At 38.3% G+C, this 54,454-nt stretch carries 67 protein-coding genes, 1 tRNA gene and 1 pseudogene; 39 read left to right on the top strand and 30 right to left on the bottom strand.

The genetic code is table 11. The features are described 5' to 3' along the window. Positions 1-46: 46 nt before the first annotated feature. Positions 47-1,141: a molybdenum cofactor guanylyltransferase MobA gene (gene mobA, locus ACWIW0_RS07045; RefSeq protein ID WP_454452756.1), complete on the bottom strand. Its 1,095-nt coding sequence runs from the start codon at positions 1,139-1,141 to the stop codon at positions 47-49. An 80-nt stretch (positions 1,142-1,221) separates the two neighbouring features. Here mobA and ACWIW0_RS07040 point away from each other — a divergent pair, with 80 nt between their 5' ends. The 3 genes from ACWIW0_RS07040 to hemH all read left to right on the top strand — a co-directional run bounded on the left by ACWIW0_RS07040 (position 1,222) and on the right by hemH (position 3,294). Then, positions 1,222-1,491, top strand: a complete 270-nt coding sequence (locus ACWIW0_RS07040; RefSeq protein WP_454447275.1) for a YihD family protein — start codon at positions 1,222-1,224, stop codon at positions 1,489-1,491. 50 nt (positions 1,492-1,541) lie between these two features. Beyond that, positions 1,542-2,180, top strand: coding sequence for a thiol:disulfide interchange protein DsbA (gene dsbA, locus ACWIW0_RS07035; protein WP_454452755.1), 639 nt, complete (start codon positions 1,542-1,544; stop codon positions 2,178-2,180). Positions 2,181-2,328: 148 nt separating this feature from the next. Further along, positions 2,329-3,294: a ferrochelatase gene (gene hemH, locus ACWIW0_RS07030; protein ID WP_454452754.1), complete on the top strand. Its 966-nt coding sequence runs from the start codon at positions 2,329-2,331 to the stop codon at positions 3,292-3,294. A gap of 686 nt (positions 3,295-3,980) precedes the next feature. Here the strand turns inward: hemH and ACWIW0_RS07025 are convergent. The 21 genes from ACWIW0_RS07025 to ACWIW0_RS06925 all read right to left on the bottom strand — a co-directional run bounded on the left by ACWIW0_RS07025 (position 3,981) and on the right by ACWIW0_RS06925 (position 16,516). Then, positions 3,981-4,148, bottom strand: coding sequence for a hypothetical protein (locus ACWIW0_RS07025; RefSeq protein WP_454452753.1), 168 nt, complete (start codon positions 4,146-4,148; stop codon positions 3,981-3,983). A gap of 2 nt (positions 4,149-4,150) precedes the next feature. Continuing rightward, positions 4,151-4,492, bottom strand: a complete 342-nt coding sequence (locus ACWIW0_RS07020; RefSeq protein WP_454452752.1) for an addiction module antidote protein — start codon at positions 4,490-4,492, stop codon at positions 4,151-4,153. Between the two features lie 26 nt (positions 4,493-4,518). Then, positions 4,519-4,866, bottom strand: a complete 348-nt coding sequence (locus tag ACWIW0_RS07015) for a type II toxin-antitoxin system RelE/ParE family toxin (RefSeq protein ID WP_454452751.1) — start codon at positions 4,864-4,866, stop codon at positions 4,519-4,521. Between the two features lie 639 nt (positions 4,867-5,505). Further along, the gene (locus ACWIW0_RS07010; RefSeq protein WP_454452750.1) at positions 5,506-6,411 is read right to left on the bottom strand and encodes an Abi family protein; all 906 of its coding nucleotides are present in this window, start codon (positions 6,409-6,411) and stop codon (positions 5,506-5,508) included. Between the two features lie 165 nt (positions 6,412-6,576). Next, positions 6,577-8,772 carry a DUF927 domain-containing protein gene (locus tag ACWIW0_RS07005; protein WP_454452749.1) on the bottom strand — a complete coding sequence of 732 codons (2,196 nt, stop codon included), beginning with the start codon at positions 8,770-8,772 and terminating at the stop codon, positions 6,577-6,579. Next, positions 8,765-9,037 carry a hypothetical protein gene (locus ACWIW0_RS07000; RefSeq protein ID WP_454452748.1) on the bottom strand — a complete coding sequence of 91 codons (273 nt, stop codon included), beginning with the start codon at positions 9,035-9,037 and terminating at the stop codon, positions 8,765-8,767. The genes ACWIW0_RS07005 and ACWIW0_RS07000 overlap by 8 nt, the downstream gene beginning before the upstream one ends. Beyond that, complete coding sequence (locus ACWIW0_RS06995; protein ID WP_454452747.1) at positions 9,034-9,267, bottom strand: hypothetical protein; 234 nt, start codon at positions 9,265-9,267, stop codon at positions 9,034-9,036. Before ACWIW0_RS06995 ends, ACWIW0_RS07000 begins: the two co-directional genes overlap by 4 nt. Beyond that, positions 9,260-9,463, bottom strand: a complete 204-nt coding sequence (locus tag ACWIW0_RS06990) for a hypothetical protein (protein ID WP_454452746.1) — start codon at positions 9,461-9,463, stop codon at positions 9,260-9,262. The genes ACWIW0_RS06995 and ACWIW0_RS06990 overlap by 8 nt, the downstream gene beginning before the upstream one ends. Next, the gene (locus tag ACWIW0_RS06985) at positions 9,456-9,929 is read right to left on the bottom strand and encodes a hypothetical protein (RefSeq protein WP_454452745.1); all 474 of its coding nucleotides are present in this window, start codon (positions 9,927-9,929) and stop codon (positions 9,456-9,458) included. Before ACWIW0_RS06985 ends, ACWIW0_RS06990 begins: the two co-directional genes overlap by 8 nt. Then, the gene (locus ACWIW0_RS06980; RefSeq protein ID WP_454452744.1) at positions 9,922-10,503 is read right to left on the bottom strand and encodes a host cell division inhibitor Icd-like protein; all 582 of its coding nucleotides are present in this window, start codon (positions 10,501-10,503) and stop codon (positions 9,922-9,924) included. Before ACWIW0_RS06980 ends, ACWIW0_RS06985 begins: the two co-directional genes overlap by 8 nt. Before the next feature lie 141 nt (positions 10,504-10,644). Then, positions 10,645-10,890: a hypothetical protein gene (locus ACWIW0_RS06975; protein ID WP_454452743.1), complete on the bottom strand. Its 246-nt coding sequence runs from the start codon at positions 10,888-10,890 to the stop codon at positions 10,645-10,647. A gap of 13 nt (positions 10,891-10,903) precedes the next feature. Then, positions 10,904-11,587 carry a Rha family transcriptional regulator gene (locus ACWIW0_RS06970; RefSeq protein ID WP_454452742.1) on the bottom strand — a complete coding sequence of 228 codons (684 nt, stop codon included), beginning with the start codon at positions 11,585-11,587 and terminating at the stop codon, positions 10,904-10,906. 4 nt (positions 11,588-11,591) lie between these two features. Then, a complete protein-coding gene (locus ACWIW0_RS06965) occupies positions 11,592-12,056 on the bottom strand; it encodes a hypothetical protein (RefSeq protein WP_454452741.1) in 465 nt (154 codons plus the stop codon). Positions 12,057-12,059: 3 nt separating this feature from the next. Next, a complete protein-coding gene (locus tag ACWIW0_RS06960) occupies positions 12,060-12,356 on the bottom strand; it encodes a hypothetical protein (protein WP_454452740.1) in 297 nt (98 codons plus the stop codon). Continuing rightward, positions 12,304-12,816 (bottom strand): hypothetical protein, encoded by a 513-nt coding sequence (locus ACWIW0_RS06955; protein WP_454452739.1) that lies wholly within the window; start codon positions 12,814-12,816, stop codon positions 12,304-12,306. The genes ACWIW0_RS06960 and ACWIW0_RS06955 overlap by 53 nt, the downstream gene beginning before the upstream one ends. After that, on the bottom strand, positions 12,809-13,009 hold the full coding sequence (locus ACWIW0_RS06950) for a hypothetical protein (protein ID WP_454452738.1): 201 nt from the start codon (positions 13,007-13,009) through the stop codon (positions 12,809-12,811). Before ACWIW0_RS06950 ends, ACWIW0_RS06955 begins: the two co-directional genes overlap by 8 nt. After that, complete coding sequence (locus ACWIW0_RS06945; RefSeq protein ID WP_454452737.1) at positions 13,009-13,347, bottom strand: hypothetical protein; 339 nt, start codon at positions 13,345-13,347, stop codon at positions 13,009-13,011. The genes ACWIW0_RS06950 and ACWIW0_RS06945 overlap by 1 nt, the downstream gene beginning before the upstream one ends. 13 nt (positions 13,348-13,360) lie before the next feature. Beyond that, positions 13,361-13,585: a helix-turn-helix transcriptional regulator gene (locus tag ACWIW0_RS06940; RefSeq protein WP_454452736.1), complete on the bottom strand. Its 225-nt coding sequence runs from the start codon at positions 13,583-13,585 to the stop codon at positions 13,361-13,363. 198 nt (positions 13,586-13,783) lie between these two features. After that, positions 13,784-14,692, bottom strand: coding sequence for a hypothetical protein (locus ACWIW0_RS06935; RefSeq protein WP_454452735.1), 909 nt, complete (start codon positions 14,690-14,692; stop codon positions 13,784-13,786). Positions 14,693-14,872: 180 nt separating this feature from the next. Continuing rightward, the gene (locus ACWIW0_RS06930; protein WP_454452734.1) at positions 14,873-16,117 is read right to left on the bottom strand and encodes a tyrosine-type recombinase/integrase; all 1,245 of its coding nucleotides are present in this window, start codon (positions 16,115-16,117) and stop codon (positions 14,873-14,875) included. 304 nt (positions 16,118-16,421) lie between these two features. Beyond that, positions 16,422-16,516, bottom strand: a tRNA-Sec gene (locus tag ACWIW0_RS06925). Positions 16,517-16,581: 65 nt separating this feature from the next. Here ACWIW0_RS06925 and selA point away from each other — a divergent pair. After that, the gene (selA, locus tag ACWIW0_RS06920; protein WP_454452733.1) at positions 16,582-17,964 is read left to right on the top strand and encodes an L-seryl-tRNA(Sec) selenium transferase; all 1,383 of its coding nucleotides are present in this window, start codon (positions 16,582-16,584) and stop codon (positions 17,962-17,964) included. A gap of 68 nt (positions 17,965-18,032) precedes the next feature. Here selA and ompA read toward each other — a convergent pair whose 3' ends face one another. Then, complete coding sequence (gene ompA / locus ACWIW0_RS06915) at positions 18,033-19,127, bottom strand: porin OmpA (protein ID WP_454452732.1); 1,095 nt, start codon at positions 19,125-19,127, stop codon at positions 18,033-18,035. Positions 19,128-19,617: 490 nt separating this feature from the next. Between ompA and pepT the strand changes: the two genes are divergently transcribed. Then, positions 19,618-20,883: a peptidase T gene (gene pepT / locus ACWIW0_RS06910; protein ID WP_454452731.1), complete on the top strand. Its 1,266-nt coding sequence runs from the start codon at positions 19,618-19,620 to the stop codon at positions 20,881-20,883. Beyond that, positions 20,883-22,241 (top strand): anaerobic C4-dicarboxylate transporter DcuC, encoded by a 1,359-nt coding sequence (dcuC, locus tag ACWIW0_RS06905; protein WP_454452757.1) that lies wholly within the window; start codon positions 20,883-20,885, stop codon positions 22,239-22,241. Before pepT ends, dcuC begins: the two co-directional genes overlap by 1 nt. Before the next feature lie 133 nt (positions 22,242-22,374). Here the strand turns inward: dcuC and glmS are convergent, their stop codons facing one another. From glmS to msrP, 4 genes are all read right to left on the bottom strand, one after another. After that, on the bottom strand, positions 22,375-24,207 hold the full coding sequence (glmS, locus tag ACWIW0_RS06900) for a glutamine--fructose-6-phosphate transaminase (isomerizing) (protein ID WP_454452730.1): 1,833 nt from the start codon (positions 24,205-24,207) through the stop codon (positions 22,375-22,377). Positions 24,208-24,268: 61 nt separating this feature from the next. Continuing rightward, complete coding sequence (locus ACWIW0_RS06895; RefSeq protein WP_454452729.1) at positions 24,269-25,030, bottom strand: DeoR/GlpR family DNA-binding transcription regulator; 762 nt, start codon at positions 25,028-25,030, stop codon at positions 24,269-24,271. A gap of 107 nt (positions 25,031-25,137) precedes the next feature. Further along, on the bottom strand, positions 25,138-25,731 hold the full coding sequence (locus tag ACWIW0_RS06890; RefSeq protein WP_454452728.1) for a protein-methionine-sulfoxide reductase heme-binding subunit MsrQ: 594 nt from the start codon (positions 25,729-25,731) through the stop codon (positions 25,138-25,140). Continuing rightward, positions 25,731-26,684 carry a protein-methionine-sulfoxide reductase catalytic subunit MsrP gene (gene msrP / locus ACWIW0_RS06885; RefSeq protein WP_454452727.1) on the bottom strand — a complete coding sequence of 318 codons (954 nt, stop codon included), beginning with the start codon at positions 26,682-26,684 and terminating at the stop codon, positions 25,731-25,733. The genes ACWIW0_RS06890 and msrP overlap by 1 nt, the downstream gene beginning before the upstream one ends. Before the next feature lie 99 nt (positions 26,685-26,783). On the opposite strand from msrP, the gene ACWIW0_RS06880 reads away from it, so the two are divergent. From ACWIW0_RS06880 to rplQ, 22 genes and pseudogenes are all read left to right on the top strand, one after another. Beyond that, entirely contained in the window at positions 26,784-27,368 is a 585-nt protein-coding gene (locus ACWIW0_RS06880; RefSeq protein ID WP_454452726.1) for a sigma-70 family RNA polymerase sigma factor, read from the top strand. Then, positions 27,368-27,553, top strand: coding sequence for an anti-sigma factor family protein (locus ACWIW0_RS06875; RefSeq protein ID WP_454452725.1), 186 nt, complete (start codon positions 27,368-27,370; stop codon positions 27,551-27,553). Before ACWIW0_RS06880 ends, ACWIW0_RS06875 begins: the two co-directional genes overlap by 1 nt. A 122-nt stretch (positions 27,554-27,675) precedes the next feature. Continuing rightward, the gene (gene lptM, locus ACWIW0_RS06870; protein WP_454452724.1) at positions 27,676-27,786 is read left to right on the top strand and encodes an LPS translocon maturation chaperone LptM; all 111 of its coding nucleotides are present in this window, start codon (positions 27,676-27,678) and stop codon (positions 27,784-27,786) included. Between the two features lie 70 nt (positions 27,787-27,856). Continuing rightward, positions 27,857-29,107 carry a diaminopimelate decarboxylase gene (gene lysA / locus ACWIW0_RS06865; RefSeq protein WP_454452723.1) on the top strand — a complete coding sequence of 417 codons (1,251 nt, stop codon included), beginning with the start codon at positions 27,857-27,859 and terminating at the stop codon, positions 29,105-29,107. A 161-nt stretch (positions 29,108-29,268) separates the two neighbouring features. After that, a pseudogene (locus tag ACWIW0_RS06860) lies at positions 29,269-29,520 on the top strand (hypothetical protein); the annotation flags it as partial. Between the two features lie 229 nt (positions 29,521-29,749). Next, entirely contained in the window at positions 29,750-30,121 is a 372-nt protein-coding gene (gene rplN, locus ACWIW0_RS06855; protein WP_005711998.1) for a 50S ribosomal protein L14, read from the top strand. Between the two features lie 10 nt (positions 30,122-30,131). Further along, positions 30,132-30,443 carry a 50S ribosomal protein L24 gene (gene rplX / locus ACWIW0_RS06850; RefSeq protein WP_157393722.1) on the top strand — a complete coding sequence of 104 codons (312 nt, stop codon included), beginning with the start codon at positions 30,132-30,134 and terminating at the stop codon, positions 30,441-30,443. Positions 30,444-30,460: 17 nt separating this feature from the next. Beyond that, positions 30,461-31,000 carry a 50S ribosomal protein L5 gene (gene rplE / locus ACWIW0_RS06845; RefSeq protein WP_157393723.1) on the top strand — a complete coding sequence of 180 codons (540 nt, stop codon included), beginning with the start codon at positions 30,461-30,463 and terminating at the stop codon, positions 30,998-31,000. An 11-nt stretch (positions 31,001-31,011) separates the two neighbouring features. Then, positions 31,012-31,317, top strand: coding sequence for a 30S ribosomal protein S14 (gene rpsN, locus ACWIW0_RS06840; RefSeq protein ID WP_157393724.1), 306 nt, complete (start codon positions 31,012-31,014; stop codon positions 31,315-31,317). Between the two features lie 36 nt (positions 31,318-31,353). Continuing rightward, positions 31,354-31,746: a 30S ribosomal protein S8 gene (rpsH, locus tag ACWIW0_RS06835; protein ID WP_005705955.1), complete on the top strand. Its 393-nt coding sequence runs from the start codon at positions 31,354-31,356 to the stop codon at positions 31,744-31,746. Positions 31,747-31,762: 16 nt separating this feature from the next. Beyond that, positions 31,763-32,296 (top strand): 50S ribosomal protein L6, encoded by a 534-nt coding sequence (gene rplF, locus ACWIW0_RS06830; protein WP_157393725.1) that lies wholly within the window; start codon positions 31,763-31,765, stop codon positions 32,294-32,296. 14 nt (positions 32,297-32,310) lie between these two features. After that, positions 32,311-32,664 carry a 50S ribosomal protein L18 gene (rplR, locus tag ACWIW0_RS06825; protein WP_157393726.1) on the top strand — a complete coding sequence of 118 codons (354 nt, stop codon included), beginning with the start codon at positions 32,311-32,313 and terminating at the stop codon, positions 32,662-32,664. Positions 32,665-32,678: 14 nt separating this feature from the next. Beyond that, on the top strand, positions 32,679-33,179 hold the full coding sequence (gene rpsE / locus ACWIW0_RS06820; protein ID WP_005625147.1) for a 30S ribosomal protein S5: 501 nt from the start codon (positions 32,679-32,681) through the stop codon (positions 33,177-33,179). 6 nt (positions 33,180-33,185) lie between these two features. Continuing rightward, positions 33,186-33,365, top strand: a complete 180-nt coding sequence (rpmD, locus tag ACWIW0_RS06815) for a 50S ribosomal protein L30 (RefSeq protein ID WP_005599315.1) — start codon at positions 33,186-33,188, stop codon at positions 33,363-33,365. A gap of 4 nt (positions 33,366-33,369) precedes the next feature. Further along, positions 33,370-33,804: a 50S ribosomal protein L15 gene (rplO, locus tag ACWIW0_RS06810; protein WP_454452722.1), complete on the top strand. Its 435-nt coding sequence runs from the start codon at positions 33,370-33,372 to the stop codon at positions 33,802-33,804. 3 nt (positions 33,805-33,807) lie between these two features. Further along, a complete protein-coding gene (gene secY / locus ACWIW0_RS06805; protein ID WP_454452721.1) occupies positions 33,808-35,130 on the top strand; it encodes a preprotein translocase subunit SecY in 1,323 nt (440 codons plus the stop codon). A 25-nt stretch (positions 35,131-35,155) separates the two neighbouring features. Continuing rightward, the gene (rpmJ, locus tag ACWIW0_RS06800) at positions 35,156-35,269 is read left to right on the top strand and encodes a 50S ribosomal protein L36 (protein WP_454452720.1); all 114 of its coding nucleotides are present in this window, start codon (positions 35,156-35,158) and stop codon (positions 35,267-35,269) included. Between the two features lie 138 nt (positions 35,270-35,407). Beyond that, entirely contained in the window at positions 35,408-35,764 is a 357-nt protein-coding gene (rpsM, locus tag ACWIW0_RS06795) for a 30S ribosomal protein S13 (RefSeq protein ID WP_005599322.1), read from the top strand. 18 nt (positions 35,765-35,782) lie between these two features. Then, complete coding sequence (gene rpsK, locus ACWIW0_RS06790; protein ID WP_123957322.1) at positions 35,783-36,172, top strand: 30S ribosomal protein S11; 390 nt, start codon at positions 35,783-35,785, stop codon at positions 36,170-36,172. Between the two features lie 28 nt (positions 36,173-36,200). Continuing rightward, positions 36,201-36,821 carry a 30S ribosomal protein S4 gene (rpsD, locus tag ACWIW0_RS06785; protein WP_123957321.1) on the top strand — a complete coding sequence of 207 codons (621 nt, stop codon included), beginning with the start codon at positions 36,201-36,203 and terminating at the stop codon, positions 36,819-36,821. Between the two features lie 32 nt (positions 36,822-36,853). Continuing rightward, positions 36,854-37,843, top strand: a complete 990-nt coding sequence (locus ACWIW0_RS06780) for a DNA-directed RNA polymerase subunit alpha (RefSeq protein ID WP_454446738.1) — start codon at positions 36,854-36,856, stop codon at positions 37,841-37,843. Between the two features lie 34 nt (positions 37,844-37,877). After that, complete coding sequence (gene rplQ, locus ACWIW0_RS06775) at positions 37,878-38,264, top strand: 50S ribosomal protein L17 (RefSeq protein ID WP_454446739.1); 387 nt, start codon at positions 37,878-37,880, stop codon at positions 38,262-38,264. Positions 38,265-38,962: 698 nt separating this feature from the next. Here the strand turns inward: rplQ and asd are convergent. Further along, positions 38,963-40,078, bottom strand: a complete 1,116-nt coding sequence (asd, locus tag ACWIW0_RS06770) for an aspartate-semialdehyde dehydrogenase (RefSeq protein ID WP_454452719.1) — start codon at positions 40,076-40,078, stop codon at positions 38,963-38,965. A gap of 319 nt (positions 40,079-40,397) precedes the next feature. On the opposite strand from asd, the gene ptsH reads away from it, so the two are divergent. The 3 genes from ptsH to crr all read left to right on the top strand — a co-directional run bounded on the left by ptsH (position 40,398) and on the right by crr (position 43,066). Then, positions 40,398-40,655 carry a phosphocarrier protein Hpr gene (ptsH, locus tag ACWIW0_RS06765; protein WP_047975952.1) on the top strand — a complete coding sequence of 86 codons (258 nt, stop codon included), beginning with the start codon at positions 40,398-40,400 and terminating at the stop codon, positions 40,653-40,655. A gap of 113 nt (positions 40,656-40,768) precedes the next feature. Continuing rightward, entirely contained in the window at positions 40,769-42,490 is a 1,722-nt protein-coding gene (ptsI, locus tag ACWIW0_RS06760) for a phosphoenolpyruvate-protein phosphotransferase PtsI (RefSeq protein WP_454452718.1), read from the top strand. Between the two features lie 72 nt (positions 42,491-42,562). Further along, a complete protein-coding gene (gene crr / locus ACWIW0_RS06755; RefSeq protein ID WP_454444813.1) occupies positions 42,563-43,066 on the top strand; it encodes a PTS glucose transporter subunit IIA in 504 nt (167 codons plus the stop codon). 65 nt (positions 43,067-43,131) lie between these two features. Here the strand turns inward: crr and dapD are convergent, their stop codons facing one another. Further along, positions 43,132-43,956 carry a 2,3,4,5-tetrahydropyridine-2,6-dicarboxylate N-succinyltransferase gene (gene dapD / locus ACWIW0_RS06750; RefSeq protein ID WP_454443948.1) on the bottom strand — a complete coding sequence of 275 codons (825 nt, stop codon included), beginning with the start codon at positions 43,954-43,956 and terminating at the stop codon, positions 43,132-43,134. 188 nt (positions 43,957-44,144) lie between these two features. On the opposite strand from dapD, the gene yceD reads away from it, so the two are divergent. From yceD to ACWIW0_RS06730, 4 genes are all read left to right on the top strand, one after another. Then, positions 44,145-44,666 carry a 23S rRNA accumulation protein YceD gene (gene yceD, locus ACWIW0_RS06745; protein ID WP_454452717.1) on the top strand — a complete coding sequence of 174 codons (522 nt, stop codon included), beginning with the start codon at positions 44,145-44,147 and terminating at the stop codon, positions 44,664-44,666. A gap of 16 nt (positions 44,667-44,682) precedes the next feature. Beyond that, entirely contained in the window at positions 44,683-44,853 is a 171-nt protein-coding gene (gene rpmF, locus ACWIW0_RS06740) for a 50S ribosomal protein L32 (RefSeq protein WP_005598552.1), read from the top strand. A 25-nt stretch (positions 44,854-44,878) separates the two neighbouring features. Next, positions 44,879-45,898 (top strand): phosphate acyltransferase PlsX, encoded by a 1,020-nt coding sequence (gene plsX, locus ACWIW0_RS06735; protein ID WP_454452716.1) that lies wholly within the window; start codon positions 44,879-44,881, stop codon positions 45,896-45,898. A gap of 118 nt (positions 45,899-46,016) precedes the next feature. Continuing rightward, positions 46,017-47,612, top strand: a complete 1,596-nt coding sequence (locus ACWIW0_RS06730; RefSeq protein WP_454452715.1) for an ABC transporter substrate-binding protein — start codon at positions 46,017-46,019, stop codon at positions 47,610-47,612. Positions 47,613-47,688: 76 nt separating this feature from the next. Here ACWIW0_RS06730 and ACWIW0_RS06725 read toward each other — a convergent pair whose 3' ends face one another. Next, a complete protein-coding gene (locus ACWIW0_RS06725; RefSeq protein ID WP_454452714.1) occupies positions 47,689-48,861 on the bottom strand; it encodes an FAD-dependent oxidoreductase in 1,173 nt (390 codons plus the stop codon). A gap of 177 nt (positions 48,862-49,038) precedes the next feature. Here ACWIW0_RS06725 and ACWIW0_RS06720 point away from each other — a divergent pair, with 177 nt between their 5' ends. From ACWIW0_RS06720 to pdxY, 4 genes are all read left to right on the top strand, one after another. Continuing rightward, entirely contained in the window at positions 49,039-50,568 is a 1,530-nt protein-coding gene (locus tag ACWIW0_RS06720; protein WP_454452713.1) for a YifB family Mg chelatase-like AAA ATPase, read from the top strand. Positions 50,569-50,866: 298 nt separating this feature from the next. Beyond that, entirely contained in the window at positions 50,867-52,243 is a 1,377-nt protein-coding gene (locus ACWIW0_RS06715; protein WP_454445900.1) for a tyrosine phenol-lyase, read from the top strand. Positions 52,244-52,343: 100 nt separating this feature from the next. After that, entirely contained in the window at positions 52,344-53,558 is a 1,215-nt protein-coding gene (locus ACWIW0_RS06710; RefSeq protein WP_454452712.1) for an aromatic amino acid transporter, read from the top strand. A gap of 28 nt (positions 53,559-53,586) precedes the next feature. Then, the gene (gene pdxY, locus ACWIW0_RS06705; protein ID WP_454452711.1) at positions 53,587-54,450 is read left to right on the top strand and encodes a pyridoxal kinase PdxY; all 864 of its coding nucleotides are present in this window, start codon (positions 53,587-53,589) and stop codon (positions 54,448-54,450) included. Positions 54,451-54,454: the final 4 nt, after the last annotated feature.

Below are 54,454 nucleotides of genomic sequence, written 5' to 3'. Positions count from 1 at the left end.
AAAGGTACGCCTTTTGTTTTGCAAAATATACCGAAAATCTTACTGCTTATTTTCCTTTAATGTAATCGCTAATAAATCTAGCAATCTGTTCTATATTGTTGATATTTAATAAATTTTTTCTTTCAATTGGATAATCGGTTGCGGTAGCAATGGTGAAAACGTCTATTTCGGGAAGTGGTTTTTCTATGGCTTTTCGATGTAATTGGATTTTGGGTAATTGCTCGTGTTTGAACCCTTCTACCAAAATCAGATCAAGCTCCTTATTTGCAAACTGTGCAACTAAGGTTTCAAAAGATGTCATTGTTTGTGTTTCCGTCATTAACGCCCAACGTTGCTCACAAGCAATCATTGTTGGATTTGCTCCAACTTGGCGTAAGCGATAGCTATCTTTTCCTGCTTTATCAATATCAACATTATGATGAGAATGTTTAATTAACCCGACTTTTAACCCCTTTTCTGAAAGATGTGGGATCAACTTTTCTAGTAGTGTGGTTTTCCCTGTACCGCTATATCCTGTGATTGCCAAAATAGGTATTTTGCAAAAAAGGGGGAAGATCTGACCGCTTGCTAATTCTTCGGCGGAATTAAAATTCTGAAATGCGTTAGGCTGTTCAGAAAAATCCACCGCTACATAAGGTTGTGAATGAAAAAACTGCAACACTCTACGCTCACTGCTGGCAAGATAATCGGCAAGAGCTGGTACAATGGAGCGATGTAGCAAACAAAATGTTGGGTGAGGACGCTCGCCATCGTGTGCATAGGCAATTTTTGCCTGATTGATGCGTAGTGCTGTGGTGAGCTTTTGGCATAAATTATGCGGTACAAAAGGGCTATCACAAGGCACAAACAGCAAATATTCACTCTCAATTTGCTCAAAGCCCGACAACATTCCACTCAGTGGTCCTTGGAAACCGTTTAAATTATCAGAATAGTAAGGAATATTTGGATATTGTTGGACATATTCGTGATGCAAGCGGTTTATATTCAAGAAAATTTTGCAAATTTGGGGTTCAAGGCGTTCAATAATATGGGTGATTAAAGCTTTGCCAGCAAAATGCTGCAAGCCTTTTTCTATACGATTAAAACGGCGAGCAAGCCCCCCAGAAAGAATAACTGCCGTTATATTATTTATTTCTGTCATTTGTCGTCCTTTTTTTGCAAAATAGTGATGAAAAGTATATGATTTCACCCAATTTTTCCACATTTTTTTAAGGTTTTAAGATGAAATGTAAACGTTTAGACGAAGTCCTTGAATTATTAGGCGAACATTGGCGTAAAGAGCCAGATTTACACCTATTAGATCTGCTCCATAAGATTGCTGAAGAAGTTGGTGAAGCAAACAATTTAGATGCGTTGCGAGATGAAGTACTCATTTATCAGCTTAAAATGCGTGGTAAAGATAAATCAGAAGTGATCCCGGGGCTTAAAAAAGATTATGAAGATGATTTTAAAACCGCATTATTAAAAGCGCGTGGAATTTTAAGTGAGTAATACTGTCCAATTTAACTCCATTTACTCGTGATATTTTATTAAGGTTATTTATGAAAAAATTAGTTTTAAAAACGGCATTTGTTGCACTTTCTGCTCTTTTCACTTTAAATACCAATGCAAATGCGGCGGATCCAGTGGCAAATAAAGAGTATATCCAAGTTAAACCAACACCATCGGTACAGAAAGAAGTGTTAGAATTTTTCTCGTTTTACTGTCCGCATTGCTACGACTTTGAATTTCAGTACAAAATTCCATCTACGATTAAGGCTGGCTTAGATAAAGATGTTGTGTTTAAGCAATACCACGTTGATTTTTTAGGTCGTCAGTCAGAAAGCCTAACAAGAGCGTGGGCATTAGCAATGGCACTTGGAGCAGAAGATAAGGTCAAAACCCCATTATTTGAAGCAGCACAACAAGATAGCATCAAATCAATGGACGATATTCGTGCTATTTTCTTAGCAAATGGTATTACTGCTGAACAGTTTGATGGCGGTATTAACAGCTTTGCAGTGAGTGGTTTAGTGAATAAACAAGCTCAAGCAGTTAAAGAGTTTAATGTGCGTGGCGTGCCAGCTTTTTATGTGAATGAACAATATCAGTTAAATTTAGATGGATTCTCAGATTCTCGAACAACATCTGAATTTGTACAACGCTACATTGATGCAGTGTTATTTTTGGTGAAGAAATAATATGGTTATATAGGGAGTAAGACTTATATTCTAATCACAGTTTCGCAATCGGTCTGTTTTTATTAAATTTTTGCAATAGTTAAAGAGGGCTTTTTCTCCTTAAATTTGCTTGCTACACTAAGCTATCTTATTTTTTTGGAGAATGTTAATGGACTCAAGCAAAATTGGTGTATTACTAGCCAACTTAGGCACACCAGATGAACCCACTACCCCTGCGGTAAAACGCTATTTAAAACAATTTTTAAGCGACCCGCGTGTGATTGATTTATCCCGTTGGAAATGGTTGCCCATTTTAAACTTTATAGTATTACCAAAACGTTCGCCAAAAGTGGCTCAAGCCTATCAATCTATTTGGACAGAAAATGGTTCGCCACTTTTGGTAATTTCTCGTAAGCAGCAGAGCATTATTCAGAAATATTTTGATGTAAAAGGCAAAAATGTAGTAGTCGAATTAGGAATGAGCTATGGTAATCCGAGTATGCAAAGTGCAGTAGATAGCCTAATTGCTCAAGGCGTGGAGAAAATTATTGTGTTACCCCTTTATCCACAATATAGCTCAACCACCACTGCATCGGTGTTTGATGCGTTTGCCAACGCCTTGACTTCACATAAAAAGGTTGTACCTTTTGAGTTTATTCATAGCTATCACGATAACCCGCTCTACATTCAAGCCTTGGCTAATAGCATTAAATTAGCTGATGATGAGTTGTTGCTGTTCTCTTTCCATGGCATTCCAAAACGTTATGAAACCGAAGGTGATTTTTACGCATCACACTGCCGAGAAACTGCCAAGCTCGTGGCGGAAAAACTTGGTTTAACCGAAAAACAATGGTTTTTATCGTTTCAATCCCGCTTCGGAGATGAAGAATGGTTACAACCTTATACCGATGAAACCTTAGAAAAACTCCCAAGCCAAGATGTAAAAAAAGTTGCAGTAATTTGTGCGGGGTTTTCTGCCGATTGTCTTGAAACCTTAGAAGAAATTGCAGAAGAAAATCGTGAAAACTTTGAGAAAGCAGGTGGCGAAAGCTATCGTTATATTCCCGCACTCAATGCAAATACCGATCATATTCAAGCCTTAGTGAAGTTGATTGAGGATCAACTTCCAGATTAAGCAAGAATTTCTATCGTACCAAAATAATTGCTAGATTTTTAGCTGTTGGCGATTTTTTGTGTGGTTTGAGAAAACTTTTTTATATATAGCAAAAAACAGTGGTTCAATAGTCCAATCCTTTAAAAATCAATAGCTTAACTATCATTTTTTTGGCTAATCGACTAGCTCAAAAATTTTTATGTAAATTTTGAGCGGTTAAAAACACCCTAAAAATAGTCCAAAAATTTATATTTTAGTCCAAATAATTTTGTTAGCTTATTGATTTATAAGGGTTTTTTATGTAAGTTTATGGCAGTTTATATGGATTGGCGGAGTGAATGGGAGTTGAAATGGTGGCTTAACTTATTGATTTAATTATATTTATTTTTTAATACTAAAAAGTTTGTTACTAATCTTGTTACTATTTTAAAAAGTCACCCCCTAAAAAGACTATTTTTTAATCTGTTCTACTTGGGGTAAAAAGTTATGTTTTGTTATGGTTTATTGTCGTTCTATGATGATTTTGAACGGTGGGTAGTGAATATCGTTCACTAGGGGGTGAATATCGTTCACTAGGTGCATTTTTTGCTACTGGTAACAAAATTTGCTAAAAGTTCAAAGGGCGATTTCTCGCCCTGTGGTGTGTGATAGCTTATATGTACTAGCTCGCTTGTTCTATGTTGAAATATAAGTGGAATTGATTATTTTCATCTTTGCCGTGATAGATTGCGATAAATTCGCCACGCTCCTAAATGATTTACGTTATGTTTAATCATTGCCATAACAACATCGTGAGGAATTAAAGTATCATCATTATCCTCTTGTTCGTATGGTAGGCTTTCATCTGTAAATCTTTGTTCGCCATTCATTAGCAAAATTACCCTATTGAGATAGGTTTAAGACTGAATGATAGCTCATACCCTAAAGCGGTTGCTAATCGTTGCATCGTGCTAAGTTTTGGCTCTACGTTGCCTGATAAAGCTCTATAAAGATTTTCCCTTGCCATTCCCACTTTTTCCGCTGTTTGTGTCATTCCTTTTGCTTTCGCCACCGTTCTAAACGCCCTTAAAATTTCCGCTTGGTCTGCGGTTTCAAGTGCATTTTTTAAATAAAGCTCTGTTAGTGCCTCATCTTCAGCAAGGTAATCAGCAACATCAAAATCACTTACTTGTAAATCGCTCTCGTCTAATTCTACGCCATCTATAATAATCTTGTTCATTGTTTTAACTCCTTTGCTATATGCTTTTATTCCGCTTGTTCTAATGTAGCTTTTAACGCCTTACAGATTGCTTTAGCTTTCGCTATATCAGCTTGCTGTGTTGATTTGTCGCCACCACACAAAAGCCAGTAAATAACGTCATCTTGTTGAGTGAAATAGGCTCTGTAGCCTTTACCAACAAATACACGCATTTCATACACTCCACCGCCAACGCTTTTATAATCGCCTAAATTGGCTTCATATTCTGCCCTTTCTAGTCGTTTTAATATCGCTTCTTTGGCGGTTAAGTCTTTAATACCTTTCAGCCATTTTTGAAAGCCTGATAATTGGCGAAAAGTAAGTAGCTTTTTGTTGCTTGGGTTGGTTCTGTTCATTTGGTTTTTTGTGTATCTCTTATGATAACATTGTATCAAGTATGATTACACAATACAACATATTGCATTTTGTAGCATACCCACCGCCAAAATAGATTTTTTGGCTGTTGGCGGTTTTGTGTGTTTTGGAAAACTTTTATATATATATAGCAAAAAACAGTGGGACAATTGGGACAATGGGACAATTCTAGGATTTACAAGGGTTCATCGCCCCTAAAATTGTCCCAATGGACTGGGACAACGTGGGACAATTTGGGACAATTTTGGGACAAAATAAAATTTGTTCATTTTTTGAGTGGGACAAAATGCCCTTAAAATGGGACAAAATGCCCTTAAAATGGGACAAAATAGGGGGTGTTTGGGACAATTTTTTTAGTTAAGTAATTGTTTTATAAGTATATTGTAATTTTTGTCCCAATTGTCCCATTAAAAAACACTGTTTTTCCTATACGTTTTTTTCTTCGCTCTGTTTTTTTCTGCTGTTGGCGGTATGTGGTGAATTGGGTGTTTTAAAATGTAATGTGTATGCTACATTTTTATTTGGTTATTAAGTTTTATTTAATATGTGTGCTACAAAAACAAAAAGAGAGCCGTTATAGCTCTCTTGGTTATATATTAAATAGGTTATTGTTAGCCTTGTTATAATCTCATAATATCTAACGGCAAACACTTATAATGCATTAATCCCAATGCTTTTAGCTTGGCATTAGGAACATCAGGGAAGTTATCCAAAACTTTATTTACTCTTTCCAGCCATTTATAATTCGTGCTTGTTTGGCTCACTAGATACCACATCACTGCAATTCGTCCAAATAGTCTTCTTTGGCTGTTTTCGTCCATTGAAAGCCTCGTGAAATAGGTGTTATTGAGTGTCTTTATTGGATTGCCTTTTCTATTCCATATTCTAGAATGATGAGCCGCTTGATTTCTAATAATATTGATTTCATTCAGCCAGCTAATTAATGCTGCAGTATTATCTACATTAAATCTTTTTGCTATTTGGTTTTGATAACGCTTTTTCAGCATTGAATAATACTTTGAAAGCATTCCAAAATCCCACGTTTCCACTACCGCCCAAAATGGCAAGGGTTTATTTTGATCTTTATGCCACAAAACAAAATCATCTCTACTCCTGCTAATTTGAGCTTCTAATTTATCTTTCCAGCTAGAATAGTGTTGAGAAAAATGTGGGTTTATATAAAAATCATCTTTATAAGCTAGTGGGCTAAACCGCCCCATTTCGTGAGCTAAAACTGTTCTTACATTGACTTCTAAACGCTCAATTATATCAAGCAGTAAAATTCTTAATTTCTTATCAAATAAATACAAACTATGAATTTGTTCAAATTTAGTATTTGGTAAAAACTGATCGCTTAATTGCGTTTCGTTGATGGGCTTTCTTGCAGTGTGCCAAAATCCAGAAAGGCGATAATAGCCTATTTGGGATAGTTTTTTTTCCACATAATCAGAATTTTGAATAATCATTCCCCTGCTAGAAAGTAATTCGCATTGCTCTGAATATTCCTTAAATGGTTTGGTTGTCATTCTTATATATCCACATAAAACAAGGGGCTAGTGTAGTTAAATCAGCAAGTTTCCCCACTCTCTAACCATTGACTAGCCCACGATTAAGGCGGAATTATAATGATCCCCCTTATATTGTCAAAAGTTTCTAACTATCAATTAAATCTATACAAATATCCACTTATTTTAGTTTGTCTGCTCCTGCTCGTCATCTTCAGTAATAGGGACTAGCAAATAACATCTTGTGCGTTTAGGGTCTATTTTATGCGGTAGCTTTGACATATATTTCCGCCCTGTTTCACTGCTCCCTTTTAACATTCCTTTATCTGAAAGGATTTTACAAGTCTGTTCTTTTGGGTTGCCTTTTATCGCCTCGTCAAATGCCAGTGGGTACAAGTAAAAATATTCTTCCTTGTTTTGCTCGGTCAGTGCCATTCTATAACCTGCGATATTGTTTATAGTCTGTTGCTTTTCGTCAAAAGGATAACGAATAAAACGGCTTTCAGCGTTAGCCAGTAACCAGCCATTTACCTGCTCAATAACTTGCTTTTCTTCTCGGCTGTGTAGTCCGAAAATGTTTACCCATTCGTTAAAGCAGTGCAATAATGCTTCCGCATTGGCTTGTTCTCCCCATTGGGTCAAATGTTTAGCAAGCTGTAAGGCGGTTTCTAATATGGCAAAACGCCCTGCCACTCGTTGCACCTGTGGGCTTGCGTCAGTGGGTAAACGTTCAAGCCATTTATTCTTGATTTGCTCATACTGGGCTTTTACGTTGCCTTTATGCTCGATTAAGTAGTTAATCCATAATCTACCAACAATGCCGTAATGTGATTTAGTCGCTTGGTTTAAATGGTCTGCGTGTGTCTTTCCGTCTTTAAAGCTGTGGTAATGTTTCGCTTGTGTGATAGGCACGTTTAAAAGCCTTACAAGTTGCCCTGCGTTGGTTTTTATTCCCCCTGCGGATAAATACCCCTCTAAATCAATCTCGCCAGTAGAAAATGCCATAATCCGCCACCGTTGCAATTCTCGGTTTCCGCCCTCTCTCGCTCCTTGTATCTTGCCTACGCCATTGAAAAGAGCATAGGCGGTTTGCTCAATGTGTTTACGGTTTGAGCCTTGCCCTATTTCATCTAAAGGCATAAAGCAATCATTCCTTGAGCTTGCTTCATTGGTTAAACCTAGAGCGGTTGCGTTCCAGCTTAATCGGGTTCTTTCAGGGTTTCCCCATATACTGCTTGCGATATTGGCGGTTGTGGTTTTACCTGCGGTTGAGCCACCGAATAAATGCACCCCAAAACTTTCAGCGTCTAAAAGCTCGATTAGCGGGGCAGATAACGCCACCGCCACGCCTAACATCATAGACGGGTTTTGATATACGTTCATCGCAATTTCACTTTGCCAGCTTTCTAAAGTGCCTTTGGTGTCATACCCTGCGAATGATGAAGATTGAGAGCGGAATAGTACGGGCGTTTCAGGTTCTCCGATAACTTCGCCATTAGGTAGAATAAAAGCTCCTTTCTGCCAACCTGTCGCATTGGTAATTGTCCATAATTGGCGGTTGCCTTTGTTGTGGTTCTGTAAGTAGTCGGCTAGTTCATTGCGTAAGCTGTTTTTAGTGGTAACAGTTAAGCCACGTTTTTTAAGCAGTTTCCAGCCTTCACGCTCGCCTATAAATTCTTTAGGTATAGCTTCGGTTATGGTCTGCTCGCTCCCTTCATTCCGCCACTGCAAAACGATAAATTCTTCGCTTTCACTTCTGCCTATTCCCACCACGTTTACAACATCGCATAGCCATTCTGTACGCTCTGATAATAGCTCGCCTGTTGCATTATCGTATTTAGGAATAATGCGATATAGCCCCCTTATTCCGTCTTCTGTGCGTTTTTCTATGTAAGCGGTGCGTTTATCCGTCTCTTTCGCTTTGGTTTGCTCTTGGGCTTTCTCTGTGATGATTTCGGCTATCTCTTGGGAATTGTCATTATCTCGCAAGCGTGCGGTGTAACTGCTTAAATTCTCCAGTAATTGCCCTGCTTCATCAAACTGTAAAACGGTTTGGGCTTGGGTATGTTTGGCAAGGTAACGACAAATTAGCGTTAAATGTTCGCCTTTTAGTGCTTCGCCTTTGTTGCAACGGTATAAGCTCACTTCTCTCACTGTGCTAGGTGCTAGACGGTAAGCGGTAAGATTGGCTAATACTTTTTCATCTAACACTATTGGCGGTGCATTGTTGCTAGTGGGTAATATTTCACTTAAGGCGATTTCTTCGGGTGTACGTTCCGCATTGGGAACGCTCGCAAAATCCCACGCTTGAGAGCCAACAAATAAACGGCACTCTGTCGCCCCCTGTGGTTGCTTTTTGAAATTGGGTGCGGTTTTATTCATTGTTGCCCCCTTGTAATACTTTGTCCGCATCATCAATCAGTTTGTTAATGCGTTTGATATACCCCCGCAATGTGTCGATTAGGTTTGCCTGTTCTTCGCAATGCCAGTTAATCACTTGGATAGCGTGCCTTAATGTTTCGCCTTGATATTGGATCGGTTCATTGTTGATAAATGTCGCTTGTGTCAAAATGCGATTATTGGCGGTTTCCATTTGGTCTAGTAAGCTAGTTTTAATTTTGAGTTGTTGCATTGGGCTATTCATCATTTGCCCCCTTTGTGTACTTGGTTTAATTTACTTGCCACTTCAAGGGCATTACTTAACAAGGTTTGAGCAGTCCATAGCATATTTGCCACCACTTCAATATTTACAGAAAAATCTTTATTCTCGCCCACGTCTGTACTCATATAGTCAATCACTGCACTCGCTTGAATTAGGTTTTGGTCTAGTGTGTCTAGTAGGTCTAAATAGGCTTTTTTGCTTTGTTGATTATTCATTTCTTCCCCCTTGCATTGCTTGGCGTAGTTCTTGAGTGGTTGCGGTGTTTTTCATTGAAGAGTAAATGCAATCAAGCATTTTTGGGGCTAATTTGTCGTTGCCCTTGCTCATCATCTCTTCACAAAATTGAATATCGTCTAAAAGGCTTTCTAGCTCGGCTTTTAGGGCTTGGATTTCTTGAGGTAGGTTACGCATAAACCACCCCCAAAACGTGAGAAATGAAGACAATAGGGGTTTTATTCGCATTGTGTGCGGTGTGTTGAATAGGGTTCATTTTGGTTGTTCTCAATTGTTTAGTTAGTAAGGAATTTCCGCCCTGCTCCTGTTGGATAGGGTGCGAAATGGGTTCAACTACCGCAATTGATCGGCTCGCCTTATTCGTGCGATTACTCGCCTTATTTCGACGTATAGACCATTTCGCAAATTCGGATTTAAAAAGGGTTAGTAGCCCATTGAAAGGAATTTGAGAAATAAAAAATGCACTTGAATTAGGGTAGTGCTTGCCCTCAATTGTGATAGTGCTTTCAATACTACCGCCATAAACTGAATTTAGCAAGCTGTGATTTTGTTCAGTAGGCTGTTTGTCCACCGTTGGTGAATGAATAACCTCCCCCATTGGAGAAAGTTGATTTTGTTCAAGTGTTGGGAATTGATTACGCATAAACTCCCCCTTGTACTTCGCAAGCGGTGCGATTTGGGTTTAGTTTTGCGATTGGGCGATTTAATAACAAACGATAGTCTGCAGTGAGCTTAAAGCGTGCGTTTTCTTCGCTGTCGGCTTCGATGTAAATCGTCTCTTGGTTGTAGGTTGGTTTTGTGCGGTTTAGGCATAGGAATTTGTAAATCATTGCTAATAGCTCCAATTGTGATAGATGAAGAGCTACCGCTAAACTTCTCAGGGTTTGGGCGGTAGGACGTAACAGGCTGAGAAACTGCGACAATTGGAACACAGCAAAGGGCGAACCTTTCCCATTACGCCCCACCATTGAGAGAATAACGCTTAAGGCGTTTTCTTTAGGTGTGCGTGTGCTACGAACAAAAAAAGCACGAGTTAAAGGCGTGCTATCGTTCGCCAATTGTAAATTATTCGAGTTCTCAGGCTCGGCTGTCGATTTTGCGACAATAGGCAAAGGATAATCCGCCACTGCTTGATTTGTAAAGTGGTTTTGGTTTGATTTATTTTCATTGAATTGAAGTTTTATATGAATTTGGTTAATATGCTCTTGAGTTTTCATTTCTAAATGCCTAAATAATCCCACTGTTTAATGCTTGCCAGTGGGTTTTTTATTGGCTGTTTAATGCAATGTTTTTTGTTCGTCCACCGTTGGCGGTTGAATAAAATCAGCTGTTTTAAATGGACGATCTTACAGACGATCTTATCTAACTCTTATTCTGTATCTTGGCGGTAGTTCTACCCCCTGTTCTATTAAATTATCTCTTTCAATTAAAAATCTTTCTTTAACGTACCAGTGGGCTAATAACTCGCTTGCTCTCGCTCTTAATGTGTGCGGTTTCATTCTGCTTGCTCGTTCTTCGCCTAACACTTCCACCAATGCTTTTTTTGCGTTGCCTGTTTTCGCATATTGTTTCGCAAAGGATTTCATTATTTCGTAACCATACATATTGCCCCCTTGTTTATTTGGCTGTTCTGCGTAAGTGATGTAATGCAGTGTCTTGTAACCTGTCTTTGCGTTGGGTGTAATTCATTCCTAGTTTTAGCATTACCGCATTTTCAGATAGCAATAAATCCGTTAGTTCTAGTTCCCTTGCAGTCAAGTATTGGCGGATTTCTGCGTCTAGTGGTTTCTGATTGTCGGCCAACCATTTTTTGCGACTTTTACCCAGTGCCACCATATAAACTAAATTATTCTCTCGGGTGTAGGCGTGTGGGTCGTCTTTGCCTGTCTGCTCTAATCTGTTTTTGATAGCTTCGTTCATTCGGTGCTGGTCGGCTTTTAGGTTGGCCCTGTTATTAAGCCAGCGTTTCATCTCGTTAAACTCTCGGATATATTGCTCTTTGAATTGCTTTGCTTTCTTGCCAGTAAATCCCATCACTAACAGGGTAAAGCCGTCATAGGTCATAAATACCATCGGTTGCATTTTGCCCCGCTCGTCTTTATATTTTGACGGCTTAAAATTGAGCCGCCAAAAATCAGGGGAACAGCCTATATTTTCTAAAATGCGTAAAATGTTTTTATGCTGTTTCCCGAAATAGTGAGCTACTTTCAAGCTGTCGGTCATTGCTACCGTTTCTTTATGAAAGACTTTAGGAAATACCGCATCTATTAAATCGGTTTTGGGTGCTTGTTCTATTGTCATTTGCTTACTCCTTACCGTCTTTTATACGTTGCTCTGCGAAAACTAAATCGACTTCTTGGCGGTTGGCTTTACTCATCATCTCAAGCGTGATTTCTTTTCCTGTGCGGTGTTCAATCAGTGGATTTATTCCCTCTCCATATTGAGAATGCTCATAAAAATAACGGGTTGATTGCTCTAGCTCATCATCAATCAATAAAGGCGTTTTGCTCATCTGTTGCTGAAAGGCGATAATAGCTAGTACCTCCCTAAATGCTGTCGCTCCTGCCATTTCAATTACAACGCTTTCGCCCATTTCTAGCCATAAAGTGCCGTTATAGAATGGTTTACCGTCATTCCCTTGTTCTTGTGTGATAGCAATATACGGAAAATCTAAAAAGCTCAACGTTGCCCTAATCGGTGCTTTCATTAGCTTGCCTATACCTTGTGGACTTAAGTCATATTTGATTTTATTCGTTGGTTCTTCTGTCATTGTTTAATCCTTTTCTGTTGTTTTCTGTTGCTGTTCGTATAGCTTGGCTAACCTGTCTAATTTCTTTCGCCATACGCTCAAAGAGTTAGCTAGTGCATTGCTCGGGCGTTCTTTAAATTCACTTTCTAACAAGCCTATTTGCTCCTGTACCGTTAGCAATAATTCCGCCAACGGGTAAGGCTCGTTATCATCGTAAAGGCTCTTAAATGTGAATGGCGTGCCTTGTGTGGGTTTGTCTAAATAGTGCTTAATCGCTTGTTGCATTAGCACTAAATTCATCTTCGCTATAACGCAACGCATTTAGTTGTTCCTCGTCTGCTTGTTCTACTTGGTTTACATAATCAATTACATCTTGCATTTGCTTGCTTAAATAGCGATTTAACCGCTTGTAATGCTTGGCGGTCTGCTTTTGCTCTTCGCTCATCTGCTCGGATAATTCAGCAAGCAAGCGGTCAGTTTGGTGCAGTGTTTTACAAATGCCTGCCAGTTGCTTTTGAAGTGCTTTTTTGTGATGAAAACAATCAGGGAATTTGTGCTTACAGTTCGCCACACTCCATTTTGTTTGTTGGAACATATAATTTACTTGCGGATAGTGTGTGATAGATAAAACTTCCTTATTCTCTTTTTGAGCCTGTTTATTGTTCCCTTGTGTGTTTGCTTGGCTTTTCGCTCTTATCGCTGTTTTAAGCTCATTTAAAGCGGTTTTCGTGCCATTGTTGGCGGTTTTGGTTTTTTTAAGTTCTGTAATTGAGTTAATCATCTTTTTCTACTCCGTTTTCATTCGTTCCTTTTAGCATTTCAATCACTGCCTTAATCACTTCTTCTTGGGTCATCTCTTCCCCATCAATACTTTTTACAATGCCACCTGCTAAACAACACTCAAGCAATAAAATTACGTCATTGATTACCTTGCTAGTGTGAGTTAAGCAGTTGGGTTTGAATAATTGGCTCATTAAATATCCCCTTCATAACGTGAAAGAATTGCTTTAGTTTCCGCCACTGATAAAGGCTCGCCACCTCGTGCGGTTGCTTTAGCGTTGTAGTAAGTCATCAGCTTGTAGGCTTGGGATTTATCCACGATTGAATAGCGGTAGTATTTACCGTAGCCGTCTGCGGTTTCTTCCCACTCCCTTTTTAATTGAATACCTAGCTTTCGCATTACTCGGTTAATGTCATTACGTCCGCTTGTTATGTTTAGCTCAAATACTCCTTCACGTTCTGAAAAACTGCCATTCATCAGAACCATTCTTAAAATGCGTTCTTCTCGGGTGATGTGGGTTTGAGTTTTCATTTTTACCCCCTGTTTAATTGGCTCTATTGCTTGAATAAGTATCTAGCCACGCTTTAACATCGCTTTCTTTCCAACGTGAAGAACGCCCCCATTTCTCGGGCGGTGCTAGTTTCCCTTTTTTGATTTCCGCATAAATAAAAGCGTGTGAAGTGCCTGTTAATGCTCGGATTTCTTTTAAAGTAAAACGCTTTTCAATCGGTGCATTTTCGGCTGTTAGTGTGGTTTGGTTGGTTTCCATTGTTTCCCCCTGCGTATGTTGGTTAATAAGTGAAGATTTAGGGGGATTTTGGCGGGCTGATTAAAGTAAATATAGGCTGAAAGGGTTTAAAAGGGTGTAGCTATTTATGAATAAAAAAAAGGATATATCCCTTTAAGAATATACCCCTAAATTTTAGTTCTTGCCTTGTATATCAATATTCAAAAGGGTTATGCCCTTTTATGATTTACGCCCTAAATAGCGTGCTTCTTCAGGACGTGTTATTTTTTGTACTGCGGTTTTTAGTGTGTTACTTAAGTTATAATTCTCTCCGATCCATTTTTCTATATCTTCGGCATTTGCCACTGTGTCGGGTTGGGTTAAGTCTGCGTTAATCCAAAATCTTTCGATTGTGCCAAAAATCGCATTTATAGCTTCTGTGCTGTGTCCATATATAGAACACTCATCATAATCTACCGCTTCAGGTTTTATCAGGTTCTGATTTTCTTTTTCTAGCTCGGCTATGCGTGCTTGTAGTTGGGTTATTTGGTCGGATTTTTGATTTATTTCTTGTTGCATTACTAATCTTTCAGCCAATCCAACGGGACTTTTATTTATATCTGTATTTTTTACAAACTCGCCCGTTTTTGTTAATGCCATTGCTACGGCTAAATATTCTTCATTTCTGTATTTTTTGTTTAACGCTTCTTTATCAAGCGTATTTATCCCTAAAATAGTGTCTATTTGCTTTCTATCTATGGATAAATCTTTTTGCTCTTCCCTTAAAAAAGCTCCTGCGGTTGGATTATCCCATAAAGGATCAGGCTCATTATCTCTAACCGTTTCTAAAGCAGTAATAAAGTATGATGTTGTTAGTCGTGCTGGCTTGTCGCTTATGCTTTTAGGCATTTTGTAAGTATTTATTCCGTGTTCGTCTTCCCACCTCTCAAACTCTCCATTCCCCCATAATTCTTCATCAGTTTTTCTAATATCGTGCGGTTCAAGTTTTATCAATAGATAAGTCGCAATCTCTGGTAATGATGCGTTAGGGTTATGTTCTTTTAGAAAATCCAATAATTCAATGATTGAAATAAAATCTTGCTCTCTCTTCTTCTCAATAGCTAGAAGTTCGCTTTTAATATCGATCATAAAACGCCCCTATGCGTTGCCCCTTTATAGTGAGAGTGTGGAAAAGAAAATAAAGGGCTTTTCTCTTGTCGTTTTGGTAGCTACTCCGCCACTATCCACACTAATTCGGGTTATTTAATTTGTGCTAATTATAATCTAGGTTTGTATAAATGAACAGTAGTAAGCATAAATGACCATAAGCTATAAAAAAGGCTTGGGGGCTTGTTGTTCGATATAGTCGCCCCATTCTTTCAGCATATTAAAACGTTGCTCTAAATACTGGGCTTTATTGTAGGTTTGGCGGATTGTGTTTTTATCTTTATGAGATAGTGCTTGCTCTATCCATTCTGCTTTATATGCTCCGCTCTCGTTTAGTGAAGTACTGAATAAATGCCTTATGCCGTGAGTAGTGAGCCGTCCACTTCCCAATGATTTAATGATAGCGTTTCGGATTGTTTCAATAGAGATATAACCGCTTTTGGCTTCATTACTCGCAAACACAAAAGGGCTATTTTCAAGGTTCATCACTCGGTTATATTCTGCGATTTTTTCAAGCAATCTAACCGCTTGAGCTGATAACGTAACCGTATGTAGTCGCCCCTGTGGTAGGTTTTTATTTCCCTTTTGTACGCTATACCGCCACAAATTAGCCGAAAAATCTATATCTTCCCATTTTGCCTTTGCGATTTCACTCGGTCGGCTTGCAGTGAGTAGCGTCAGCATTACCGCATAAAACGCATTTAATCTAAATCTTTCTTCATTCCTTGCTAAATAAAGAGCCTGTAAAAACTCGGCCAATTCTTCGGGCTTGATAGTGTTCATTCCTTTAGGCACTGGCTTATCAAACTCTTTGTGGATTTCTGAAAGGGTATTTGCTGGAATAAAGCCACGGTGCAAGGCATAACGCATAACATCGTTAATTTTACTTATAATCTTTGTAACGGTTGTGAGCTTGCCAGCTCTTTCAAGTGGTTTTATTGCATTGATAGCAATTAAAGGCGTGATAGCGTTTATCGGGTAATTTCCCAATAGTGGAATTATATGCCGTTTAAATAGTGCCTTTGTATCTTTGGCGGTGCGTTCTGAAAAATTGGCTTGTAATTTTCTGCTCTCAAACCAATCATCAGCCATTTTCGCAAACGTTCGCCCTAAACTGTCCGCTTGCTCCTGTCGGTCTTGCTCTCGTTGCTGCACTGGGTCTATATCCTTTGCTAACAGTGCTTTAAATTCTGCTCGTTTCTCTCTCGCCTGTGCCAGTGTAACGGCTGGATATTGCCCTATAGTGATATTGTTCTTTTTCTTGGTGTATGGTGTGTAGTAATTAAATAGCCACGTTTTCGCCCCGTTTGGTTTTACCATTAAACGCAATCCGCCACCGTCTGCCAGTGGGTAGGCTTTGGCGGTTGGTTTCGCTTGTCTAATTTGGGTGTCGGTTAGCTTACTCATAGCAATTAGTAACAAAGAAAAAGGCAAAAAGTAACAAAAATTTGAAAAAATACATAAGCCTTTAAGCATTGCCATATAAGGCTTTATTCAAAAAATAGTAACAAAGGTTTTGCTCTCTTACTGGTTAATTTTGGGAGTAGATTAGTAACAAAGAGAAAGTTTGTTACTATTTTTGTTACTATTTTATAGTTGCTGGTAGTTTACAACGGATTACATAAGCATACAACAAACAGAATAGAACGCTTGATTTATAAGGGCTTTTTATAGGGTTGGTTTATGTGAGTTTATGGCGGTTTATATGGATTGGCGGAAGTGAATGGGAGTTGAACCCACCCGAGAACGCTGGCGTCCTCAATAGGATTTGAAGTCCTACCGCCTCACCGGAGACGACTCACTTCCGAAAAAGTAGCACTATTCTACTGAATTTATTAGAATTGTGCAAAATATCTCAATAGGTTTTCTTTATGCAACATTTATTCCGATCTATTCCTGCTTTAGATAAATTATTAAAAACTGCTCAAGGTGAACAACTTATTTTACAATTTGGGCATCAAGCCGTAGTTGAACAAATTCGTAGTTTGCTTGCTCAAATTCGTCAAGAAATTCATCAAACTCACGCCTTGCCTGATATTTGCCAATCAGATGAGAAATTATTAGCTCAAGTTAGAGAACAGCTGTCTCAACAAACCAATGTCGCCATAAAACAAGTTTTTAATTTAACTGGAATAGTTCTACATACAAATTTAGGGCGTGGATTGTGGTCTGAAAATGCAATACAAGCAGCCACGCAAGCGATGAAACATAATGTTGCATTAGAATTTGATATTGAAGCAGGAAAAAGAAGCCATAGAGATCATTATATTTCTCAATTACTTTCACAAATTACAGGGGCAGAAGCTGCCTGTATTGTTAATAATAATGCAGCAGCCGTATTACTGATGTTAGCTACCTTTGCTCAAGGTAAAGAAGTGATTATTTCTCGTGGTGAATTGATTGAAATTGGTGGTGCATTTCGTATTCCAGATATTATGCAACAAGCTGGTTGTAAACTAGTTGAAGTCGGTACAACTAACAGAACGCATCTAAAAGACTACCGTAATGCAATTACTGAGAACACTGCTTTTTTAATGAAAGTGCATACTAGCAATTATCAAATTCAGGGGTTTACGGCAAGTGTCGGTGAAGAAGAGTTAGTTGAATTAGGTAAAGAGTTTAATCTACCTGTGATTAGTGATTTAGGTAGTGGTTCTCTTGTTAATATGCAAGCACTGAATTTGCCAGCAGAACCAATGGTACAAGATAAAGTGTTGGCAGGTGTGGATCTTATTTCTTTTTCAGGAGATAAACTACTTGGTGGGCCACAAGCTGGCATTATCGTTGGAAAAAAATCTCTCATTTCTCAACTACAACAGCACCCATTAAAACGGGTATTACGCTGTGATAAAGTTATTTTATCGGGGCTAGAGGCGACGTTACGCCACTATCTATTCCCCGATCAGCTCGCTGATTCACTACCTACTTTGCAATTACTCACACAAACGTTAGATAAACTTAATCAAAAGGCGGAGCAATTAAAAGCCAGTTTATGCAAGCGGTTAGATTCTCGTTATATTTTGCAAATTGAACCTTCTCTCGCTCAAATAGGTAGTGGGGCTTTACCAACGGAACAAATTCCATCTATTGCAGTGACTATTTCAAGTGAAAATCAGCGTGATTTATTAGAATTGGAACAACAATTTAAAAATTATCCAAATCCCATAATTACTCGTATATCGCAACAAAAAATGTGGTTAGATTTACGATCAGTAGGACAGTTTGAAGTATTATTAAAACAATTAGAAATATAACAATAAAGCCCACACTTTTTATAGGTGTGGGCTTTATTAGACTTGTTAGATTCTACTTTAAGAAGCTATTACATAGCAACTTCTTTTGAACCTTGAACTTGTAACTCAACACGACGGTCTGGTGCTAAGCAAGCGATTAATGCTTTGCGACCCTTAACTGCATCACAAGTGTTGCCTGTTACAGGGTTAGCTTTACCATAACCTACTGCAGTTACGTTAGCTGGGTTTACACCTTTAGAAACGATATAGTTAGCTACAGATTCAGCACGACGTTGTGAAAGTTTTACGTTGAACGCTTCACCACCAATACGGTCTGTATAACCATTTACTTGGATTGCAGCTGATGCTAAACCTAATTTATTGATTTCTTCTTGAGCAGCATCTAATGTTGCAGCCGCAGCTGGTTTTAAGTCTGCTTTACCGAAAGCAAACAATACATCAGAGCTGAAAGAGAAGTTTTTAGTTACGATTTCTGGCTCAACAACTGGAGCTGGACCTTGACCGAAACGGTAGCTTAAACCTGCAGATACAGAACCAACGTCTGGGCTATATTGGAAGTTAGATGAACCACCTTCTTTACGCACAGCTTTATCTAAGTTACCTACACGGCTTAACCATTGGTATTCAACACGAGCAGCTAATGCTGGAGTAATTGCGTACTCTAAACCACCAGCTAAAACTAAAGAAGTTTTTAAGTTGTGAGCTTTCTCACGTGATTTAGTAGCAACAGTAGGTTGAACGTAGTAATCTGAACGTACTAAAGCTGCACCAACACGAGCGTAAGCATCTAAACCATCAACGATTGGGTAGCTACCTTTTAAGCTAATGTGTGCACCGTGAGCTGAGTGTTTAGCAGCACGTTTATCTTTAGTTTCACCTGGGAATGTTGTATTTCCACGTACACGACCGAAATAGTCATAACCAGCTTCAACTGCTAAGTTAGAAGTAATTTGATAACCACCGAATACACCGTAAGTTACAGAGTTACGGTTAATACCAAAACCATCACCTTGATTTTTCTTAGCATCAAATTGAGTTAAACCATCGTGGAATGAAGCCCAGCCAGCTTTAGCACCAGCATAGAAAGTATTTGCTTGTGGAGCTGCTTGAACAGAAGCGATTGCTAAACCAGAAACTGCTAATGCAATTACAGATTTTTTCATTTTAATAATCCTCATATTATCGTCATTACGAGATAAAAAATATTCAATATTTATTAAAATATAATAAATACTGCGGTTAAACTGCCTTCTAAACCCACGCAAAGATTTTAAGAAGGGCTAGAATTCTTGGTTATTCTATCAAAAAAAATTTTAATGCAAATGAAACTTTTGTAAAAAAGTGTAATATTGCATTTGTTTTAGATATGAATTTAACCAATGTCAGGTGTTAATTATACCTTATTTTATCTTATTTAACAAATAGCCCACGCTTTCACTATATTATAAACTTGAGGGCTTATGTATCAATAAACTGATAATCTATCATAAATAATTTGAATGAAGTAGTACAAAAAAACCGTTTTGTGATGTAGGTTACATTATTGATAAATTCTTCAATTTATTGCTTTTTTAAAGGACAATTATGCGGTACTTTTGCTGTGCTTATTTGGTTGTTTTTTATTATTTTATTTATGCAAAATGGAGAGTTTATATGGCGAATATTGCTTTAGATAAATCCCTTCTCACACGCTTATTGCGTTACACTCAAATTTATACCACTTCTGATGCGTCAAGCCAAACTGTGCCAAGCACTCCACAACAGTGGGACTTACTTCATCTTCTTAAAGAAGAAATGCAAGCTCTTGGATTATCTGATATTAGCTTAGATGATAAAGGGTATCTCTTTGCAACCTTACCAGCCACCATAGATAAACCAGTTCCAGTACTAGGGTTATTGGCTCACGTTGATACTGCACCTGCATTTAATGGTAAAAATGTAAAACCACAGGTTATTGAGCGGTATGATGGTAATGATATTTTACTAGCTGGAAGTGGTGATAAACTTTCAGCAAAAGTATTTCCTTCACTCAACAAGTTAATTGGACATACCCTAGTTACAACAGATGGTACATCATTACTTGGAGCTGATGATAAATCAGGTATTTCTATTATCCTATCTGTTGTTGAATACCTACTGGCTCATCCTGAAATTCCACACGGTAAAATTCGTATTGGTTTTACACCTGATGAAGAAATTGGGCGAGGCGCTAAACACTTTGATGTTGCCAAATTCGGAGCAGATGTAGCTTACACCTTAGATGGTGGACCAGTAGGAGAACTTCAATATGAAACATTCAATGCAGATGAAGCAACAGTCACGCTATATGGTCGTAGTGTTCACCCTGGTTATGCAAAAGATACTATGATCAATGCGTGGACAAGAGCTTGTGAATACCAACATTTACTTCCACCACATCTTACTCCGCCAACCAGTGAAGCTCGTCAAGGTTTTATTTTCTTACGCAATATGGAAGGCTCAACAGATGAATGTCGTATTCATTACGCATTAAGAAGTTTTGAGCGAGCTGAGATAGAAAACTATCAGAAAATGTTGTTTGAAACGATGGAAAAAATGCAACAAAAATATGGAGAACAGTGTGGAAAAGTAGAAATTAAAGAGCATTATCGCAATATGGGAGAAGTTTTAGTCCATTATTTATACTTAATAGATATTGCTAAACAGGCAATGGAATCTCAGGGTATCACGCCAAATATCGATCCTATTCGTGGTGGAACTGATGGCGCTCGCTTATCCTTTATGGGACTACCAACTCCAAATCTATTCACAGGGGGAGAAAACTTCCACGGGCCTTTTGAATTTATCTCTGTCGATACAATGAATCAATCTGCAAATGTTGTTATCAACATTGCACAAAAATTTACAACTTATCCATTTCATTCAGGAGAATCATTATGATTAGCTTAATTATTGGTGCTTTGGCACTTATCGCCTTAGGTTGGTTAATTATTAAAGGTTATAACGCCAAAGGTGTACTATTTGGTATGGGTATATTATTACTCGTTATTGCTTTCTTTATGGGAAAACCAATTATTAAAGCCCCATCAGGTAATCTAATTAGTGATTTAAACAACTATATTTATGGGCTTTTTGAATCTCGTGGTGGTAATCTTGGAATGATTATTATGGCGTTAATCGGTTTCTCAGCATATATGTCCCATATTGGAGCCAATGACGTCATCATTCGAGTTCTCTACAAGCCACTACGCTACATTCGTTCTCCGTATTTACTGATGATTGGCGGATATTTAATTGGCTCAATGATGGCATTTGCTATTCACTCAGCAACAGCTCTTGGGGTATTCTTAATGGCAACACTATTCCCTATTATGACTCGCTTAGGAATTAGTGCCCCATCTGCTGCAGCTGTTTGTGCAACCACAGCCATTTTAAATCTCTCTCCTACTGCTGCTGATATTATTTTAGCTGCCGAGAAAGCTAATGCAGAACTTATTGGTTTCTCATTTGGCGTGATCTTACCGATGTCATTAGTTGCAATGGTATTTGTTGCCGTTGCTCACTTCTTCTGGCAACGTTTCTGTGATAAACAAGAAGGGCTAATTACTCAAACATCTAATCAAACAATCAATGTAGAAAATCTAAACTTAAATACCAATGCACCACTTTTCTACTTTGTGTTACCTTTCCTACCAATTATTGGTTTGTTTATCTTTGATGGCGAAATTGCGGCCAAAATTTCATTAGGCGGATTGATTATTCTCACAATAATTCTTTCAGCTATTATCGAATTTTTCCGTACATTTAGTGCAACAAAAGTATATGAAGGATTAGAAGTTTGCTATAAAGGAATGGCAGAAGCATTCTCTGCAGTTGTTGTACTCTTAGTTGCTGCTGGCATTTTTGCTCACAGTCTAAGCAGTATCGGCTTTATTGAAGCATTGATTGACTCTGTACAAAATGTTGGTAATGCTGCAACTTTAATGATGTTTGCATTAGTGATCATCACGCTATTAGTTGCAATCGCATCAGGTTCTGGTAATGCTGCATTCTTTGCATTCGTAGAGATTGCACCAAAACTTGCTACACAAATGGGTATTAACCCAATCTACTTAATTGCTCCAATGATGCAAGTATCTAATATCGGCCGTGCAATGTCGCCTGTTTCTGGTGTTACTGTTGCCGTTGCTGGTGCTGCAAACTTATCACCATTACTCTTAGCAAAACGTATTTCAGTACCATCACTAGTCGGTGTTGCAGTTATTGTTATTTATACAATGGTGTTAATTCCACAGTAATAATATATGTCATTTTGAGTTTTACTTATAAAAGAAATATCTTATAGTGGAAGGTCAAAAACCAATAGATGGGTCATTTAAAGAGTCCTGCTGAAGTAGAGCCACTAAGTGGCTCTATGATACACCTAGCTTATTACTCCACAGTAACAGCTTTAGCAAGATTACGAGGCTGATCAACATCAGTGCCTTTGATTAAGGCAATATGATATGAAAGAAGTTGAAGTGGTACGGTATAGAAAATCGGTGCAGTAACTTCGTCAACTTTTGGCATTACTACGGTTTTAAACCCCTCTGAATCACTAAATCCAGCATCATGATCTGCAAAGACATAAAGCTGCCCGCCACGAGCACGCACTTCTTCAATATTTGATTTCACTTTTTCGAGTAAGTCGTTTTCTGGTGCAACCACGATAACTGGCATATCACTATCAATCAATGCGAGTGGGCCGTGCTTTAATTCTCCAGCTGCATAGGCTTCAGCGTGAATATAAGAAATCTCTTTAAGTTTTAAGGCAGATTCCATTGCGATAGGGTAAAACTCACCACGCCCTAAAAAGAGTGTGTGATGTTTATCTGCAAAATCTTCAGATAATTTTTCAATTGCCTTGTCAAAAACTAATGCATTCTCAATTTGTGCTGGTAAGCGTTGTAGGGATTGAACAATATGTTTTTCTTGTTCTTCACTTAAATTGCCTTTTAAACGACCGATTGCAACATTTAATAACAATAAACAAGTGAGCTGTGTCGTAAAGGCTTTTGTTGATGCCACGCCAATTTCTACCCCTGCTTTTGTCATAAAGGCAAAATCAGATTCACGAACTAATGAGGAACTTGCCACATTACAAATCGTCATTGCCGCCATAAAACCTGACTTTTTTGCTAGACGCAATGCGGCTAACGTATCAGCAGTTTCGCCAGATTGAGAAAGTGTGATCAACAAACTATTTGGACGAGTCACAAATTTACGGTAACGGAACTCAGAGGCAATTTCCACATCACAACTCACGCCCGCAATAGATTCAAACCAATAACGTGCAACCATTCCCGCATTATAAGATGTACCACAAGCAACAATTTGAATATGTTGAGCATCTTTGAGAATTTGTGCTGCGTTAGTCCCAATAGCATCAATCACAACTTTATCATTGGCAATACGCCCTTCTAAAGTATTACGAATTGCCACAGGTTGTTCAAAAATCTCTTTCTGCATATAGTGGCGATATTGCCCTTTATCCGCAGCATCTTGCTCAAAATTGCCTTCGTGGATTTCACGCTCCACTTTTATGCCATTACGATCAAAAATATCGACTGAGCGACGAGTAATTTCTGCGACATCACCTTCTTCTAAATAAATAAAACGGCGAGTTACACTCAATAGTGCGAGCGGATCTGATGCAAGGAAATTCTCTCCCATACCTAATCCGATAACTAATGGACTACCAGAGCGAGCAACAATTAAATGTTCAGGCTCTGCTTGGTTCATTACTACCGTTCCGTAAGCTCCACGCAACTGCACGACTGCTTTTTGTACCGCTTCTAACAAACTTTTCGCAGTGCGTAATTCCCATTCAACTAAATGAGCAATAACTTCGGTGTCTGTCTGTGATTGAAACTGGTAACCACGAGCTTGTAATTCACTACGTAATTCTTCATAGTTTTCAATAATGCCATTATGTACAACCGCAATATTCCCAGAACGATGTGGGTGAGCATTCGTCTCAGAGGGTTCACCGTGCGTTGCCCAACGGGTGTGAGCAATCCCTGTTCCACCTAATAATGGGTTGGCGTCCAACGCTTCGTCTAATGCTTTAACTTTACCAACTCGGCGAACAATCTGCATCTGTTTGTCGTGATTTAATACTGCAACCCCTGCAGAGTCATAACCACGATATTCTAAACGGTGTAAACCATCGACTAAAATTTCTGCGATATCACGTTGTGCTACTGCACCTACGATTCCACACATATTTTGCTTCCTTTTGTAAATTTTTGAGAAAATGTAACCGCTTATAAGCGGTCAGAAACCATTAATTTTTTGCAAGAATGACTCTAACACCCTGTTGCTCAATTTGTAATTGAATCTCTGGCGAAAGTTGGTCATCTGTAATTAATTTATCAATCTGTTGCCATTGCAATTCTAAATTAGGCATTTTCCGCCCGATCTTTTGTGATTCAATCAACACAATAACTTCACGAGCCACTTCCGCCATTACTTGACTTAACCCGATGAGTTCATTGAACGTTGTTGTCCCGCGTAGCAGATCCAAACCATCAGCGCCGATAAAAAGTTGATCAAAGTCGTAAGAACGTAACACTTGTTCTGCAACCTTTCCTTGAAAAGATTCAGAACGAGCATCCCAAGTTCCCCCCGTCATCAATACCGTAGGCTCGCATTCCAAAGTGGTTAATTCATTAGCTAAGGCTAAAGAATTGGTCATTATTACCAAACCTGTTTGGTTTAAGGCTTTTACTAACGCACCCGTTGTGCTTCCGCTATCAATAATAATGCGATTATGCTCTCTAATTTGCTGAACTGCGGCTTGAGCAATAGCTAACTTTTGTTTCGAAAGTTGTTCGTGAGATTCTTCAATTAACTCGGTTGGGATTTTTACTGCTCCGCCGTAGCGACGCAACAAAAAACCGCTTTCTTCCAAAGCGGTTAAGTCTTTGCGAATCGTAACTTCTGATGTTTCAAACAAAGTCGCTAGATGCTCAACACTGACTTCACCTTGTTCTTGCACCATATTGGCAATAATTTGACGGCGTTGTTGAGTATTTCGTTTTGACATATTTCTTTCAATTATCTTTCGAACCGAAACTTACGCCGCATTATATACGAAAACCACCAAATGAAAAGAAAAGATATACTGCTAAATTAAAATTTACTTGCTTTGCATTAGCGATGAGTAGGTAAAATATATTGGCTAAGGTATCGCCACGCAACGATAAAGCAGATGATTCCACCAATAATAATAGGATCAAGGGTAAGGCTTTTTACTGACCAATAGTAGTGAATGCCCGCACAAATAATAGCTAGATAGGCAAATTGATGCACCGTAAACCATTTTTTACCCAACGCACTTTTAATAGATGGTAAAGAAGTTATTGTCATCACTAACAATATAATAAATGCAATTCCACCCAAGATTAAATAAGGGCGATCAACAAGCTCCTTGAAAAACAAGTGGAAATCAAGATTGAGTTCTAACACCAAATAACTTGCAACGTGAAGTAACGCATAAAAGAATGCCCATAATCCGAGTGGGCGGCGTAAAATCTGATATTGGTTTTTATTAAGTAACTGTAAAATAATGCCTAATAAAAACATCATACAGAAAATGACAATAGCGGTATAACCAAGAAAATGCTCAATTTCTTTAATAGGATCTGCCCCTAAAGCCGTTTCATCTCCTGATAACAATACTGAAATCAGCCAAACAAATGGGGCAAAACACCCCAAATGGATTATTACTCTATATAGTGCTAGCATTAGTAATTTACCCTTAAATCTAAACCTTTATATAGATGAGCGACTTCTTGCTCATAGCCGTTAAACATTAGTGTTGGTTGGCGTTTAACGCTTAATAAACCACCAGAGCCAATTACACGTTCAGAGGCTTGCGACCAACGAGGGTGATCAACGTTCGGATTAACGTTGGCATAAAAACCATATTCGTGTGGAGCGAGCTTTTCCCACGTTGTTTGTGGGCGAGTTTCTGAAAGTGTAATTTTTACAATAGATTTAATGTTCTTAAAGCCGTATTTCCAAGGCACAACTAAACGAATTGGTGCACCATTTTGTGGTGGTAAGGCTTTACCATATAGGCCAACAGACATTAAGGTTAATGGATTCATCGCTTCTGCAATCGTTAAGCCTTCTACATACGGATAATCAATCCCACCACCAAAAAAACGGTTTTTCTGCCCTGGCATTTGTTCAGGATCGTGTAAGGTATGGAATACAACATATTTAGCTCGGCTTGTTGGTTTAGCTTTTGCTAATAGTTTATTTAACTCAAAGCCAATCCAAGGAACAACCATTGACCACGCTTCGACACACCGAAAACGATAAATACGTTCCTCTAACGGAAATTGAGTAAAGAGCTGGTTATAATCTAAGGTAAATGGGTTTTCTACTTCACCCGTAATTTCAACAGTCCAAGGATCAACCTTAAAATCTTTCGCATATTGTGCAGGCGATCCTTTATCAACTCCAAACTCATAAAAATTATTATAGCCTGTGATTTTATTCTCTGGCGTTAGAATCAAATCACTTTTCTCAGCCGTTTTAAAATCTAATTTTTTCAGTGTATTTTGGCTGTCGGCTAAGCTGATATTTGGCAATATTGTTGTAGCTGCACCAAGCCCCATTGCGGTAATAATTTTACGGCGTTGATAGAAAATATCTTCAGGGGTAACATCATTTTCAGTTAATTTTTTCATTCTGATCTCCTAATCGCAGTATAATCTGTTTATTGGACTCATTTATCCTTAAAAAATTACAACAAAATATAATAAATCTTATAAAAGGGGGAATTCATAATGGAAACAGAGCAACAACAGCTTACGCAAATTCCACCACAGCAAATCGAAGATATTCGTCAGCAAATGGTGAAATTTGCAGTGTTGCAACTAAAAGATCCCGATCTTGCTGAAGATGTGGTACAAGAAGCTCTCACTAGTGCTTATAAAAATGCAGAGTCTTTTAAAGGTAAATCTGCCTTAAAAACTTGGGTCTTCGCTATTTTAAAGAATAAAATTATTGATTTAATTCACTATCGTAAACGCACAGTAACGGTATCTGAAATTTATGAAGAAGATGCCCCAAATGCTTTTTTTACGGAACGAGATCACTGGGATTTAGCTTACTTTGAGCCAAGTGAATGGCAAAGTGTACAAAGTAGTACCTATAAAAAAGAGTTTTGGGTGGTTTTTGAAACCTGTCTCACACAATTACCCGCACAACAAGCTCGAATTTTTATGATGAGAGAATATTTAGAAATGAATACCGATGAAATTTGTCAGGAATGTGAGATTTCCACGTCTAATTTACACGTTATTCTATTTCGGGCTAGGCTACAACTACAAGCTTGTTTATCAAAAAGTTGGTTTGGGGAGAAAAAATAATGAAAAAATGTAAACAAATTACAGAGTTAATTTCTTTAGGTAATGAACAGAAACTCGCATTTAATCAACGCTGTGCAGTAAATATGCACCTACTATTCTGCCCTTATTGCCGAGCATTCAAGCAAAATACTCAACAAATGCGGCAATTAATGCAGCAGTTTAAACAACAGCAAGATGAAGAATAATAGAAAGCCGTTTAAGCTCTATGGTTAAATAGCTTTTTCTTTGCGTGTATTGCATATCTTCGGTACAATCGCCATTCTTTGAGCGAATTTCGCTTGTCGCTTTTAGTTTTAAAGTAGGTGCTATGAAAAAATTACTGATTATTGCATTGTTCAGCGGTATCACATTAACGGCTTGTGGGGTAAAAGGCCCACTTTACTTCCCAGAAAATACATCGCAAGAGCAACAGCCGTAACATAAGCGGTGTGATTATCTCAATTATTTACACATATATTTATATAGTTAGTTAATATACTCGGAAGATTATGGATCATTTTAATTATCGTCATCAGCAACTGTTTGCGGAAGAAATTGCCGTTACAGATATTATTCAACAATTTGGCACACCCGCTTATATCTATTCTCGAGCTACTCTTGAACGCCATTGGCACGCGTTTAATGACGCCTTTGGCGAACACCCACACTTAATCTGCTTTGCGGTAAAATCCAATTCAAATATAGCATTATTAAATGTAATGGCTCGTTTGGGTTCTGGCTTTGATATTGTTTCTCAAGGAGAACTTGAACGTGTTCTTGCTGCTGGCGGAGATGCAAATAAAGTGGTTTTTTCTGGTGTAGCAAAATCACATCAAGAAATTGCACGAGCATTAGAAGTGGGTATTCGTTGCTTTAACATTGAATCTATTCCTGAGTTAAAACGAATTAACGATGTTGCTGGGCAACTTGGCAAAATTGCACCAATCTCTTTACGTGTCAATCCTGATGTTGATGCTCATACTCACCCGTATATATCAACGGGCTTAAAAGAGAATAAATTTGGGATTAGCGTGAGTGAAGCTCGTGAAGTTTATCGTTTTGCCAAAACACTGCCGAACGTAAAAATTACAGGAATGGATTGCCATATCGGCTCGCAATTAACTGAATTACAACCCTTCTTAGATGCGACAGATCGCCTGATTGTGCTAATGGAGCAGCTTAAACAAGATGGTATTGAATTACACCATTTAGATTTAGGCGGTGGCTTAGGAGTACCTTACACAGACGAAACGCCTCCGCACCCAACGGAATATACGGCCGCATTGTTAAATAAACTTAAAGCCTATCCGAATTTAGAAATTATTTTAGAACCAGGACGAGCTATTACTGCAAATGCAGGGATTTTGGTCACTAAAGTCGAATATATCAAACAGAATGAAGACCGTAATTTTGCGATTGTGGATACAGGAATGAACGATATGATTCGCCCAGCACTGTATGAAGCCTATATGCAAATTATAGAAATTGACCAGAGTTTAGTGCGTGAAAAAGCGGTTTATGATGTTGTTGGTCCAATTTGTGAAACATCGGACTTTTTAGGTAAACAGCGTGAATTAGCCGTTGCAGAAGGCGATTTAATTGCGGTTCGTTCAGCAGGGGCTTATGGAGCAACAATGTCTTCGACCTATAACTCTCGTCCGCAAGCCGTAGAAGTAATGGTTGATGGTAATCAAGCTCATTTAATCAAACAACGAGCCAGTTTTGCGGATTTATGGCGTTTGGAGCGGAAATTACCCTGATTCTTATAAAATAAATCCCTAGCAAAATACTGGAATGCTGGGGATTTTTTGTAATATTATCCTAAAATCTCACCGCTTTTGTTTTTCTAATACCATATGCTGTTTTTTGCCAATAATAGCTACTTTCAGCAATTTTTATTTTTCCCATCATTTTTAATGTCTTTTATTCTTTTGCCACTAAATATTGTAGTTATCATAACCCAAAAGCATTCCCTATTTATGATAGCTATGTTGAAAAATTTAATAAAGAATATCAATTTTCATCTTTTAAAAGAGCAGAATTGGGAAATTATGAAGCCTTTAAAAGCGTATTATTAGATTTCCAAAAGCATTTTGGCTTGGAAAAATTTGACCTAAAACAGATTGATTGCTATCTATGGTGGCAAGGAAAAGAGTTGTTTAAAAAATCATAATTTATCCTTTAAACAATAAGTAAAGTAGTAAATATACCTTGAAAACTGACCGCTTGTCGTAATACAAGCGGTCTTTTTCTAGCAAAATTTTGCAAATCATTGTAGTTGCTCAAATGTTCAAATTTCGGTTGATCTTACTATCAGCTTTGCGATATAATCCGCTAACTATTTGCATAGGGCAAATAGGTTCGTCCCGAAAGGGTGTTTTTTATTTTAACGGAGCACTAATATGATCCAAGAACAGACTATGCTGGATGTTGCTGATAACTCAGGGGCTCGTAGCGTAATGTGTATCAAGGTTCTAGGTGGATCGCACCGTCGTTACGCTGCTATTGGCGATATCATCAAAGTTACTGTAAAAGAAGCAATTCCACGCGGTAAAGTTAAAAAAGGTGATGTGTTAAAAGCAGTTGTTGTGCGCACCAAGAAGGGTGTTCGTCGCCCAGATGGCGCGGTTATTCGTTTCGATGGCAACGCTTGTGTAATTTTAAACAATAACACAGAGCAACCAATCGGTACTCGTATTTTTGGACCTGTGACGCGTGAACTTCGTTCTGAGAAGTTTATGAAGATCATTTCTTTAGCTCCAGAAGTACTGTAAGGAGAATGTAATGGCTGCAAAAATCCGTCAAAACGATGAAGTTATTGTTCTTACCGGTAAAGATAAAGGTAAGCGTGGTAAGGTAACTAAAGTGTTACCAAACGGGAAAGTTTTTGTTGAAGGTATCAACATTGTAACTAAACACGAAAAACCAGTTCCAGCTTTAGGTAAAGCAGGTGGTTTAGTGAAAAAAGAAGCTGCGATTGATGTTTCTAATGTTGCAATTTTCAACCCTGAAACAAACAAAGCTGACCGTGTAGGATTTAGATTCGAAGAAGGTAAAAAAGTGCGTTTCTTCAAATCTAACGAGAAAACAATTTAATTAACTGGAGTAATGCGATGGCGAAACTGCATGATTACTACAGAGATACAGTAGTTAATGAATTAAAAACTAAATTCAACTACTCATCTGTCATGCAAGTCCCACGAATCGAAAAGATAACCCTGAATATGGGTGTGGGTGAAGCATTGACCGATAAAAAATTGTTAGATAATGCAGTAGCAGATCTAGCAGCAATTAGCGGTCAGAAACCTTTAATTACAAAAGCACGCAAATCTGTTGCAGGCTTTAAAATCCGTCAGGGATATCCAATCGGATGTAAAGTAACCCTACGTGGTGAACGTATGTGGGAGTTCTTTGAAAGATTGATTACTATCGCTGTTCCACGTACTCGTGACTTCCGCGGTTTAAATGCGAAGTCTTTCGATGGTCGTGGTAATTACAGTATGGGTGTTCGTGAACAAATCATTTTCCCAGAAATCGACTATGATAAAGTAGATCGTGTTCGTGGTTTGGATATTACTATCACCACAACTGCGAAAACTGATGAAGAAGGTCAAGCTTTATTAGCGGCTTTCAATTTCCCATTCCGTAAATAAGGTAGGTTATCGTGGCAAAACAATCAATGATTGCACGTGATGTAAAACGTGCGAAATTAGCTGATAAATTTTACGCGAAACGTGAAGAATTAAAGAAAATTATTTCTGATGTAAATTCTTCAGACGAAGAGCGTTGGGATGCTGTTTTAAAATTACAAACACTTCCACGTGATTCTAGTCCAAGTCGTCAGCGTAATCGTTGCCGTCAAACTGGTCGTCCACACGGTGTACTTCGTAAGTTTGGCTTAAGCCGTATTAAGGTTCGTGAAGCCGCAATGCGCGGTGAAATTCCAGGCCTTAAGAAAGCAAGCTGGTAATAACCTCTTTTAATTTGGAATCATGGGAGTAAATACATGAGCATGCAAGATCCAATCGCAGATATGCTGACCCGTATTCGTAACGGTCAAGCTGCGAATAAAGTTGCAATCAGTATGCCTTCATCTAAGTTAAAAGTTGCTATTGCAAGCGTTTTAGCTGAAGAAGGTTATGTTGAGAGCTTCAAAGTTGTTGAAGGTTCAAAACCTGAATTGGAAATCACTTTAAAATATTTCCAAAATAAACCAGTTGTAGAAAGTATCCAACGTGTAAGCCGTCCTGGTCTTCGTATTTATAAACGTAAAGACGAATTACCAAAAGTAATGGGTGGTTTAGGTATCGCAGTTGTTTCTACATCTAAAGGTGTAATGACCGATAGAGCTGCACGTCAAGCAGGTCTAGGCGGTGAAATTATCTGTTACGTAGCATAATAGAGGGGTAGGAAGAATGTCTCGTGTTGCAAAAGCACCTGTTAATGTTCCTGCCGGTGTTGAAGTTAAACTCAACGGTCAGCTATTAACAGTTAAAGGTAAAAACGGCGAGTTATCTCGTGAAATTCATAATGCAGTTGAAGTAAATTACGAAGCTAACGTATTAACTTTTGCACCTAAAGCAGGTGTTGTAAATGCAGATGCACAAGCAGGTACTGCACGTGCACTTGTTAATGCTATGGTTATTGGTGTTACTGAAGGCTTTACTAAGAAATTGCAATTAGTTGGTGTTGGTTATAGAGCACAAATGAAAGGTAACGTAGTTGCTTTAAGTTTAGGTTTCTCACACCCAGTTGAACATACGTTGCCAGCTGGCGTAACTGGTGAATGTCCATCTCAAACAGAAATTATTCTTAAGAGTGCCGACAAACAGTTAATTGGTCAGGTAGCAGCAGATATTCGTGCATATCGCCGTCCAGAGCCTTATAAAGGTAAAGGTGTACGTTATTCTGATGAAGTTGTACGTACAAAAGAAGCGAAGAAAAAGTAAAGTAAGGTAACACTATGGATAAGAAAGTAGCTCGTATCCGTCGTGCAAGCCGTGCACGTCATTTAATGAGAGAGCAAGGTGCAACCCGTTTGGTTGTGCATCGCACACCTCGTCATATTTATGCGCAGGTTATTGCACCTAATGGCTCAGAAGTACTAGTAGCAGCTTCAACTGTTGAAAAAGTAATTAAAGAGCAAGTTAAATATACTGGTAATAAAGACGCAGCAGCAGTAGTTGGAAAATTAGTTGCAGAACGCGCTTTAGCTAAAGGTATTAAAGCGGTTGCATTCGATCGTTCAGGTTTCAAATACCACGGTCGTGTACAATCATTAGCAGATGCTGCTCGTGAAGCTGGTCTTCAGTTCTAATAGAGGAATTTGAGATGTCAAACATCGAAAAACAAGCTGGTGAACTGCAGGAAAAGCTAATCGCGGTTAACCGTGTGTCTAAAACCGTAAAAGGTGGTCGTATTATGAGTTTCACTGCTTTAACAGTAGTGGGAGATGGTAACGGTCGTGTTGGTTTTGGTTACGGTAAAGCTCGTGAAGTTCCAGCAGCTATCCAAAAAGCGATGGAAAAAGCTCGTCGCAATATGATTAATGTAGCTTTAAATGAAGGTACATTACAACACCCTGTTAAAGGTTCTCATACTGGTTCTCGCGTATTTATGCAACCAGCAAGCGAAGGTACCGGTATCATCGCTGGTGGTGCAATGCGTGCAGTATTAGAAGTAGCAGGTGTTCATAACGTATTATCAAAAGCTTATGGGTCAACAAACCCAATTAACGTTGTTCGTGCTACTATTGATGCACTTGCTAATATGAAATCACCAGAAATGGTTGCTGCTAAACGCGGTAAAACCGTTGAAGAAATCTTGGGGTAATTGAATATGGCAAAAACAATTAAAGTAACTCAAACACGTAGCTCAATTGCTCGTTTACCGAAGCATAAAGCAACGTTAAAAGGCTTAGGCTTACGTCATATTCGACATACAGTAGAATTGATCGATACACCTGCAGTACGTGGTATGATCAATCAAGTTTCATATATGGTTAAAGTTGAGGAGTAATAGAATGCGTTTAAATTCTCTATCCCCAGCTGAAGGCGCTAAGCATAGTGAAAAACGTCTTGGTCGTGGTATCGGTTCTGGTTTAGGTAAAACTGGTGGTCGTGGTCATAAAGGTCAAAAATCTCGTACAGGTGGCGGTGTTCGTCGTGGTTTCGAGGGTGGTCAAATGCCTTTATATCGTCGTTTACCAAAATTTGGTTTTACTTCTCTAAAAGCATTACACGTAGCTGAGATCCGCTTAAACGATTTAGCGAAAGTAGATGGTAATGTTGTTACTTTAGATGCTCTTAAGGCTGCTAATGTAGTTACTAAAGATGTTTTATCAGCTAAAGTGATCCTTTCTGGTAAAATTGAAAAAACAGTAGTAATTAAAGGCTTAGGTGTAACTAAAGGTGCAAAAGCTGCTATCGAAGCTGCTGGCGGTTCTATCGAGGAATAGTAAATGGCTAAACAACCAGGATATCAAGGTAATACTCAAAAAGGAACTGGTGAATTAAAATCTAGATTATTGTTCGTATTAGGAGCCTTAATCGTTTTCCGTATCGGTTCTTTTATTCCTGTGCCTGGTATTGATGCTTCTGTATTATCCGAGCTAGTTCGACAGCAGCAAGGCACCATCATTGATATGTTTAATATGTTCTCTGGTGGTGCTTTAAGTAGAGCATCGATATTTGCTTTAGGTATTATGCCTTATATTTCTGCGTCAATTATTATTCAATTATTGACAGCAATCCACCCCGCTTTGATGGAACTCAAAAAAGAAGGTGAAGCAGGCAGACGTAAAATTAGCAAATATACGCGATATGCAACGTTAGGACTAGCATTAATTCAGTCTTTTGGTATTTCATTTGCCCTACCGAATATGGTTCAAGGATTAGTTCCTAATCCTAGTTTCTTATTCTATACAACTTCTGTAATCAGTTTAGTAACAGGTACAATGTTCTTAATGTGGTTAGGTGAACAAATCACAGAGCGTGGCATTGGGAATGGTATCTCATTAATTATCTTTGCAGGAATTGTAGCTGACCTACCGTCAGTAATTGGACAAACGATTGAACAAGCACGTCAAGGAGAGATTTCACCGCTTGTTTTATTACTAATTGCTGTAATTGCGTTCGCAGTAACATATTTTGTGGTATTTGTTGAACGAGGACAAAGAAGAATTGTTGTAAACTATGCAAGTCGCCAGCAAGGAAGAATGATGGCACCTGCAAGAGCATCTCATTTACCATTAAAAGTTAATATGGCTGGTGTAATCCCAGCAATTTTTGCCTCTAGTATTATTTTATTCCCTGCGAGTATTAGTCAATGGGTAGGGCAGAGTGAAAAATTTGAATGGTTATTTGATATATCTCAGTTATTACAACCAGGTCAGCCTTTATATATAATTTTATTTACAGCTGCTGTAATTTTCTTCGCATTCTTTTATACTGGAATGCAATATAATCCTCGTGATACAGCGGATAATTTGAAAAAATCAGGTGCGTTTGTACCAGGTTATCGACCAGGCGAGCAAACATCTCGTTATATTGATAAAGTAATGACGCGTTTAACCTTAATCGGTGCGTTATATATTGCTTTTGTTTGTTTGGTTCCTTATATCATTACATCAGTATGGAAAGTATCTTTCCAACTAGGCGGTACCTCACTATTGATCGTTGTGGTAGTTATTATGGATTTCATCGCACAGGTTCAAAGTCATTTGATGTCTTTGCAATATGATTCTGTGTTGAAGAAAGCCAATTTGAAAGGCTTAGGGCAGTAGCCCTTTGATAGAAAAAGGATAAGCAATGAAAGTTCGTGCTTCAGTTAAGAAATTATGTCGTAACTGTAAAGTTGTTAAACGTGAAGGCGTAGTTCGCGTAATTTGTAGCGATGCTAAACATAAACAACGTCAAGGTTAATTGATATTATTTCTTGCAAAGAACCAGCTGAGCGGTTATACTGCTCAGCTCATTTCGTCCTGATATGCTGTTTGAGTATCCTGAAACGGGCTTTTCAAGATCAGCATATCAATAACTTTAGTTAAATAGGAGTGCATAGTGGCCCGTATTGCAGGCATTAACATTCCTGATCAAAAACATACCGTAATCGCACTAACTGCTATTTATGGCATCGGTAAAACTCGTGCAAAAGCGATCTGCGCTGCAACGGGTATTGCTGAAGATGTGAAGATCAGAGAATTGTCTGAAGAGCAGATTGAAAAACTGCGTGAAGAAGTTGGTAAATTTACTGTCGAAGGTGATTTACGTCGTGAAGTAACTTTAAGCATCAAACGTCTTTTAGACCTAGGTTGCTACCGTGGTTTACGTCATCGTCGTAGTTTACCAGTACGTGGTCAACGTACTAAGACTAATGCGCGTACTCGTAAGGGTCCACGCAAACCGATCAAAAAATAATCGGAGTAGATAAATAAAATGGCTAAAACACCAGTTCGTGCACGTAAACGTGTAAAAAAACAGATCGCAGATGGCGTAGCGCATATCCACGCATCTTTCAATAATACAATCGTAACCATTACTGACCGTCAAGGTAATGCTCTAGCTTGGGCTACTGCGGGTGGTTCAGGTTTCCGTGGTTCTCGTAAATCAACACCATTTGCAGCTCAAGTTGCAGCAGAACGTTGTGCTGAAGTTGTAAAAGAGTTTGGTTTAAAGAATTTAGAAGTTATGGTTAAAGGTCCGGGTCCAGGTCGTGAATCAACAATCCGTGCATTAAATGCAGCGGGTTTCCGTATCACGAATATTACTGACGTGACTCCGATTCCTCATAACGGTTGTCGTCCACCGAAAAAACGTCGCGTATAATTGACGTTAGAATAATTGGAGAAAGAAAATGGCAAGATATTTGGGTCCAAAGCTCAAGCTAAGCCGTCGTGAAGGTACCGATTTATTCCTTAAATCAGGTGTTCGCGCGATCGAATCAAAATGTAAAATTGATACAGCACCAGGTCAACACGGTGCTCGTAAACCTCGCTTATCTGACTATGGTAGTCAGCTTCGTGAGAAACAAAAAGTTCGCCGTATGTATGGTATTTTGGAACGTCAATTCCGTAATTACTATAAAGAAGCTAACCGCTTAAAAGGCAATACAGGTGAGAACTTATTAGTATTGTTAGAAGGTCGTTTAGATAACGTTGTTTATCGTATGGGTTTTGCTGCAACTCGTGCTGAAGCACGTCAGCTTGTAAGCCACAAATCTATCGTAGTAAATGGGCGTGTTGTAAATATCCCTTCTTATCAAGTTTCTGTTGATGATGTTATTGCTGTTCGTGAGAAATCTAAAAAACAAGCACGTATTAAAGCATCATTAGAATTAGCAACTCAACGTGAGAAACCAACTTGGTTAGAAGTTGATGCTACAAAGATGGAAGGTGTATTTAAACGTACTCCTGAACGTTCTGATCTATCAGCAGATATTAATGAACATCTGATCGTTGAGCTCTATTCTAAATAATAAATAGCGCTTAAAAGCAAAGAGAGGATAAAATGCAGGGTTCTGTGACAGAATTTTTAAAGCCACATTTAGTGAATATTGAACAGATTAGTTCAACTCACGCCAAAGTGACATTAGAGCCGTTAGAGCGTGGCTTTGGCCACACATTAGGTAACGCACTTCGTCGCATTTTACTTTCGTCTATGCCTGGTTGTGCAGTTACAGAAGTAGAAATTGATGGTGTATTACACGAATACAGTAGCAAAGAAGGCGTTCAAGAAGATATTCTTGAAGTGTTGTTAAATCTTAAAGGTCTAGCGGTAAAAGTTCAAAATAAAGATGATATTATTTTGACTCTCACTAAATCTGGAATTGGCCCTGTAACTGCAGCAGACATTACACACGATGGTGATGTAGAGATTGTAAATCCAGATCACGTAATTTGTAATTTAACGGATAAAAATGCATCAATTAGTATGCGTATCCGTGTTCAACGTGGTCGTGGTTATGTACCAGCATCTGCTCGAGTACATTTACAAGATGATGATCGCCCAATCGGTCGCTTATTAGTTGATGCTCGTTTTAGCCCAGTAGATCGCATTGCATATAATGTAGAAGCTGCGCGTGTAGAACAGCGTACAGACTTAGATAAGCTAGTTATTGAGATGGAAACTAATGGGACTTTAGATCCTGAAGAAGCCATCCGTCGTGCTGCAACGATTTTAGCAGAACAGTTAGCTGCATTCGTTGATTTGCGTGATGTTCGTCAGCCAGAAGTTAAAGAAGAAAAACCGGAGTTTGATCCAATTCTTCTACGTCCAGTAGACGACTTAGAGCTGACAGTTCGTTCTGCTAACTGTTTGAAAGCAGAGACAATTCACTATATCGGTGATTTAGTACAGCGTACAGAAGTTGAGTTATTGAAAACACCGAATCTTGGTAAGAAATCACTTACAGAGATTAAAGATGTTCTCGCTTCTCGTGGCTTATCACTGGGTATGCGCCTTGAGAACTGGCCACCAGCAAGTATTGCTGAAGACTAGTTTTAGGTTTAGATTTTCTTAGAAGGAATAGGTTATGCGCCATCGTAAGAGTGGACGTCAATTAAACCGTAACAGTAGCCATCGTCAAGCGATGTTCCGTAATTTGGCAAGTGCTTTAATTAGTCATGAAATTATCAAGACTACTTTGCCAAAAGCGAAAGAGTTACGTCGTGTAGTTGAACCGTTAATTACTTTAGCAAAAGTTGATAGCGTAGCTAATCGTCGTTTAGCTTTTGCTCGTACACGCAACGTTGAAACAGTTGCTAAATTATTCAATGAATTAGGTCCACGTTTTGCACAACGTGCGGGTGGTTATACTCGTATTTTAAAATGTGGTTTCCGTGCAGGCGATAATGCTCCAATGGCTTATATTGAGCTTGTAGAGCGTCCTGAAGTAGCAGCTCAAGAAGCAGCAGAATAATTTACTCTAAAATAAAAAAAGCCTGATTTATCGGGCTTTTTTATTTGGAATAGTAGACAAAAGGGGGTAGAATGAGTGCAATGGACAAAATAGTTGCTGATTTACCTATTACACCTAATAAAATTAACTCTTTTAATTTACTATGCCTAAATTAAATTCTATTGAAGTTTGGATTGATCTCCTATAAATAGAGTTTATCCTCCACATATTTAAATTCTACTACATTTACTGCCTATTTCTCATTAGATTACCTGAATAAATTGGCAGCAGTTTTCTCTACTTCACTTTGATAATTAGAATAGTACTCTTTACTTCTAATTCTAAAATAGGATAACGTAAACATTCTTATTCAATTTTAGGAAGTTGGGTATTTGAAATATTGGTTGAATTTTGTCATAAAAATCTGACTTTAATCAGTAGGTTATTGAGTCCTCCTTTTGGAGGAAGATCATTATCTAGTCTTAAATATTATGGAGAATATTTACTTACTTTCGTAAAGTACTCTGATTTAAATATAGAAAAAACAATAAATAGACTAGAAGGATTATTTAGTGGATTCAATTTTAAATAAAAAGAGTTGCTAACAACATAAGAAAACATTATTAGCAACTATTTTGTACATTACACAGTGGATTTAGCTATTTGATTTGCAAATTGTGAGACTAAACCAATCGCTTATTTTTGTTTGATTACGTTAATTACTTAACTAATTGAACGAGAATACGGCGAACAGGCTCTGCAGCACCCCACAATAATTGGTCACCAACGGTAAAGGCAGCTAAATATTCAGGTCCCATCGCTAATTTGCGTAAACGACCAACAGGAACACTTAATGTTCCAGTAACTTTCGCTGGTGTTAATTCACGTAATGTGGTTTCTTTATCGTTTGGAATGACTTTTACCCATTCGTTATGGCTTGCAATAATTTGTTCAATTTCAGCAAGTGGTAAATCTTTTTTCAGTTTAATGGTAAATGCTTGGCTATGGCAACGTAATGCACCAATACGCACGCATAAACCATCAACAGGAATTGGATTTGCACTTAAACCTAAAATTTTATTGGTTTCTGCATAGCCTTTCCATTCTTCCTTGGTTTGTCCTGTTTCTGGCAATAGTTTATCAATCCAAGGGATTAAACTACCCGCTAATGGTGCACCAAAATTGTCTGTTGGGAATGAGTCTGCACGCATTTCTGCGGTGACTTTGCGTTCAATCTCTAAAATAGAAGATGCAGGATCTGCTAATTCTGCTTTAACTGATGCTTCTAACACGCCCATTTGTGAAAGTAATTCACGCATATTTTTTGCACCTGCACCGCTCGCAGCTTGGTAAGTTGCAACAGAAACCCATTCAACTAAGTCACGTTCAAATAAGCCACCGATTGCCATTAGCATTAAACTAACCGTACAGTTACCACCAACGAAAGTTTTAATGCCATTTTTTAAACCTTCATCAATAACGTGTTGGTTTACAGGATCTAGTACGATAATCGCATCATCTTGCATACGCAATGCAGAGGCAGCATCAATCCAATAACCATTCCAACCTGTTGCTTTTAATTTTGGATAAACTTCATTTGTGTAATCTCCACCTTGGCAAGTTACGATAATATCTAATTTTTTTAATTCTTCGATATCAAACGCATTTTTTAATTCACCTGCATCTTTATTTGCAAAAATAGGGGCTTTTTGACCCGCTTGTGAAGTAGTGAAGAAAACAGGATTGATGTTTGCGAAATCATTCTCTTGAACCATACGATCCATAAGAACAGAACCCACCATACCACGCCATCCGACGAAACCAACATTTTGCATTTTATGCTCCTAAAAAGTTAATAGTTGTGTTTGAAATATAAAGTATGGATAAATACAAGATTTTGCTGGGAAATGCAATGAAAAATTACTGATTAAATTCTGTTCTGAACAAAACAAAAACAAAAGTTTGAGATGGCTCAAATGAATTTCTTTATTGTTTAAAATAAATGCTATCAGTTCGTAAATTATTACTTATTTGACCTGTTTTATCGTGTATTTCTGTACGTTTTGTAGTAGAGTAAGTGGAATTTTATAGCGTTGTATTTCTATAAATAGACGTAGATGATTTAACTATTTGATTTAAAAAGAGGAAACAAAAATGTACTCAAAAGACGTTACGATTATTGCACCAAATGGCTTACATACTCGCCCTGCGGCAGAATTTGTTAAAGCGGCAAAAGGCTTTGCTTCAGATGTTACTGTAACTTCAGGTGGCAAAAGTGCAAGTGCAAAAAGTTTATTTAAGTTACAAACGTTAGGCTTAACGCAAGGCACTGTCATTACTATCTCTGCCGAAGGTGAAGATGAGCAAAAAGCCGTTGATTTCTTAGTGGATTTAATTCCAACCTTAGAATAATAGTTACTTTATCAGCGACTTTATCGTTAATTATCACTTAGAATAAAGTGAGTTAGCGGTGAGGTCGTTTTGTGCTACGCACAATTTTCCAATTTATACTCAAGGATTCAATTATGATTACTGGTATTGCTGCTTCCCCAGGTGTTGTTTTTGGTAAAGCACTTGTTTTAAAAGAAGAACCAATTATCTTAAATACGCAGAAAATTTCTGTGGATCAAGTAGATGCTGAAAAAGCAAAATTTTATGCAGGCCGAGAAAAAGCTGCTGCACAGCTTACTGCGATTAAAGAGAAAGCTCGCCGTACATTAGGTGAAGAAAAAGAAGCTATCTTTGAAGGTCATTTAATGATTTTAGAAGATGAAGAGCTTGAAGAAGAAATTTTAGGCTATGTAGAAGAAAATTTGGTTACTGCCGATGTGGCAACAAGTAAAATCATTGATATGCAAGCTTCTATGTTGGCTGAAATTGATGATGAATATCTAAAAGAGCGAGCTGGTGATATTCGTGATATTGGTAATCGTTTGTTACGCAACATTCTGGGAATGCACATTATTGATTTAGGCGATATTCAAGAAGAATCTATTCTTATTGCTTACGACCTAACCCCTTCTGAAACCGCTCAACTTAATTTAGACAAAGTTTTAGGTTTTATTACTGATATTGGTGGGCGTACATCACATACTTCAATTATGGCTCGTTCTTTAGAGCTTCCTGCAATTGTTGGAACAAATAACATTACTTCATTAGTTAAAACAGGCGATCTTCTCATTCTAGATGCTACAAATAATGAAATTCACATCAATCCATCAGCAGAGCAAGTTGAGAAATTTAAAGCTCAACAAGAAAAAGAAGCTGCAGAAAAAGCTGAACTTGCTAAATTAAAAGATTTACCTGCTGAAACCTTAGATGGGCATCGTATTGAAGTCGTTGGGAATATTGGTACTATTCGTGATGTTGATGGCGTATTACGCAATGGTGGTGAAGGCGTTGGTTTATACCGTACTGAATTCTTGTTTATGGATCGCGATCATTTACCAACAGAAGAAGAACAATTCCAAGCATATAAAGAAGTTGTAGAAGCAATGGAAGGAAAATTAGTTGTTCTTCGTACAATGGATATTGGTGGTGATAAAGAACTACCATACCTTGATTTACCAAAAGAGATGAACCCCTTCTTAGGCTGGCGTGCGGTACGTATTGGTTTAGTGCGTCGTGAAATTTTAGATACGCAGTTGCGTGCTGTATTACGAGCTTCAGCATTTGGTAAGCTAGCAGTAATGTTCCCGATGATCATTTCAGTGGAAGAAATTCGTGAGCTTAAAGGTATTATTGCAAACTTAAAAGAACAGCTCCGTACAGAAGGCAAAGCCTTTGATGAAAATATTCAAATTGGTGTAATGGTTGAAACACCATCAGCTGCAGTAAATGCTCGCCATCTAGCGAAAGAAGTTGATTTCTTCAGTATCGGCACAAATGACTTAACACAATATACCTTAGCGGTAGATCGTGGTAATGAAATTATTGCACATCTTTATAACCCATTAACACCATCGGTCTTAAATCTGATCAAACAAGTAATTGATGCTTCTCACGCAGAGGGGAAATGGACAGGTATGTGTGGTGAATTAGCAGGTGATGTGCGTGCAACCGCATTGTTACTTGGTATGGGGCTAGATGAATTCAGTATGAGTGGAATTTCTGTTCCGCACGTTAAGAAACTCGTGCGTAGCATCAATTTTGCGGATGCAAAAGCACTAGCAGATGAGGCTCTTGCTCAGCCAACAGCAGCAGATATTGAACAATTAGTAAATTCCTTTTATCAAAAGCTGAACTAATTAGATACAAATGCAAAATTCTCGTATAAAATATACGAGAATTTTGTTCATTTAGTAATGGAGATTTGAATTATGGGTTTTTTAGATAAACTTTTTGGCGGAAAAAAAGAAGCAGTATCAAAAGAAGTAAAAATTTATGCACCGCTTTCAGGTGAAATCGTGAATATCGAAGATGTACCAGATGTGGTGTTCTCTGAAAAAATTGTTGGTGATGGTATTGCAATTCGCCCGAATGGTGATGAAATTGTTGCACCTGTAAATGGCACAATTGGCAAAATCTTTGAAACTAACCACGCATTCTCTATTGAATCAGACGAAGGTATTGAATTATTCGTACATTTCGGTATTGATACCGTAGAGTTAAAAGGTGAAGGCTTTACTCGTATTGCCACAGAAGGTCAAAAAGTCAAAGCTGGCGATCCTATTATTAAATTTGATTTAGCATTGTTAGAAGCAAAAGCAAAATCAGTTTTAACACCAGTTGTGATTTCAAATATGGATGAAATCAGTAACTTACAAAAATTATCTGGTGAAGTTGTAAAAGGCGAAAGTGTTGTATTGACCTTAACGAAATAACTAGGCTTACTAAAAAGGTGTAATGGGCAAAATAGTTACTGATTTGCTCATTACACCATCTTTTTTTATTCTTCAATAGAACGAAGTAGCTCGTTAATACCTACTTTACCACGCGTTTTTTCATCAACTTTCTTCACGATTACTGCACAGTACAGGTTATATTTACCACATTTTGACGGTAAGCTACCCGATACAACAACAGAGCCAGCAGGTACACGTCCGTAGTGAATTTCGCCTGTTTCACGATCGTAAATTTTGGTTGATTGACCAATAAATACGCCCATTGAAATTACGCAACCATCTTCAACGATAACGCCTTCAACCACTTCAGAACGAGCACCAATAAAACAGTTATCTCCAATAATAGTTGGGTTTGCTTGTAATGGCTCTAATACGCCACCGATACCAACACCACCAGAAAGGTGAACATTTTTACCGATTTGAGCACAAGAACCTACGGTTGCCCAAGTATCTACCATTGTGCCTTCACCAACGTATGCACCAATATTCACATAAGATGGCATTAAAACGGTATTTTTGGCAATGTAAGCCCCTTTACGAACAGTTGCAGAAGGTACGACACGGAAACCTTCTTTTTGGAAACGAGCTTCATCATATTCGGCAAATTTAAGTGGAACTTTATCGTAATATTTTGTTTCTGCACCATCAATAATTTGGTTATCATTGATACGGAATGATAATAACACTGCTTTTTTCAACCATTGATGAGTTACCCAATCCCCATCAATTTTTTCTGCGACACGGTATTTACCACTATCTAGCCCTTCGAGAACTTCTTCAACAGCTGCTTTTGTTTCAGCATCTACGGTATTTGGTGTGATTTCGGCACGACGCTCAAAAGCGGCTTCAATAATTGCTTGTAATGACATTTGCATTTCCTTTCTATAAGTAAACATAATAACGGACGACTTTTTAGCATATAAGCGGTGGGATTTCTACTAAATTTTACCTATCGCTTTATTTCTATCTATTACAAGCGGTAAGATTTCTCAAATTTTTGGCAAAAATCCATTTTCTCTTTGACTATTTTGCTTTCAATCTGTAATATTCGCACCCTATGCAAAAAGCAAAACTACCCCTAACCATTGACCCATATAAAGACGCTCAGCGTCGAATGGATTACGAAGGCTTCATTCCTGCAAGTCTTTTTAGTCGTTTGAGTGAATCGGTTAGTAACGTGCTAAGCGATGCACAAGTTACTTTATCGTTATATGTTGATCCACGTCTCACTGTCATTAAAGGCAGGGCTATGATTGATGTGGAGTTAGACTGCCAACGTTGCAGTAACACTTTTAAGCAGACGCTGGAGTGCGAATTAAGTTTCAGTCCAGTGTCAAATATGGATCAGGCGGACAGTTTGCCCGAGATTTATGAGCCAATTGAAGTTAATGAGTTTGGTGAAGTAAATTTACTAGATATGATAGAAGACGAATTCATTCTTTCATTACCACTAGTCCCGATGCATAATTCTGAACACTGTGAAGTGTCCGTGGCAGAACAGGTTTTTGGTGAATTACCAGAAGAACTGGCAAGTAAACCTAACCCGTTCGCTGTATTAGCTAATTTAAAGAAAAACTAGATCTAGGAGAAGGCCCGTGGCTGTTCAACAAAATAAAAAATCTCGTTCACGTCGTGATATGCGCCGTTCACACGATGCATTAACAACTGCTGCAGTGTCAGTAGATAAAACAACTGGCGAAACTCACTTACGTCACCACGTTACTGCTGATGGTTACTATCGTGGTCGTAAAGTAATCAATAAATAATCAAGTTTATCTCTCGAGGTATAATTTGACTCGTCTAACCCTAGCGTTAGATGCAATGGGCGGGGACTTTGGTCCCCGTATTACTATCCCAGCTCTATCAATTGCATTGGAGAAAAACCCAAGGCTATCTATTCTCGCCTTTGGTGATGAAACACAAACCTTACCTTATATCCATAAACTCCCTTTAGAACAGCAACAGCGTATCCAGTTTAAACATACTACAAAATCTATTGATGCAGACTTACCCTTTATGCAGGCATTACGCCAAAGCAAAGGCAGTTCTATCCGTTTAGCGATTGAATCCGTAGCAGAAGGAAAGGCTCAAGGTTGTGTAAGTGGCGGTAATACGGGACTATTGATGGGGCTTGCTAAACAGCTTATCGAATTACTACCTAATATTGATCGCCCCGCATTAACTTCGTTAATTCCAACTCTAAATGGTAAATCAACCGTAATGCTTGACTTAGGTGCTAATGTGGAAGCCGATAGTAAATTACTAATGCAATTTGCCGAAATGGGAAACATTTTCGCACAAATTATGTTGGAACTGGTTTATCCCCGTATTGCATTGCTGAATATTGGTACGGAAGAAAATAAAGGCACAATTTATCTAAGAGAGTCACACCAACAATTAAAATTAGCACAACATCTTAACTATCAAGGTTTTATTGAAGGAGACAAACTGCTTAACCACTTAACTGATGTGATTGTTTGTGATGGTTTTAGTGGTAATATTGCTTTAAAAACGTTGGAAGGTGCAGCTAAGAATATCCTCTCATTTTTTAAAAAGCAAAATGAAGATTCTCACCTCTGCCGCCAAGCCAAACGATATTTACTTAGACTTATTTTTTATCGTTACTATCGTAAATTACAGCAAATAAACCCCGACAGACATAACGGAGCAACGCTCTTAGGGTTATCTTCAGTTGTCGTGAAAAGCCACGGTGGAGCAAACATAAATGCGTTCTATTACGCTATTCAATATGCTATTTCACAGATAGAAAATGAAATCCCTACAAGAATATCAAAAGGTCTAAAAACTTAATGTAAGAATTCTTGTTTTTTTATTCTTTTTTGTTATAAAGAACTCCCTTTTGTTATTTCCTTTTTGATATAAAAACGGTATTTTGTTACAAAATTTTAAAGGTCGTTTAGGAGACATTATGAAATTCAGAAGCAAACTTTCTTTAGTCGCTGCAACATTACTAGTTGCAGGTGTAGCACAAGCAGCAGATAAAACTTTTGTAAACTGTGTTAGCCGTTCTCCAACAGGTTTTAGCCCTGCTTTAGTAATGGACGGCATTTCATATAATGCAAGTTCTCAACAAGTATATAACCGTTTAGTTGAATTTAAACGTGGTTCAACAGATATTGAACCAGCTTTAGCAGAAAGTTGGACAATTAGTGATGATGGTTTAACTTATACGTTTAATTTGCGTAAAGGTGTAAAATTCCATACGACTAAAGAATATACGCCAAGTCGTGAATTTAATGCCGATGACGTTGTATTTTCATTCCAACGCCAATTAGATCCAAATCACCCATATCATTCAGTATCTAAAGCGACTTATCCATACTTTAATGCAATGAAATTCCCTAAACTACTAAAATCAGTAGAAAAAGTAGATGATCACACTGTTAAAATTACATTAAATAAACAAGATTCTACATTTCTTGCTAGTTTAGGTATGGACTTTATTTCAATTTATTCAGCAGAATATGCGGATAAATTATTGAAGGAAGGCAAACCAGAAACACTTGACACGACACCTATCGGTACAGGTCCATTCGTATTCTCTGGCTACCAGCTTGATCAACGTATCCGTTTCTTAGCTCACCCAGATTACTGGAATGGCAAAGCCGATATTGATCGCTTAATCTTTGATATCGTTCCAGACGCAACAGCTCGTTACGCTAAATTACAGGCTGGTGCTTGTGATATGATGGATTTCCCAAATGCAGCTGATCTTGAGAAAATGAAAAATGATCCAAAGATCAATTTACTTTCACAAGAAGGCTTAAACATTGCTTATATTGCCTTTAATACAGAAAAAGCACCTTTTGATAACGTAAAAGTCCGCCAAGCATTAAACTATGCGGTGGATAAAAATGCGATTATTGATGCAGTATATCGTGGTGCAGGTGTAGCAGCGAAAAACCCACTTCCACCAACAATTTGGGGATATAACAACGAAATTACAGGTTATGAATATAATCCAGAGAAAGCAAAAGCACTTTTAAAAGAAGCAGGCTTTGAAAACGGATTTGAAACAGATATTTGGGTTCAACCAGTAGTTCGTGCATCAAACCCTAACCCACGCCGTATGGCTGAACTAGTTCAAGCAGATTGGGAAAAAGTGGGTGTTAAATCAAAATTAGTAACTTACGAATGGGGCGACTATATTAAACGCACTAAAGCAGGTGAATTAACCGCGGGAACTTACGGTTGGTCTGGCGATAATGGTGACCCTGATAACTTCTTATCTCCACTTTTCGGTAGTGATAACGTTGGAAACAGTAACTATGCTCGTTTCAAAAATCCAGAATTAGATGCGTTATTATCAAAAGCAATTAGTTTATCGGATAAAGGTGAACGAGCAAAAATTTATGAGCAAGCACAGGTGATCTTAAAAGAACAAGCTCCTTGGGTCAATGTAGCTCATTCTGTTAATTTTGCACCAACTAGTAAGCGAGTACAAGATTATAAACAAAGTCCATTTGGTTACTCTTACTTCTACGGTACTAAAGTTGTAGATTAATTCAAGCGGTTACTTTCGATTGAAATTTTACAAAAATCCTAGATTCACATTGATGATCTAGGATTTTTTATCGTAATCACAATCCCAACGCATATTTCAAAGCACGTTTTTTAAATGGCGTAGCTCTTTCTGCAACAATAAGTGCCAAATTACGCAAGGCTTTAATAGGTAAGAGATCGGTTTTAAATGCTTTATAAAATATATCCATTCCTGTTTGCATTACTAAGTTATCCATCTTGCGTTGTCGTTCATATTGTGCCAACCACTCAATTTCTGCAAAAGATTGCCCTTTTCCAACCGCTTGTTCTGCAATCTCTAATAGTGCTTTGACATCTTTAAAGCCCAAATTTACCCCTTGTCCTGCAAGTGGGTTGATTGTGTGAGCCGAATCCCCCACAAGAACAATTCCATTACGAAAATAGTGCTGTGCGTGTTGTCGAGTCAAAGGGAAACTGGCGTGGTTTATTACTTCTACCTTGCCTAGCCTTGTTGGGAAAAATTGTTCAATTTCACTAGCCAATGTAGCACTGCTCATTTGTCTTAGTTGTTGAATACGTTGTGGAGCGTCATACCATACGATACAACCATTATCATCAGCTAACGGAAGAAAAGCCCTTGGACCACTTGGGAAGAATTGTTGCCAAGTGGTAGTTTGCGGTGGTAAAGACGTTTTTACTACGGCTAATAAGCAATGTTGTCGATACTGCCAGCTGGTTAAACCAATTCCAGCCCAATTTCTGACTTGAGAATTTGCACCATCGCAAGCGATAACCAAGGGAGCAGAGAACTGTTGTTGATTATCAAGGGTTAATGTCCAAATACCTTGCTGTGAATTTGCAGAAATATGTTGAAATCCTACCGCTTGAGTGCAATTAGGGTAGGATTGCAATGCTTGCCATAAACCAATTTGAATAACATTATTTTCCACCATAAAACCCAGTTTATCTAAACCGAGTTCAGTAGCGTGAAATGCAGTATTAAACCCGTCAATTTCCCAAGTTTCCAAACCATCATACGCCCATACACGCATCTGCTCTATCGCCTGCCACGCACCTAATTTTTCTAATAAGGCAACAGATGCTACGCTAATGGCAGAAATTCGAACATCATAAGGTGCATTGTCTGAAAATTCTGGTAATGGATTTTTTTCCAACAAAGCAACGTTCAACCCTAATTTAGCTAATCCTAAGGCTGTTGCAGCCCCGACCATTCCACCACCGACCACGATTACATCTTGCTGATTGTGCATATTTCCCTTCGCTTATTCACACCCAAATAAAACGGAAGTGTACTACAAGCGGTGCGTTATGCATTGATTTTTGCAAAATTTTTGTGAGCTAGATCGAAAAACAATTTTTTCTTGGGTGAATTGCAAGATGACTTTCCTTAAGCTGTGGGGTAATAAGAGTATATTGACGGAGAAATTATGTCATTAGCCATTATTTACAGCCGAGCATCGATTGGCGTTGAAGCCCCATTAGTTACAATTGAAGTGCATATTAGTTTAGGTAGCCCAGGACTTTGCTTGGTTGGCTTACCAGAAAAGAGTGTTAAAGAAGCTCAAGATAGGGTAAGAAGTGCATTATTAAATGCCAATTTTGAATACCCAGCAAGACGCATTACCATCAACCTAGCCCCAGCGGATTTACCCAAAGAAGGTGGGCGTTTCGATTTGCCTATTGCAATTGGTATTTTAGCGGCATCAGGGCAAATTGATAGCGATAAACTTAAACAATTTGAATTTTTAGGTGAGCTTTCTCTAACAGGTCATCTACGGGGCGTTCAAGGAGCAATTCCTGCGGTAATTTCGGCTGAAAAAGATAAACGTGAACTCATTATTCCCCGTCAAAATGCCAATGAAGCCTCACTTGTGTCGAGTACTGAAACCTATTTTGCAAGCTCGCTATTACAAGTCGTCAATTTTCTGAATAATAGAGACAAGTTATCCGTTGCACAGCAAGAGTTGCAAAAAACTAGCCTAAACCAGCCGCTTATTCAACGAGATTTAACGGATATTATCGGGCAACAGCACGCCAAACGAGCTTTAACGATAGCCGCAGCTGGACAACACAATCTGTTATTTCTTGGACCACCCGGAACGGGGAAAACGATGTTAGCAAGCCGTTTAGCCGATCTCTTACCTGAAATGTCTGATGATGAAGCAATTGAAACAGCATCTATAACTAGCCTTGTACAGAATGAATTAAATTTCCAAAACTGGAAATACCGCCCATTTCGCGCACCTCATCACAGTGCGTCAATGGTTGCATTGGTGGGGGGAGGCTCAATTCCCAAACCAGGTGAAATTAGCTTGGCTCATAATGGTATTCTTTTTCTTGATGAACTTCCTGAATTTGAGCGAAAAGTATTGGACGCACTACGCCAACCCCTTGAATCTGGCGAGATTATTATTTCTCGAGCCAATGCTAAAGTACAGTTTCCAGCACGATTCCAGTTAATTGCCGCAATGAACCCAAGCCCAACAGGGCATTATCAAGGTACACACAATCGTACATCGCCACAACAAGTAATGCGTTATCTCAATCGCTTATCAGGACCTTTTCTTGATCGTTTTGATCTCTCTATTGAAGTCCCACTTTTACCACAAGGGGCATTACAACAAGGTAATGAACAGCGTGGAGAAACTACCGAGCAAGTTCGAAAGCGGGTGCTTGCTGCTCGTGATTTGCAATTAGCCAGACGGGGAAAAATTAACGCTCAATTGACAACTAGAGAGATTGAGCAGGATTGCTCACTTTCTCCACAAGATGCTCAGTTTTTAGAGAATACATTATTGAAACTTGGGCTTTCGGTGAGAGCTTACCATCGAATTTTAAAAGTATCTCGCACTATTGCTGATCTCGCTAATGAACCCAACATTCAGCAAATTCATCTTGCCGAAGCATTAGGTTATCGAGCAATGGATAGGTTATTACAACGGTTACAAAATGGTTGATAAATAATCAAAATACTCTTAATAAAACCAAAAAAAATGATATATAACGATAAATTATTAAGTTAAAAAATGTCAAATATATGCTGATATTTTCACCTTATCAATAACCAAAAAGTTATTTTTCATCATTTTGTGATGTGTGTCGCAAATTTAAAATAAAGTATTTGAAAAGCGTAAATAATTCTTTACCATTCACATCTGAAAGTTAGGTGAGAGTTGTATAAGAAACTTTTTATATAACAATGCCTTAGCTGTCTTTCTGGTATCAATGTATTCTACATCTTAGAGGAAATTTACTATGAAAAACTATCCAGCAGAACCGTATAAAATCAAAGTTGTTGAACCTATCGCAATGACAACTCGTGAGCAACGTGAAGCCTATATGAAAAAAGCAGGCTACAACACATTCTTGCTCAACTCAGAAGAAGTTTATATTGACTTACTCACTGACAGTGGTACAACCGCGATGAGTGATAAGCAATGGGCAGGTCTAATGATTGGTGATGAAGCTTATGCAGGTAGCCGTAACTTCGCTCACTTACAAGAAGTAGTAAGAGAGTACTATGGTTTTAAATATGTTGTACCAACTCACCAAGGTCGTGGGGCAGAAAACCTACTTTCAACTATTATGATTAAACCAGGTGATTATGTACCAGGTAATATGTACTTCACCACCACTCGTGCTCACCAAGAGCGTAATGGTGCAACCTTTACGGATATTATCATTGATGAAGCACACGATTCTCAAATCGACTTACCTTTCAAAGGTAATATTGACCTAAATAAATTACAAAAATTAATTGATGAAGTTGGTGCAGATCGCATTCCATACATCTGCTTAGCGGTGACAGTAAACCTTGCTGGTGGTCAGCCTGTAAGTATGAAAAATATGCGTGAAGTAAAAGAGCTATGTAGCAAACACGGCATCAAAGTAATGTTTGATGCAACTCGTTGCGTAGAAAATGCTTACTTCATCAAAGAAAGAGAGCCAGAGTATAAAGATGCAACTATTCGTGCAATCTTAAAAGAAATGATGAGCTACGCAGATGGTTGTACAATGAGTGGTAAAAAAGACTGCTTAGTAAATATCGGTGGTTTCTTATGTATCAATGATGATGACTTATATCAACAAGCAAGCGAATTAGTGGTACTTTATGAAGGTATGCCATCTTACGGTGGTTTAGCTGGTCGTGATATGGAGGCAATGGCAATCGGTATCACTGAATCAGTCGATTTCCACTACATTCAACACCGTATCGCACAATGTCGCTACCTTGCTGAAAAACTAGAAGCCGCTGGTGTACCAATTGTTAAACCTGTTGGTGGACACGCAGTATTCTTAGATGCAAGAGCATTCTTACCACATCTCGACCAAGAAGAATTCCCTGCACAAGTATTAGCAGCAGAGCTATATATTGAATCAGGTGTTCGTAGTATGGAACGTGGTATTATCTCTGCTGGTCGTGATAAAGTAACTGGTCAGAACCACAAACCAAAACTTGAATTAGTTCGTTTAACAATTCCTCGTCGTGTATATACTTATGCACATTTAGACCACGTTGCTGAAGGGGTAATTAGCCTATTCAAGAGACGTGAACAAATCAAAGGCTTGAAGATGGTATATGAACCGAAACTTCTTCGTTTCTTTACCTCTCGTTTTGAACCTAAAGCATAATTGATTTAAGGGCATTACTGGCAACAGTAATGCCCTTGTTGTATCAAGAGCCGTCTGCTTGCCGTTTATCTATCTCTAGCGAACCTACTAGGAGCTCATTATGAATAAAACGCTAGGAAGTACATTACTTGTGGCTGGCACAATGATTGGTGCTGGTATGTTGGCAATGCCACTCACATCTGCAGGGATTGGTTTTACATTTACAGTTGTTCTTTTGGTTGCACTATGGTTATTCCTAACTTACAGTGCTCTTCTTTTTGTTGAAGTTTATCAAACGGCGGACGCAGATGCGGGCATTGGCACCTTAGCTGCTCAGTATTTTGGTTCACCAGGGCGAATTATCGCGACTACCGTTTTAATGGTATTTTTATACGCTCTACTTTCAGCCTATGTTACAGGTGGCGGAGCTATTATCGCATCAACAATTCCACAAATTGGTGATGAGGATACGACCTTCAAACTTTCCATTGGTTTATTTACATTGATTTTTGGTGCATTTATCATCATTGGAACACAAAGTGTTGATGGTATTAACCGAATACTATTCTTTATTATGCTTATTACACTAGGCGTTGTATTAGCTTTAATGGCACCTAAAATTACCATAGATAACCTAATGGCAATGCCAATTGATAAAGCATTACTTATTTCATCTGCCCCTATTTTCTTCACCTCATTTGGATTCCACGGTTCTATACCTTGTTTAAACCATTATTTAGATGGCAATGTTAAAGCACTTAGAATTTCAATTATTGGGGGATCTGCCATTACGCTAATTGGTTATATTTTATGGCAACTTTCCACTCACGGAGTATTAAGCCAAACGCTCTTTTTACAAATTCTACAACAAGATCCAACGCTAAATGGTTTGGTAGAAGCGAGTCGGACTATTACTGGTAGTGAGATGATTGGTGGTGCGGTAAAAATATTCTCTGCGTTAGCCTTAATTACTTCTTTCCTTGGGGTTGCACTCGGTTTATTTGAATGTATTGAAGACTTACTCAAACACGCCTTTAATTATTCAGCAAACCGTATTTTACTTGGTGTACTTACCTTCCTTCCGCCACTCTTTTTTGCCTTCTTTTATCCAAAAGGCTTTATTTTGGCATTAGGCTATGCGGGGCAAATGTTTGCCTTCTATGCAGTGGTACTTCCAGCAGCATTAGTTTGGAAAGCTCGTCAGAAGCACCCTAACTTACCTTATCGAGTAATTGGTGGAAATCTCGCATTACTTCTCTCTGCAATTTTAGGTATTATTATCGTGCTTATCCCATTTGTGGTGAGAGCGGGTTATCTTCCTGCTGTGGTAGGATAATTTAAGGATTAACGTTAAGGATAAAACAATGAAAAATGTTCTCTCAATTCAATCTCACGTAGTTTATGGTTATGCAGGCAATAAAGCAGCAACCTTCCCAATGCAGCTACTTGGTGTAGATGTTTGGGCGTTAAACACTGTTCAATTTTCAAACCATACACAATATGGAAAATGGAAAGGAATGGTCGTACCAAAAGAACAAATTGGCGAAATTGTACAAGGTATTGATGAAATTGAAGCATTAAATGAATGCGATGCTATTCTTTCAGGCTATATCGGTGCTGCTGAACAAGGTTCGGAAATTCTCGCAGCCGTTGAAAAAATTAAAGCCAGAAATCCAAATGCTTTATATTTCTGTGATCCTGTAATGGGACACCCTGATAAAGGCTGTATTGTCGCACCGGGTGTGGCGGAATTTCTACGCGATTTTGCAATGACAAAAGCCGATCTAATTGCCCCAAATCTGGTCGAATTGAGAGAGCTAACAGGCTTACCTGTTGAAAATTTTGAACAAGCTCTTAATGCTATTAAAGCTATTTTAAACAAAGGGCCTAAACGTGTATTAGTTAAACATCTTAGCAAGGTGGGGAAAGATCCAAGCCAGTTTGAAATGTTATTAGCTACTGCGGAAGGGATTTGGCATATCAGTCGCCCACTTCACGAATTTGTTGGGCGAGACCCTGTTGGTGTTGGCGATCTCACAAGCGGTCTGTTTTTAGCAAATTTACTCAATGGTAAATCCGATCTTGATGCTTTTGAACATACTGCAAATGCAGTGAATGATGTGATGAGTGTTACTCAACAAAGTGGCAAATATGAATTACAAATCATCAAAGCTCGAGAATTTATTGTTAATCCACAAAGCCAATATAAAGCGGTAAAAATAGCTTAAAAAA

It is taken from the genome of Ursidibacter sp. B-7004-1, from assembly GCF_053654055.1.
Note: the sequence above shows the minus strand (reverse complement) of the source record. Positions and strands in the feature narration are given on the sequence as shown.

Coding starts and splice junctions, on each gene's coding strand:
- yceD (WP_454452717.1), top strand. CDS start 44,145: ATGCAAAAAGCAAAACTACCCCTAACCATTGACCCATATAAAGACGCT.
- pepT (WP_454452731.1), top strand. CDS start 19,618: ATGGCGAATATTGCTTTAGATAAATCCCTTCTCACACGCTTATTGCGT.
- rplE (WP_157393723.1), top strand. CDS start 30,461: ATGGCGAAACTGCATGATTACTACAGAGATACAGTAGTTAATGAATTA.
- ACWIW0_RS07010 (WP_454452750.1), bottom strand. CDS start 6,411: ATGACAACCAAACCATTTAAGGAATATTCAGAGCAATGCGAATTACTT.
- rplQ (WP_454446739.1), top strand. CDS start 37,878: ATGCGCCATCGTAAGAGTGGACGTCAATTAAACCGTAACAGTAGCCAT.
- mobA (WP_454452756.1), bottom strand. CDS start 1,141: ATGACAGAAATAAATAATATAACGGCAGTTATTCTTTCTGGGGGGCTT.
- ACWIW0_RS06940 (WP_454452736.1), bottom strand. CDS start 13,585: ATGGAAACCAACCAAACCACACTAACAGCCGAAAATGCACCGATTGAA.
- glmS (WP_454452730.1), bottom strand. CDS start 24,207: ATGTGTGGAATCGTAGGTGCAGTAGCACAACGTGATATCGCAGAAATT.
- ACWIW0_RS06980 (WP_454452744.1), bottom strand. CDS start 10,503: ATGAAAACTCAAGAGCATATTAACCAAATTCATATAAAACTTCAATTC.
- ACWIW0_RS06955 (WP_454452739.1), bottom strand. CDS start 12,816: ATGATTAACTCAATTACAGAACTTAAAAAAACCAAAACCGCCAACAAT.
- ACWIW0_RS06950 (WP_454452738.1), bottom strand. CDS start 13,009: ATGAGCCAATTATTCAAACCCAACTGCTTAACTCACACTAGCAAGGTA.
- ACWIW0_RS06710 (WP_454452712.1), top strand. CDS start 52,344: ATGAATAAAACGCTAGGAAGTACATTACTTGTGGCTGGCACAATGATT.
- ACWIW0_RS07000 (WP_454452748.1), bottom strand. CDS start 9,037: ATGATGAATAGCCCAATGCAACAACTCAAAATTAAAACTAGCTTACTA.
- rplX (WP_157393722.1), top strand. CDS start 30,132: ATGGCTGCAAAAATCCGTCAAAACGATGAAGTTATTGTTCTTACCGGT.
- ACWIW0_RS06720 (WP_454452713.1), top strand. CDS start 49,039: ATGTCATTAGCCATTATTTACAGCCGAGCATCGATTGGCGTTGAAGCC.
- ACWIW0_RS06970 (WP_454452742.1), bottom strand. CDS start 11,587: ATGACAATAGAACAAGCACCCAAAACCGATTTAATAGATGCGGTATTT.
- pdxY (WP_454452711.1), top strand. CDS start 53,587: ATGAAAAATGTTCTCTCAATTCAATCTCACGTAGTTTATGGTTATGCA.
- ACWIW0_RS07040 (WP_454447275.1), top strand. CDS start 1,222: ATGAAATGTAAACGTTTAGACGAAGTCCTTGAATTATTAGGCGAACAT.
- ACWIW0_RS06990 (WP_454452746.1), bottom strand. CDS start 9,463: ATGCGTAACCTACCTCAAGAAATCCAAGCCCTAAAAGCCGAGCTAGAA.
- ACWIW0_RS06935 (WP_454452735.1), bottom strand. CDS start 14,692: ATGATCGATATTAAAAGCGAACTTCTAGCTATTGAGAAGAAGAGAGAG.
- rplF (WP_157393725.1), top strand. CDS start 31,763: ATGTCTCGTGTTGCAAAAGCACCTGTTAATGTTCCTGCCGGTGTTGAA.
- ACWIW0_RS06965 (WP_454452741.1), bottom strand. CDS start 12,056: ATGACAGAAGAACCAACGAATAAAATCAAATATGACTTAAGTCCACAA.
- secY (WP_454452721.1), top strand. CDS start 33,808: ATGGCTAAACAACCAGGATATCAAGGTAATACTCAAAAAGGAACTGGT.
- rpsD (WP_123957321.1), top strand. CDS start 36,201: ATGGCAAGATATTTGGGTCCAAAGCTCAAGCTAAGCCGTCGTGAAGGT.
- ACWIW0_RS07020 (WP_454452752.1), bottom strand. CDS start 4,492: ATGAACAAGATTATTATAGATGGCGTAGAATTAGACGAGAGCGATTTA.
- dsbA (WP_454452755.1), top strand. CDS start 1,542: ATGAAAAAATTAGTTTTAAAAACGGCATTTGTTGCACTTTCTGCTCTT.
- dapD (WP_454443948.1), bottom strand. CDS start 43,956: ATGTCATTACAAGCAATTATTGAAGCCGCTTTTGAGCGTCGTGCCGAA.
- selA (WP_454452733.1), top strand. CDS start 16,582: ATGCAACATTTATTCCGATCTATTCCTGCTTTAGATAAATTATTAAAA.
- rplN (WP_005711998.1), top strand. CDS start 29,750: ATGATCCAAGAACAGACTATGCTGGATGTTGCTGATAACTCAGGGGCT.
- ACWIW0_RS06875 (WP_454452725.1), top strand. CDS start 27,368: ATGAAAAAATGTAAACAAATTACAGAGTTAATTTCTTTAGGTAATGAA.
- ACWIW0_RS06895 (WP_454452729.1), bottom strand. CDS start 25,030: ATGTCAAAACGAAATACTCAACAACGCCGTCAAATTATTGCCAATATG.
- ACWIW0_RS06880 (WP_454452726.1), top strand. CDS start 26,784: ATGGAAACAGAGCAACAACAGCTTACGCAAATTCCACCACAGCAAATC.
- rplO (WP_454452722.1), top strand. CDS start 33,370: ATGCGTTTAAATTCTCTATCCCCAGCTGAAGGCGCTAAGCATAGTGAA.
- ACWIW0_RS06985 (WP_454452745.1), bottom strand. CDS start 9,929: ATGCGTAATCAATTCCCAACACTTGAACAAAATCAACTTTCTCCAATG.
- ptsH (WP_047975952.1), top strand. CDS start 40,398: ATGTACTCAAAAGACGTTACGATTATTGCACCAAATGGCTTACATACT.
- rpsK (WP_123957322.1), top strand. CDS start 35,783: ATGGCTAAAACACCAGTTCGTGCACGTAAACGTGTAAAAAAACAGATC.
- rpsE (WP_005625147.1), top strand. CDS start 32,679: ATGTCAAACATCGAAAAACAAGCTGGTGAACTGCAGGAAAAGCTAATC.
- ACWIW0_RS07015 (WP_454452751.1), bottom strand. CDS start 4,866: ATGAACAGAACCAACCCAAGCAACAAAAAGCTACTTACTTTTCGCCAA.
- ACWIW0_RS06975 (WP_454452743.1), bottom strand. CDS start 10,890: ATGTATGGTTACGAAATAATGAAATCCTTTGCGAAACAATATGCGAAA.
- ACWIW0_RS06890 (WP_454452728.1), bottom strand. CDS start 25,731: ATGCTAGCACTATATAGAGTAATAATCCATTTGGGGTGTTTTGCCCCA.
- lptM (WP_454452724.1), top strand. CDS start 27,676: ATGAAAAAATTACTGATTATTGCATTGTTCAGCGGTATCACATTAACG.
- ACWIW0_RS06995 (WP_454452747.1), bottom strand. CDS start 9,267: ATGAATAATCAACAAAGCAAAAAAGCCTATTTAGACCTACTAGACACA.
- ACWIW0_RS06960 (WP_454452740.1), bottom strand. CDS start 12,356: ATGCGTTGCGTTATAGCGAAGATGAATTTAGTGCTAATGCAACAAGCG.
- rplR (WP_157393726.1), top strand. CDS start 32,311: ATGGATAAGAAAGTAGCTCGTATCCGTCGTGCAAGCCGTGCACGTCAT.
- msrP (WP_454452727.1), bottom strand. CDS start 26,684: ATGAAAAAATTAACTGAAAATGATGTTACCCCTGAAGATATTTTCTAT.
- ACWIW0_RS07005 (WP_454452749.1), bottom strand. CDS start 8,772: ATGAATAAAACCGCACCCAATTTCAAAAAGCAACCACAGGGGGCGACA.
- crr (WP_454444813.1), top strand. CDS start 42,563: ATGGGTTTTTTAGATAAACTTTTTGGCGGAAAAAAAGAAGCAGTATCA.
- rpmD (WP_005599315.1), top strand. CDS start 33,186: ATGGCAAAAACAATTAAAGTAACTCAAACACGTAGCTCAATTGCTCGT.
- hemH (WP_454452754.1), top strand. CDS start 2,329: ATGGACTCAAGCAAAATTGGTGTATTACTAGCCAACTTAGGCACACCA.
- lysA (WP_454452723.1), top strand. CDS start 27,857: ATGGATCATTTTAATTATCGTCATCAGCAACTGTTTGCGGAAGAAATT.
- ACWIW0_RS06930 (WP_454452734.1), bottom strand. CDS start 16,117: ATGAGTAAGCTAACCGACACCCAAATTAGACAAGCGAAACCAACCGCC.
- ompA (WP_454452732.1), bottom strand. CDS start 19,127: ATGAAAAAATCTGTAATTGCATTAGCAGTTTCTGGTTTAGCAATCGCT.
- ACWIW0_RS06780 (WP_454446738.1), top strand. CDS start 36,854: ATGCAGGGTTCTGTGACAGAATTTTTAAAGCCACATTTAGTGAATATT.
- ACWIW0_RS06945 (WP_454452737.1), bottom strand. CDS start 13,347: ATGAAAACTCAAACCCACATCACCCGAGAAGAACGCATTTTAAGAATG.
- rpmJ (WP_454452720.1), top strand. CDS start 35,156: ATGAAAGTTCGTGCTTCAGTTAAGAAATTATGTCGTAACTGTAAAGTT.
- asd (WP_454452719.1), bottom strand. CDS start 40,078: ATGCAAAATGTTGGTTTCGTCGGATGGCGTGGTATGGTGGGTTCTGTT.
- ACWIW0_RS06730 (WP_454452715.1), top strand. CDS start 46,017: ATGAAATTCAGAAGCAAACTTTCTTTAGTCGCTGCAACATTACTAGTT.
- rpsH (WP_005705955.1), top strand. CDS start 31,354: ATGAGCATGCAAGATCCAATCGCAGATATGCTGACCCGTATTCGTAAC.
- ptsI (WP_454452718.1), top strand. CDS start 40,769: ATGATTACTGGTATTGCTGCTTCCCCAGGTGTTGTTTTTGGTAAAGCA.
- ACWIW0_RS06725 (WP_454452714.1), bottom strand. CDS start 48,861: ATGCACAATCAGCAAGATGTAATCGTGGTCGGTGGTGGAATGGTCGGG.
- ACWIW0_RS06715 (WP_454445900.1), top strand. CDS start 50,867: ATGAAAAACTATCCAGCAGAACCGTATAAAATCAAAGTTGTTGAACCT.